Source organism: Enterobacter sp. UPMP2052 (genome assembly GCF_053709675.1).
The window spans coordinates 1-56,653 of the sequence record NZ_JBSKJR010000015.1 but is presented as its reverse complement, the minus strand read 5'-3'; the positions used below and the strand labels follow the sequence as shown (position 1 = coordinate 56,653).

At 56.7% G+C, this 56,653-nt stretch carries 53 protein-coding genes and 4 tRNA genes (1 of these 57 cut by a window edge); 44 read left to right on the top strand and 13 right to left on the bottom strand.

Annotation, left to right across the window (positions count from 1 at the left end):
- The 13 genes from wecB to ACWKX3_RS22155 all read left to right on the top strand — a co-directional run.
- On the top strand, window positions 1–37 hold the end of the coding sequence (gene wecB / locus ACWKX3_RS22215) for a non-hydrolyzing UDP-N-acetylglucosamine 2-epimerase (protein WP_058610841.1). It extends 1,094 nt beyond the left edge of the window; only the last 37 of its 1,131 coding nucleotides appear in the window; its start codon lies off the left edge, out of view; the stop codon is at window positions 35–37.
- Window positions 34–1,296, top strand: coding sequence for a UDP-N-acetyl-D-mannosamine dehydrogenase (gene wecC / locus ACWKX3_RS22210; RefSeq protein ID WP_006179222.1), 1,263 nt, complete (start codon window positions 34–36; stop codon window positions 1,294–1,296). Before wecB ends, wecC begins: the two co-directional genes overlap by 4 nt.
- Entirely contained in the window at window positions 1,293–1,970 is a 678-nt protein-coding gene (rffC, locus tag ACWKX3_RS22205) for a dTDP-4-amino-4,6-dideoxy-D-galactose acyltransferase (RefSeq protein WP_454542492.1), read from the top strand. The genes wecC and rffC overlap by 4 nt, the downstream gene beginning before the upstream one ends.
- A gap of 4 nt (window positions 1,971–1,974) precedes the next feature.
- A complete protein-coding gene (rffA, locus tag ACWKX3_RS22200; RefSeq protein ID WP_400408590.1) occupies window positions 1,975–3,105 on the top strand; it encodes a dTDP-4-amino-4,6-dideoxygalactose transaminase in 1,131 nt (376 codons plus the stop codon).
- A gap of 1 nt (window position 3,106) precedes the next feature.
- Complete coding sequence (wzxE, locus tag ACWKX3_RS22195) at window positions 3,107–4,357, top strand: lipid III flippase WzxE (protein ID WP_454542491.1); 1,251 nt, start codon at window positions 3,107–3,109, stop codon at window positions 4,355–4,357.
- Window positions 4,354–5,433, top strand: a complete 1,080-nt coding sequence (locus ACWKX3_RS22190) for a TDP-N-acetylfucosamine:lipid II N-acetylfucosaminyltransferase (RefSeq protein ID WP_006179226.1) — start codon at window positions 4,354–4,356, stop codon at window positions 5,431–5,433. Before wzxE ends, ACWKX3_RS22190 begins: the two co-directional genes overlap by 4 nt.
- On the top strand, window positions 5,430–6,782 hold the full coding sequence (wzyE, locus tag ACWKX3_RS22185) for an ECA oligosaccharide polymerase (protein WP_088209476.1): 1,353 nt from the start codon (window positions 5,430–5,432) through the stop codon (window positions 6,780–6,782). Before ACWKX3_RS22190 ends, wzyE begins: the two co-directional genes overlap by 4 nt.
- Before the next feature lie 12 nt (window positions 6,783–6,794).
- Entirely contained in the window at window positions 6,795–7,535 is a 741-nt protein-coding gene (wecG, locus tag ACWKX3_RS22180; RefSeq protein ID WP_058610836.1) for a lipopolysaccharide N-acetylmannosaminouronosyltransferase, read from the top strand.
- 196 nt (window positions 7,536–7,731) lie between these two features.
- Window positions 7,732–9,117 carry a bifunctional threonine/serine APC transporter ThrP gene (gene thrP / locus ACWKX3_RS22175; RefSeq protein WP_137273455.1) on the top strand — a complete coding sequence of 462 codons (1,386 nt, stop codon included), beginning with the start codon at window positions 7,732–7,734 and terminating at the stop codon, window positions 9,115–9,117.
- Window positions 9,118–9,219: 102 nt separating this feature from the next.
- Window positions 9,220–9,296 (top strand) — tRNA-Arg (locus tag ACWKX3_RS22170).
- A gap of 64 nt (window positions 9,297–9,360) precedes the next feature.
- Window positions 9,361–9,436: transfer RNA gene (locus ACWKX3_RS22165), tRNA-His, on the top strand.
- A 22-nt stretch (window positions 9,437–9,458) separates the two neighbouring features.
- Window positions 9,459–9,544: transfer RNA gene (locus ACWKX3_RS22160), tRNA-Leu, on the top strand.
- 46 nt (window positions 9,545–9,590) lie between these two features.
- Window positions 9,591–9,667, top strand: a tRNA-Pro gene (locus tag ACWKX3_RS22155).
- A 541-nt stretch (window positions 9,668–10,208) separates the two neighbouring features.
- On the opposite strand, the gene hemY is transcribed toward ACWKX3_RS22155, so the two are convergent.
- From hemY to hemC, 4 genes are read right to left on the bottom strand one after another with little or no spacing between them, the layout of a single operon-like run.
- Window positions 10,209–11,408 (bottom strand): protoheme IX biogenesis protein HemY, encoded by a 1,200-nt coding sequence (gene hemY, locus ACWKX3_RS22150; protein WP_454542490.1) that lies wholly within the window; start codon window positions 11,406–11,408, stop codon window positions 10,209–10,211.
- 2 nt (window positions 11,409–11,410) lie between these two features.
- Entirely contained in the window at window positions 11,411–12,604 is a 1,194-nt protein-coding gene (gene hemX, locus ACWKX3_RS22145) for a uroporphyrinogen-III C-methyltransferase (RefSeq protein ID WP_058610834.1), read from the bottom strand.
- Between the two features lie 12 nt (window positions 12,605–12,616).
- Complete coding sequence (hemD, locus tag ACWKX3_RS22140; RefSeq protein WP_454542489.1) at window positions 12,617–13,366, bottom strand: uroporphyrinogen-III synthase; 750 nt, start codon at window positions 13,364–13,366, stop codon at window positions 12,617–12,619.
- Window positions 13,363–14,304 (bottom strand): hydroxymethylbilane synthase, encoded by a 942-nt coding sequence (gene hemC, locus ACWKX3_RS22135; RefSeq protein WP_042322718.1) that lies wholly within the window; start codon window positions 14,302–14,304, stop codon window positions 13,363–13,365. The genes hemD and hemC overlap by 4 nt, the downstream gene beginning before the upstream one ends.
- A gap of 349 nt (window positions 14,305–14,653) precedes the next feature.
- Here hemC and cyaA point away from each other — a divergent pair, with 349 nt between their 5' ends.
- The gene (cyaA, locus tag ACWKX3_RS22130; protein ID WP_042322721.1) at window positions 14,654–17,194 is read left to right on the top strand and encodes a class I adenylate cyclase; all 2,541 of its coding nucleotides are present in this window, start codon (window positions 14,654–14,656) and stop codon (window positions 17,192–17,194) included.
- A gap of 91 nt (window positions 17,195–17,285) precedes the next feature.
- On the opposite strand, the gene cyaY is transcribed toward cyaA, so the two are convergent.
- Window positions 17,286–17,606: an iron donor protein CyaY gene (gene cyaY / locus ACWKX3_RS22125; protein ID WP_006179235.1), complete on the bottom strand. Its 321-nt coding sequence runs from the start codon at window positions 17,604–17,606 to the stop codon at window positions 17,286–17,288.
- A gap of 135 nt (window positions 17,607–17,741) precedes the next feature.
- Here cyaY and lptM point away from each other — a divergent pair, with 135 nt between their 5' ends.
- From lptM to corA, 8 genes are all read left to right on the top strand, one after another.
- Window positions 17,742–17,945 (top strand): LPS translocon maturation chaperone LptM, encoded by a 204-nt coding sequence (lptM, locus tag ACWKX3_RS22120; RefSeq protein ID WP_042322724.1) that lies wholly within the window; start codon window positions 17,742–17,744, stop codon window positions 17,943–17,945.
- Between the two features lie 36 nt (window positions 17,946–17,981).
- Complete coding sequence (gene dapF / locus ACWKX3_RS22115) at window positions 17,982–18,806, top strand: diaminopimelate epimerase (protein WP_042322730.1); 825 nt, start codon at window positions 17,982–17,984, stop codon at window positions 18,804–18,806.
- On the top strand, window positions 18,803–19,510 hold the full coding sequence (locus ACWKX3_RS22110; protein ID WP_088209479.1) for a DUF484 domain-containing protein: 708 nt from the start codon (window positions 18,803–18,805) through the stop codon (window positions 19,508–19,510). Before dapF ends, ACWKX3_RS22110 begins: the two co-directional genes overlap by 4 nt.
- The gene (gene xerC / locus ACWKX3_RS22105; protein ID WP_006179239.1) at window positions 19,507–20,409 is read left to right on the top strand and encodes a tyrosine recombinase XerC; all 903 of its coding nucleotides are present in this window, start codon (window positions 19,507–19,509) and stop codon (window positions 20,407–20,409) included. Before ACWKX3_RS22110 ends, xerC begins: the two co-directional genes overlap by 4 nt.
- The gene (gene yigB / locus ACWKX3_RS22100; RefSeq protein WP_006179240.1) at window positions 20,409–21,125 is read left to right on the top strand and encodes a 5-amino-6-(5-phospho-D-ribitylamino)uracil phosphatase YigB; all 717 of its coding nucleotides are present in this window, start codon (window positions 20,409–20,411) and stop codon (window positions 21,123–21,125) included. The genes xerC and yigB overlap by 1 nt, the downstream gene beginning before the upstream one ends.
- Window positions 21,126–21,232: 107 nt before the next feature.
- Entirely contained in the window at window positions 21,233–23,395 is a 2,163-nt protein-coding gene (gene uvrD, locus ACWKX3_RS22095) for a DNA helicase II (RefSeq protein ID WP_006179241.1), read from the top strand.
- Between the two features lie 149 nt (window positions 23,396–23,544).
- Window positions 23,545–23,601, top strand: a complete 57-nt coding sequence (gene ysgD, locus ACWKX3_RS22090; protein ID WP_212743980.1) for a YsgD/CorL family protein — start codon at window positions 23,545–23,547, stop codon at window positions 23,599–23,601.
- A gap of 151 nt (window positions 23,602–23,752) precedes the next feature.
- Window positions 23,753–24,703, top strand: a complete 951-nt coding sequence (corA, locus tag ACWKX3_RS22085; protein WP_006179243.1) for a magnesium/cobalt transporter CorA — start codon at window positions 23,753–23,755, stop codon at window positions 24,701–24,703.
- An 84-nt stretch (window positions 24,704–24,787) separates the two neighbouring features.
- On the opposite strand, the gene rarD is transcribed toward corA, so the two are convergent.
- Together rarD and yigI are read right to left on the bottom strand one after the other, a co-directional pair.
- Window positions 24,788–25,684, bottom strand: coding sequence for an EamA family transporter RarD (gene rarD / locus ACWKX3_RS22080; protein ID WP_006179244.1), 897 nt, complete (start codon window positions 25,682–25,684; stop codon window positions 24,788–24,790).
- A 51-nt stretch (window positions 25,685–25,735) separates the two neighbouring features.
- Window positions 25,736–26,203: an acyl-CoA thioesterase YigI gene (gene yigI, locus ACWKX3_RS22075; RefSeq protein ID WP_058610830.1), complete on the bottom strand. Its 468-nt coding sequence runs from the start codon at window positions 26,201–26,203 to the stop codon at window positions 25,736–25,738.
- Window positions 26,204–26,365: 162 nt separating this feature from the next.
- On the opposite strand from yigI, the gene pldA reads away from it, so the two are divergent.
- The 3 genes from pldA to rhtC all read left to right on the top strand — a co-directional run bounded on the left by pldA (window position 26,366) and on the right by rhtC (window position 29,837).
- Entirely contained in the window at window positions 26,366–27,235 is an 870-nt protein-coding gene (pldA, locus tag ACWKX3_RS22070; protein WP_006179246.1) for a phospholipase A, read from the top strand.
- 90 nt (window positions 27,236–27,325) lie between these two features.
- On the top strand, window positions 27,326–29,155 hold the full coding sequence (gene recQ, locus ACWKX3_RS22065) for an ATP-dependent DNA helicase RecQ (RefSeq protein WP_058610829.1): 1,830 nt from the start codon (window positions 27,326–27,328) through the stop codon (window positions 29,153–29,155).
- A 61-nt stretch (window positions 29,156–29,216) separates the two neighbouring features.
- Window positions 29,217–29,837, top strand: coding sequence for a threonine export protein RhtC (gene rhtC / locus ACWKX3_RS22060; RefSeq protein WP_220710913.1), 621 nt, complete (start codon window positions 29,217–29,219; stop codon window positions 29,835–29,837).
- On the opposite strand, the gene rhtB is transcribed toward rhtC, so the two are convergent.
- Window positions 29,834–30,454, bottom strand: a complete 621-nt coding sequence (gene rhtB, locus ACWKX3_RS22055; protein ID WP_006179258.1) for a homoserine/homoserine lactone efflux protein — start codon at window positions 30,452–30,454, stop codon at window positions 29,834–29,836. The two genes, rhtC and rhtB, sit on opposite strands and share 4 nt — an antisense overlap.
- A 109-nt stretch (window positions 30,455–30,563) precedes the next feature.
- Between rhtB and pldB the strand changes: the two genes are divergently transcribed.
- The 3 genes from pldB to ACWKX3_RS22040 all read left to right on the top strand — a co-directional run bounded on the left by pldB (window position 30,564) and on the right by ACWKX3_RS22040 (window position 33,371).
- Window positions 30,564–31,556 carry a lysophospholipase L2 gene (gene pldB, locus ACWKX3_RS22050; protein ID WP_454542488.1) on the top strand — a complete coding sequence of 331 codons (993 nt, stop codon included), beginning with the start codon at window positions 30,564–30,566 and terminating at the stop codon, window positions 31,554–31,556.
- A 32-nt stretch (window positions 31,557–31,588) separates the two neighbouring features.
- The gene (gene yigL, locus ACWKX3_RS22045; protein WP_141113605.1) at window positions 31,589–32,389 is read left to right on the top strand and encodes a sugar/pyridoxal phosphate phosphatase YigL; all 801 of its coding nucleotides are present in this window, start codon (window positions 31,589–31,591) and stop codon (window positions 32,387–32,389) included.
- Between the two features lie 82 nt (window positions 32,390–32,471).
- Complete coding sequence (locus ACWKX3_RS22040; protein WP_454542487.1) at window positions 32,472–33,371, top strand: carboxylate/amino acid/amine transporter; 900 nt, start codon at window positions 32,472–32,474, stop codon at window positions 33,369–33,371.
- Here the strand turns inward: ACWKX3_RS22040 and metR are convergent.
- The gene (gene metR, locus ACWKX3_RS22035) at window positions 33,259–34,212 is read right to left on the bottom strand and encodes an HTH-type transcriptional regulator MetR (protein WP_006179262.1); all 954 of its coding nucleotides are present in this window, start codon (window positions 34,210–34,212) and stop codon (window positions 33,259–33,261) included. The two genes, ACWKX3_RS22040 and metR, sit on opposite strands and share 113 nt — an antisense overlap.
- A 115-nt stretch (window positions 34,213–34,327) precedes the next feature.
- Here metR and metE point away from each other — a divergent pair, with 115 nt between their 5' ends.
- Window positions 34,328–36,589: a 5-methyltetrahydropteroyltriglutamate--homocysteine S-methyltransferase gene (metE, locus tag ACWKX3_RS22030; protein WP_202561363.1), complete on the top strand. Its 2,262-nt coding sequence runs from the start codon at window positions 34,328–34,330 to the stop codon at window positions 36,587–36,589.
- A 61-nt stretch (window positions 36,590–36,650) separates the two neighbouring features.
- On the opposite strand, the gene ACWKX3_RS22025 is transcribed toward metE, so the two are convergent.
- Complete coding sequence (locus tag ACWKX3_RS22025) at window positions 36,651–37,457, bottom strand: dienelactone hydrolase family protein (RefSeq protein ID WP_454542486.1); 807 nt, start codon at window positions 37,455–37,457, stop codon at window positions 36,651–36,653.
- 255 nt (window positions 37,458–37,712) lie between these two features.
- Between ACWKX3_RS22025 and udp the strand changes: the two genes are divergently transcribed.
- The 9 genes from udp (at window position 37,713) to tatD (ending at window position 45,623) form a co-directional block, all read left to right on the top strand.
- Complete coding sequence (udp, locus tag ACWKX3_RS22020; protein ID WP_006179273.1) at window positions 37,713–38,474, top strand: uridine phosphorylase; 762 nt, start codon at window positions 37,713–37,715, stop codon at window positions 38,472–38,474.
- A 139-nt stretch (window positions 38,475–38,613) separates the two neighbouring features.
- Complete coding sequence (rmuC, locus tag ACWKX3_RS22015; protein WP_058610822.1) at window positions 38,614–40,071, top strand: DNA recombination protein RmuC; 1,458 nt, start codon at window positions 38,614–38,616, stop codon at window positions 40,069–40,071.
- A 66-nt stretch (window positions 40,072–40,137) separates the two neighbouring features.
- The gene (gene ubiE / locus ACWKX3_RS22010) at window positions 40,138–40,893 is read left to right on the top strand and encodes a bifunctional demethylmenaquinone methyltransferase/2-methoxy-6-polyprenyl-1,4-benzoquinol methylase UbiE (RefSeq protein ID WP_006179275.1); all 756 of its coding nucleotides are present in this window, start codon (window positions 40,138–40,140) and stop codon (window positions 40,891–40,893) included.
- A gap of 13 nt (window positions 40,894–40,906) precedes the next feature.
- Window positions 40,907–41,512: a ubiquinone biosynthesis protein UbiJ gene (gene ubiJ, locus ACWKX3_RS22005; protein WP_058610821.1), complete on the top strand. Its 606-nt coding sequence runs from the start codon at window positions 40,907–40,909 to the stop codon at window positions 41,510–41,512.
- Window positions 41,509–43,149, top strand: a complete 1,641-nt coding sequence (gene ubiB / locus ACWKX3_RS22000; protein ID WP_006179277.1) for a ubiquinone biosynthesis regulatory protein kinase UbiB — start codon at window positions 41,509–41,511, stop codon at window positions 43,147–43,149. Before ubiJ ends, ubiB begins: the two co-directional genes overlap by 4 nt.
- 76 nt (window positions 43,150–43,225) lie before the next feature.
- Complete coding sequence (gene tatA / locus ACWKX3_RS21995) at window positions 43,226–43,480, top strand: Sec-independent protein translocase subunit TatA (RefSeq protein WP_006179278.1); 255 nt, start codon at window positions 43,226–43,228, stop codon at window positions 43,478–43,480.
- 3 nt (window positions 43,481–43,483) lie between these two features.
- Window positions 43,484–44,026, top strand: coding sequence for a Sec-independent protein translocase protein TatB (tatB, locus tag ACWKX3_RS21990; RefSeq protein ID WP_006179279.1), 543 nt, complete (start codon window positions 43,484–43,486; stop codon window positions 44,024–44,026).
- 2 nt (window positions 44,027–44,028) lie between these two features.
- On the top strand, window positions 44,029–44,799 hold the full coding sequence (gene tatC, locus ACWKX3_RS21985; RefSeq protein ID WP_006179280.1) for a Sec-independent protein translocase subunit TatC: 771 nt from the start codon (window positions 44,029–44,031) through the stop codon (window positions 44,797–44,799).
- Between the two features lie 41 nt (window positions 44,800–44,840).
- Complete coding sequence (gene tatD / locus ACWKX3_RS21980) at window positions 44,841–45,623, top strand: 3'-5' ssDNA/RNA exonuclease TatD (RefSeq protein WP_101738460.1); 783 nt, start codon at window positions 44,841–44,843, stop codon at window positions 45,621–45,623.
- Here tatD and rfaH read toward each other — a convergent pair.
- The gene (gene rfaH, locus ACWKX3_RS21975; protein ID WP_006179282.1) at window positions 45,620–46,111 is read right to left on the bottom strand and encodes a transcription/translation regulatory transformer protein RfaH; all 492 of its coding nucleotides are present in this window, start codon (window positions 46,109–46,111) and stop codon (window positions 45,620–45,622) included. The genes tatD and rfaH overlap by 4 nt on opposite strands.
- Before the next feature lie 170 nt (window positions 46,112–46,281).
- On the opposite strand from rfaH, the gene ubiD reads away from it, so the two are divergent.
- Window positions 46,282–47,787, top strand: a complete 1,506-nt coding sequence (ubiD, locus tag ACWKX3_RS21970; RefSeq protein WP_137273437.1) for a 4-hydroxy-3-polyprenylbenzoate decarboxylase — start codon at window positions 46,282–46,284, stop codon at window positions 47,785–47,787.
- A 30-nt stretch (window positions 47,788–47,817) separates the two neighbouring features.
- Window positions 47,818–48,519, top strand: coding sequence for an NAD(P)H-flavin reductase (fre, locus tag ACWKX3_RS21965; RefSeq protein ID WP_058610818.1), 702 nt, complete (start codon window positions 47,818–47,820; stop codon window positions 48,517–48,519).
- Between the two features lie 183 nt (window positions 48,520–48,702).
- On the opposite strand, the gene fadA is transcribed toward fre, so the two are convergent.
- The gene (gene fadA, locus ACWKX3_RS21960; RefSeq protein ID WP_006179285.1) at window positions 48,703–49,866 is read right to left on the bottom strand and encodes an acetyl-CoA C-acyltransferase FadA; all 1,164 of its coding nucleotides are present in this window, start codon (window positions 49,864–49,866) and stop codon (window positions 48,703–48,705) included.
- Between the two features lie 9 nt (window positions 49,867–49,875).
- The gene (fadB, locus tag ACWKX3_RS21955) at window positions 49,876–52,065 is read right to left on the bottom strand and encodes a fatty acid oxidation complex subunit alpha FadB (RefSeq protein ID WP_454542485.1); all 2,190 of its coding nucleotides are present in this window, start codon (window positions 52,063–52,065) and stop codon (window positions 49,876–49,878) included.
- A gap of 190 nt (window positions 52,066–52,255) precedes the next feature.
- On the opposite strand from fadB, the gene pepQ reads away from it, so the two are divergent.
- From pepQ to hemG, 4 genes are read left to right on the top strand one after another with little or no spacing between them, the layout of a single operon-like run.
- On the top strand, window positions 52,256–53,587 hold the full coding sequence (gene pepQ, locus ACWKX3_RS21950; RefSeq protein WP_042322756.1) for a Xaa-Pro dipeptidase: 1,332 nt from the start codon (window positions 52,256–52,258) through the stop codon (window positions 53,585–53,587).
- On the top strand, window positions 53,587–54,201 hold the full coding sequence (locus tag ACWKX3_RS21945) for an IMPACT family protein (protein ID WP_236348362.1): 615 nt from the start codon (window positions 53,587–53,589) through the stop codon (window positions 54,199–54,201). Before pepQ ends, ACWKX3_RS21945 begins: the two co-directional genes overlap by 1 nt.
- A gap of 38 nt (window positions 54,202–54,239) precedes the next feature.
- Window positions 54,240–55,691 carry a Trk system potassium transporter TrkH gene (trkH, locus tag ACWKX3_RS21940; RefSeq protein ID WP_006179290.1) on the top strand — a complete coding sequence of 484 codons (1,452 nt, stop codon included), beginning with the start codon at window positions 54,240–54,242 and terminating at the stop codon, window positions 55,689–55,691.
- A gap of 10 nt (window positions 55,692–55,701) precedes the next feature.
- Entirely contained in the window at window positions 55,702–56,247 is a 546-nt protein-coding gene (gene hemG, locus ACWKX3_RS21935) for a menaquinone-dependent protoporphyrinogen IX dehydrogenase (protein WP_006179291.1), read from the top strand.
- Window positions 56,248–56,653 lie beyond the last annotated feature (406 nt).

Here is a 56,653-nt window from a genome sequence, read left to right as displayed (position 1 = left end):
TTTGCATGCACTTAAACACAATCGGGTATCACTATGAGTTTTACTACCATCTCTGTCGTGGGTCTTGGTTATATTGGGCTGCCTACGGCGGCGGCTTTTGCCTCTCGTCAAAAGCAGGTTGTCGGCGTGGATATCAATGCGCGCGCGGTGGAAACCATCAACCGTGGCGAAATTCATATCGTGGAGCCGGATCTTGACCGCGTGGTGAAAGAGGCCGTTGATGGCGGCTTCCTGCGTGCCAGCACTACCCCCGTTGCGGCAGATGCGTATCTGATTGCGGTTCCGACGCCTTTCAAAGGCGACCATGAGCCTGATATGGCGTACGTCGAGGCCGCGGCCAAATCGATTGCGCCGGTGCTGAAAAAAGGCGCGCTGGTGATTCTGGAATCCACCTCGCCGGTAGGCGCAACCGAACAAATGGCGCAGTGGCTGGCGGACGCCCGCCCCGATCTGAGCTTCCCGCAGCAGGCAGGAGAACAGGCCGATATCAATATCGCCTACTGCCCGGAGCGCGTGTTGCCGGGCCAGGTCATGGTTGAACTGATTAAAAACGACCGCGTAATTGGCGGCATGACGCCCGCCTGTTCCGCACGCGCCAGCGAGCTGTATAAGATTTTCCTTGAAGGCGAATGCGTGGTGACCAACTCCCGCACCGCCGAGATGTGCAAGCTAACGGAAAACAGCTTCCGCGACGTCAACATCGCCTTTGCCAACGAACTGTCGCTGATTTGTGCCGATCAGGGCATTAACGTGTGGGAGTTGATTAGCCTGGCGAACCGTCACCCGCGCGTGAATATCCTCCAGCCGGGTCCGGGCGTGGGCGGCCACTGTATCGCGGTAGACCCATGGTTTATCGTCGCGCAAAACCCGGACCAGGCGCGCCTGATCCGTACCGCGCGCGAAGTGAACGACAGTAAACCGCACTGGGTACTGAACCAGGTTAAAGCCACCGTGGCAGACTGTCTGGCAGAGAGCGGTAAACGCGCCAGCGAACTGAAAATCGCCTGCTTCGGCCTGGCCTTCAAGCCAAACATCGACGATCTGCGCGAAAGCCCGGCAATGGAAATTGCCGAAATGATTGCCGGATGGCACAGCGGTGAAACGCTGGTGGTGGAACCAAATATCCATGAGCTGCCGGCAAAACTGGCGGGACACTGTACGCTGACCGCTTTAGACGCCGCGCTGGCAACGGCGGATGTGCTGGTGCTGCTGGTCGATCACAAAGATTTTAAAGCGATCGCCGGCGATGCCGTGCGCCAGCAGTATGTGGTTGATACCAAAGGTGTCTGGCGTTGATTGAACTCTACGGCGTGCTTGAGGCCCTTCAGTGGGAAAGCGCCTTTTTTGCGCTTCCCACGGCGATTGTCCGTCTGAGTGAAAATGCCCCTGCGCTCACCGAGGTGGATTTTGCTGCCTGGGAACGGGTACAGGCTAAAATCCCGGCGGACCGCACCGACCTGCTGGACGCGCTTCAGCAGCGCGGTTTCCGGCTGGTCGAAGGCGAGGTTGATCTCTCCCTGTCGATCGCCCGCCACGCTTCGCCAGGCGCAGAAGTGGCGACAGAGCGGGATATCCCGGCGCTGCGCCAGCTGGCTGAGCAGGCGTTTGCCCGGAGCCGCTTTCGTGCGCCCTGGTATGCGCCCCAGGACAGCGGACGCTTTTACGCCCAGTGGATCGAGAATGCCGTCCGAGGCACATTCGACCACGTTTGTCTGGTTTTTCGCGCGGCGGGCGGCCAGATTCAGGGCTTTGTCTCGCTGCGTAAGTTGAATGAGCATGACGCGCGTATCGGGCTGCTTGCCGGGCGCGGCATGGGAGAAAAACTGATGCAGGCCGCGCTGTACTGGGCGCAGCAACAGGAATGCTCGACGCTGCGGGTGGCGACCCAGATGGGCAACACCGCCGCGCTGAAACGTTATATTGCGAGTGGGGCCAACGTTGACGCCACCGCTTACTGGCTATACAGGTGACATGATGATCCCATTTAACGCCCCCCCCGTCGTCGGTACGGAACTCGACTACATGCAGTCTGCTATGGGCAGCGGCAAGCTCTGCGGTGACGGAGGCTTTACCCGTCGCTGCCAGCAGTGGATGGAACAGCGTTTCCACAGCGCCAAGGTGCTGCTGACGCCGTCCTGTACCGCCTCCCTGGAAATGGCGGCTCTGCTGCTGGATATCCAGCCCGGTGATGAAGTGATCATGCCGAGCTACACCTTCGTCTCCACGGCGAACGCGTTTGTCCTGCGCGGCGCCAAAATTGTGTTTGTCGATGTCCGCCCGGACACCATGAACATCGACGAATCGCTGATCGAAGCGGCGATCACCGACAAAACGCGGGTGATTGTGCCGGTTCACTACGCGGGCGTGGCCTGCGAAATGGACACGATCATGGCGATTGCCAAAAAGCATAATCTGTTCGTGGTGGAAGATGCCGCTCAGGGCGTGATGTCCACCTACAAAGGGCGTGCGTTGGGCACTATCGGCCATATCGGCTGCTTTAGCTTCCACGAAACCAAAAACTACACCGCCGGTGGCGAAGGGGGAGCGACGCTGATTAACGATCGCGCCCTGGTTGAACGCGCAGAAGTGATCCGCGAAAAAGGCACCAACCGCAGCCAGTTCTTCCGCGGGCAGGTAGACAAATACACCTGGCGCGATATCGGCTCCAGCTACCTGATGGCTGACCTTCAGGCTGCCTATCTTTGGGCGCAGCTCGAGGCGGCAGAGCGCATTAACCTGCAACGCCTCTCCCTGTGGCAAACCTATTACGACGCGCTGGCACCGCTGGCTAAAGCGGGGCGCATTGAGCTGCCGACCATTCCGGCGGATTGTGTCCACAACGCCCATATGTTCTACATCAAGCTGCGCGATAACGACGATCGCAGCGGCCTGATTGCCTGGCTGAAAGAGGCTGAAATTCTGGCAGTGTTCCACTACATTCCGCTGCACTCCAGCCCTGCCGGTGAAGCGTTTGGCGTGTTTGCCGGTGAAGACCGTTACACCACCAAAGAAAGTGAGCGTTTGCTTCGCTTGCCGCTCTTTTACAATCTTGAGCCAGTTAATCAACGTACGGTCATCAACACCCTTCTGAGTTATTTCGGCTGATATGTCTCTGGCAAAAGCATCGATGTGGACCGCTGCGTCCACACTCGTCAAAATTGGTGCCGGGTTACTGGTCGTCAAACTGCTGGCCGTCTCCTTTGGCCCTGCCGGGGTTGGTCTGGCGGGTAACTTCCGCCAGCTGGTGACGGTGCTGGGTGTGCTGGCGGGGGCCGGGATATTCAACGGCGTGACCAAATACGTCGCACAGTACCATGATGATGCCGATAAATTGCGCACCGTCGTGGGCACCTCGTCCGCCATGGTACTGGGCTTTTCAACGCTGCTGGCTGCGGTATTTTTGCTGGCTGCGGTGCCCATCAGTCAGGGCCTGTTTGGACATACCCACTTCCAGGGGCTGATTCGCCTGGTTGCGCTGGTGCAGATGGGTATCGCCTGGGCGAACCTGCTGCTGGCGCTAATGAAGGGCTTCCGTGATGCCGCCGGAAACGCGCTGGCGCTAATCCTCGGCAGCATCATCGGCGTGATTGCCTACTACTTCTGCTATCGCCTGGGTGGCTATGAAGGGGCGCTGCTGGGGCTGGCGCTTGTGCCTGCGCTGGTGGTTATCCCGGCTGCGTTTATGCTGATACGCAGAGGCGATATTCCTCTTCGTTACCTCAAGCCGCAGTGGGACAAGGTACTGGCTGGTCAGCTTGGGAAATTTACCCTGATGGCGCTCATTACGTCCGTCACGCTGCCCGTGGCCTACGTGATGATGCGAAACCTCCTCGCAGCGCACTACAGCTGGGATGAAGTGGGTATCTGGCAGGGCGTAAGCAGTATTTCCGACGCATACCTCCAATTTATAACGGCTTCCTTTAGCGTCTATTTGCTGCCAACCTTATCGCGCCTGACCGAAAAGAGAGACATTACCCGCGAGATTGTCCGCTCCCTGCGTTTTGTGTTACCCGCCGTCGCGGCCGCCAGTTTCACCGTCTGGCTCTTGCGTGATGTCGCCATCTGGCTGCTCTTCTCCGCGAAGTTTGCCGCCATGCGCGACCTGTTCGCGTGGCAGCTGATCGGTGATGTACTGAAAGTGGGTGCTTACGTTTTTGGCTATCTGGTGATTGCGAAAGCCTCGTTGCGGCTGTATATCCTGGCAGAGATTAGCCAGTTTGCGCTCCTGACGGCGTTCTCTCACTGGCTGATCCCAACCCAGGGTGCGCTGGGCGCCGCTCAGGCCTATATGGCAACCTATATCGTTTATTTCGCTGCCTGTTGCGGCGTATTTTTACTTTGGCGTAGACGCGCATGACTGCACTGATTCACATACTGGGGTCAGATATCCCACACCATAACCAGACCGTTCTGCGGTTCTTTAATGATGAACTGGCACCCGGCACGCCCGATGCACGCGAGTTTATGGTTGCAGGCCAGGATAGCGGCCTGAGCGCGGCGTGTCCGGCACTCAACATGACCTTCTGGCCGGACAAAGCGGCGCTGGCGAAGGCGGTGGTTGCCAAAGCCAAAGCGGATCGCGAGCAGCGCTTCTTCTTTCACGGACAGTTTAATACTGGTCTGTGGCTGGCGCTGCTGAGCGGCGGGATCAAGCCCTCTCAGTGCAGCTGGCATATCTGGGGTGCAGATCTCTACGAAGTGTCCCGTGGGTTGAAATTCCGCCTTTTCTATCCGCTGCGCCGCATGGCGCAAGGGCGCGTAGGCTGCGTATTCGCTACCCGTGGCGATCTCAATTACTTTGCCAAACAGCACCCTGGCGTGCGCGGTGAACTGCTCTATTTCCCGACGCGGATGAACCCGGCGCTCAACACGATGGCTAACGATACGGTGCGCGACGGCAAGCTGACCATCCTGGTGGGGAACTCCGGCGATCGCAGTAACGAGCACGTGGCGGCGCTCAGGGCGGTACATCAGCAGTTTGGTGATACGGTCAACGTCGTGGTGCCGATGGGCTACCCGGCCAATAACGATGCTTATATTGACGAAGTCAGCCAGCAGGGTCTTGCGCTCTTTAGCGCTGAAAATCTGACTATTCTGCGTGATAAGCTGGCGTTTGATGACTATCTTGCGTTGTTGAGAAAGTGCGATTTAGGCTATTTCATCTTTGCCCGTCAGCAGGGGATTGGTACGCTGTGTCTGCTGATTCAGGCGGGCATCCCGTGCGTGCTCAACCGCGAGAATCCGTTCTGGCAGGACATGGCGGAACAAGATATCCCGGTTCTGTTCACGACAGACACTCTTAATGAAAAGGTGGTGCGGGAAGCCCAGCGTCAGCTGGCGCTGGTGGATAAAAATGCCATCGACTTCTTCAGCCCGAACTACCTCACGCCGTGGCATCGCGCGCTGCGTATCGCGTCAGGAGATAATGCATGAGCCAGTTGCAATTTAGCGGCTTGTTGGTGGTCTGGCTGCTGAGCACGCTGTTTATCGCCACGCTGACCTGGTTTGAGTTCCGTCGCGTACGCTTTAACTTCAACGTCTTTTTCTCGCTGCTGTTTCTGCTGACCTTCTATTTCGGTTTCCCGCTGACCAGCATTCTGGTCTTCCGTTTTGATGTGGGCGTCGCGCCCCCGGAAATCCTGCTTCAGGCGCTGTTATCAGCAACCTGTTTCTACGCGGTGTATTACGTCACGTATAAAACGCGCCTGCGCCCGGTCAAAGCGACTGCACCCCGTCGGGCGTTATTCACCATGAACCGGGTAGAGACGCACCTGACGTGGGTGATGCTGATGACCATTGCGCTGGTGAGCGTGGGCATCTTCTTCATGCACAACGGTTTTCTGCTGTTCAAGCTGCAATCCTACAGCCAGATATTTTCGGCAGAAGTGTCAGGCGTTGCGCTTAAGCGCTTCTTCTACTTCTTCATCCCGGCGATGCTGGTGGTCTTTTTTCTCCGCCAGGACAGCAAAGCCTGGCTTTTCTTCCTCGTGAGCACCGTGGCGTTCGGCATTTTGACCTACATGATCGTCGGCGGAACGCGCGCCAATATCATTATCGCCTTCGCCATCTTCCTGTTTATCGGCATCATTCGCGGCTGGATCTCCTTATGGATGCTGGCAGCGGCAGGGGTGTTCGGTATTGTCGGGATGTTCTGGCTGGCGCTTAAACGCTACGGCCTGAACGTGGCCGGTGACGAGGCGTTCTACACCTTCCTGTACCTGACGCGCGACACGTTCTCGCCATGGGAAAACCTGGCGCTGCTGCTGCAGAACTACGACAAAATCGATTTCCAGGGCTTAGCGCCCATCGTCCGCGACTTCTACGTCTTTATTCCGACCTGGCTGTGGCCGGATCGGCCTGGCGTAGTGCTTAACACAGCGAACTACTTTACCTGGGAAGTGCTGAATAACCATTCCGGGCTGGCTATCTCACCCACGCTGATTGGTTCGCTGGTGGTGATGGGAGGAACCTGGTTCATTCTGCCTGGGGCGGTTGCGGTAGGGCTGATAATCAAATGGTTTGACTGGCTCTATGTGCGCGGCCTGGAGGAGACGAACCGCTACAAAGCGGCGATTTTGCACAGTTTCTGTTTTGGTGCCATTTTCAATATGATCGTTCTGGCGCGTGAGGGGCTGGATTCGTTTGTCTCACGCGTCGTCTTTTTTATGGTCGTTTTCGGTATCTGTCTGCTGCTGGCCAAACTGCTGTACTGGTTGTTTGACAGTGCAGGGCTGGTACACAGACGCGAGCCACGGGGCAGCACAACGCTGTCGGAAGTCTGAGTAGGGATTGTCATGACGGATACAACCTCCGCGCCACGCTACGCGCTGCGCGGTCTGCAGCTTATTGGCTGGCGTGATATGCAGCATGCGCTGGATTTTCTGTTCGCGGACGGGCAGATGAAATCGGGCACGCTGGTGGCGATTAATGCAGAAAAAATGCTGGCGGTCGAAGATAACCCGGAAGTGAAAAGCCTGATTGAGGCTGCCGAGTTTAAATATGCCGACGGTATTAGCGTGGTGCGCTCCATCCGCAAAAAGTTTCCTGGTGCTAATGTATCGCGCGTGGCGGGTGCAGACCTGTGGGAAGAGCTGATGGCGCGCGCGGGCGCAGAGGGCACGCCGGTATTCCTGATTGGCGGTAAGCCAGAGGTGCTCGCCCAGACGGCGCAGAAGCTGCGCAGCCAGTGGAATGTTAATATTGTGGGTCTTCAGGACGGTTACTTCAAACCGGACGATCGGCAGGCGCTGTTCGAGCGCGTGCGGGACAGCGGGGCGAAAATCGTCACCGTGGCGATGGGCTCTCCGCGTCAGGAGATCCTGATGCGCGATTGTCGTCTGGTCTGCCCGAATGCGTTGTACATGGGCGTTGGCGGCACCTATGACGTCTTTACCGGCCACGTTAAGCGTGCACCGAAGGTTTGGCAAAACCTCGGGCTGGAGTGGCTGTATCGCCTGCTCTCACAGCCGACGCGCATCAAACGACAGATTCGCCTGCTGCGCTACCTCTCCTGGCACTACACCGGGAAAATGTAATCAAAATGTAGCGCGATATGCTGGTCGCGCTGCAACTCCCCTGCAAAACTGCTGCGTTTATGTGCAATGCATTCATTTTTTTAATGCATCGTTTGCCATTTGCCCGATTTTGAGAAACCATTCGCCCGTATTTCAGTACCCCTAAAAAATAATAACCGGCAAAAAGCCGGGAAACAGCAAACACAACCGAGGATTTATGGCAGAGAAAAAACCGGAGCTACAGCGTGGGCTGGAAGCTCGACATATTGAATTGATCGCCCTGGGCGGGACGATCGGCGTCGGCCTCTTTATGGGCTCCGCGAGTACGCTCAAATGGGCTGGCCCTTCCGTACTGCTGGCGTATATCATCGCCGGGCTGTTCGTCTTCTTCATCATGCGTTCCATGGGCGAAATGCTCTTTCTGGAGCCGGTAACCGGTTCATTCGCCGTTTATGCGCACCGTTATATGAGCCCGTTCTTCGGCTACCTGACGGCGTGGTCGTACTGGTTTATGTGGATGGCGGTAGGCATTTCGGAGATCACCGCGATAGGGGTCTACGTCCAGTTCTGGTTCCCGGACATGGTGCAGTGGATACCTGCGCTCATCGCCGTGGGGCTGGTCGCGCTGGCGAACCTTGCCGCCGTGCGGCTTTACGGTGAAATTGAGTTTTGGTTCGCGATGATCAAAGTCACCACCATTATCGTCATGATTGTGGTCGGCCTCGGGGTGATCTTCTTCGGATTTGGCAACGGCGGACACGCGATCGGCTTTAGCAACCTGACCGAGCATGGCGGTTTCTTCGCCGGGGGCTGGAAAGGCTTCCTGACGGCGCTGTGTATCGTTGTGGCGTCGTATCAGGGCGTTGAGCTTATCGGTATCACTGCGGGTGAAGCGAAAAACCCGCAGGTCACGCTGCGTAGCGCGGTCGGTAAAGTGTTATGGCGTATTCTCATTTTCTACGTGGGCGCGATTTTCGTTATCGTGACCATCTTCCCGTGGAACGAAATCGGCACCACCGGCAGCCCGTTTGTCTTAACCTTCGCGAAGATTGGCATCACGGCGGCGGCAGGCATCATCAACTTCGTGGTTCTGACCGCGGCGCTGTCCGGCTGTAACAGCGGAATGTACAGCTGTGGCCGCATGCTTTACGCGCTGGCTAAAAATAACCAGCTGCCGACGGCAATGGGCAAAGTGTCGCGTGCGGGCGTTCCGGTGGCGGGCGTGGCGGTCTCGATTGGCATCCTGCTGATTGGCTCATGCCTGAACTACATTATTCCTAACCCACAGCGTGTGTTCGTTTACGTCTACAGTGCCAGCGTGCTGCCGGGGATGATCCCGTGGTTTGTCATCCTGATTAGCCAGCTGCGTTTTCGTCAGGCGCATAAAAAGGCGATCGCCAGCCACCCGTTCCGCTCCATTCTGTTCCCGTATGCGAACTATTTAACGATGGCCTTCCTGATTTGCGTATTAATCGGGATGTACTTTAATGAAGATACCCGCATGTCGCTGTTTGTCGGGATTATCTTCCTTGCCGCCGTGACGGTTGCTTATAAGCTTTTTGGCCTGGGACGCCGCGCGACCACGCAGAAAGTGGAGGATTAAGCGGCAAAATGTGCAAACCATAACCAAACGCGCATATTTTTCAAAAAAGCACTAGACAGCGGGGACGGAGGTACGTAATATCCAGCCCCGCAACGGCGCTAAGCGCCCGTAGCTCAGCTGGATAGAGCGCTGCCCTCCGGAGGCAGAGGTCTCAGGTTCGAATCCTGTCGGGCGCACCATTAACCCGGTGCTGGAGCTGCGGTGGTCTGAGAAGTAGTCAGTACCGCGTGAAAGAATACAGTGGTGGCTATAGCTCAGTTGGTAGAGCCCTGGATTGTGATTCCAGTTGTCGTGGGTTCGAATCCCATTAGCCACCCCATTATTTGAAAGAGTTGTGAATTGCGAAGGTGGCGGAATTGGTAGACGCGCTAGCTTCAGGTGTTAGTGTCCTTTGGATGTGGGGGTTCGAGTCCCCCCCCTCGCACCACGACTTTTAAAATGAATTGAACTAAAAATTCAAAAAAGCAGTACATCGGCGAGTAGCGCAGCTTGGTAGCGCAACTGGTTTGGGACCAGTGGGTCGGAGGTTCGAATCCTCTCTCGCCGACCAATTTTGAACCCCGCTTCGGCGGGGTTTTTTGTTTTCTACGCTTTATTCTCCCCTGTAGCCATTCCCCGACAGCGCTGTGTCTGAATGTCGCGTTTCAGCGACAACTAACATCATGAAATAACTCAATAATTTTTTTAGACGCTATTACAGTCGTTTTTGAGCGACACTTCAGCTCATTTTCAGGGGTGGGATGCACGATAAGATGGTCCTAATCGCCGAAAATTCCTTTTATCTTAAAATGTTGCGCAATGTAAAAGTTCTTCGTGTAACGTTGGCACGTTACGTGCAATAATATACGTGTAGATGCTCATTCCATCTCTTATGTTCGCCTTCGTGCCTCATAAACTCAGGAATGACGCAGAGCCGTTTACGGTGCTTATCGTCCACTGACAGATGTCGCTTCGGCCTCATCAAACACCATGGACACAACGTTGAGTGAAGCACCAAATATGTTGTCTTACAGACCTGTTTTAACGCCTGCTTTTATAGCAGGCGTTTTTTTATGGGCAAAAAAAAGGAGGCCGTCTGGCCTCCTTTTTCATTACGGCTGTGTACCGTTATTCTGCAGCGTTAGCAGCAGCCCGTCGCGCCGCATGGCAGCGGCCTCTTCCGGCTTATGCTGTTTATCCAGCGAATCAGCAAGCCAGGCGTAGTCAAACGCGTCCGGACGCTGTTTCAGTGCCGCGCGGAAGGCCAGGCTCGCTTCCTGCCATTCACCGTGCTTCATCAGCGATTGACCCAGCGTGCTCCACAGCAGCGGACGGTCGCCCACGGTTTTGATCTGCTGGCGCAACACTTTTTCGATTTGCTCTGGGTTATTGGTTCTCAGGCGCGGGATCACCATCACCAGACGATCGTCATACTGGCGCTTCAGGCCGTCGAGGAGGATCTCCTGAGCGGTGTCGTGGTCGTCACACTCAATCAGGTGTTCCGCCATCGCCACCTGCAGAGGGATCTGCTGGCGCGTTTTGCGGCTCTGATTCTTCCACCAGGTTTTCAGACCGTCGCTGCCCAGGTCGGCACGCGCCTGGTCCATCAGGCCAATCCACGCCAGACGCTGAAGTTCGTCACGGTGCTCATCGTCGCCGACGTCGGCTTTCGCCATCGACGGGATGATGTCCAGCAGCGAGCCCCACGCGCCGGTACGGATGTAGGCCTGTTCAGCAAGGCGCAGCACTTCCGGGTGGCGCGGCGTGATTTCCAGCAGTCGGTCAACGCCGTGGCGTGCCGCATGGTTTTCATTACGGGCCAGCTGCAGGCGAACGCGGGTGATCTCAACCGGAATAGGGTCTTTAGGAGACAGCTCAGACGCGCGCTCCAGATGCTGGTTGGCGCGCGCTTCATTTCCACGCTGCTGCGCAGCTTCTGCTGCCAGCAGGTAGTTAACCACCGGCTGCTCGGCGTGGTCGGCGTTTTTCGACATCAGCTTTTCAACCTGCTGATAATCGCCTTCGGCGAGCTTAAGCAGCGCCTGCTCGGTTTGCTTACGCGCACGACGACGCTTGCGGCCAACGAACCAGCCGCGCGTATGCGCGCCGGTGCGGAAAATACGGCGCAGGATCCACTCAACGGCAAACAGCACCACAACGCCGAGGATCAGGATGATCACCAACCCGGTCACACTGGTTTCAACGTTGTAATTGTCGGTCTGGATCAGGACGTAACCCTGATGTCCCGCCAGCATAGGCCCAAGGACGATCCCGGCGATCAACAGTAAGAAGAGCAAGAGGACTTTTAACATGATCACTCTCCTTGTGGTGCGCTTTCAGGCGCTGGCGCGGCGGCAGGCGCGGCGGTATTCGGTTCAGCCGCAACGCCCGGCTGTGCCAGAAGGTTGCGCACGCGCGTTTGCATCAGCTTTTCCAGAATCGGCTGGCTGGACAGTTTGTCCGGCACGTTCATGGTGATGTTCTGCTGGCTCAGCGTGTCGATGTCTTCCAGGAACGCGGTGGTAGTCGCATCGTCAGTATTGTAGTAAGCGCGCACCCACGTGGAGACGTTGTCCAGCGCCTGCTTGTAGGTCTCTTCCTGATGGCGCGGCACGGCCTGTGCGGCAACCAGCAGGCGGGAGCGAATGTTCTCGCGCAGGTAGATATCCTGATTCGGCGCAAGCAGCGGGACGGCGGTTTCATCGCGGCGGCGGATAGTAATGAAGCTATCCATAAAGTTCTGCCAGCTTTTTTGCAGGTTCACGCGCCATTCGCTGAGCGAGCTGGACAGCTCCGTGCCGTCGGAGTCCATCGGGGAGTCGTCGTCGTTGTTATCGGCCAGCTGCAGGTTATCAATCTGGTTGGAGAGCTGATTAACCTTCAGGATGATGCCGTCATAATCCACCTGTGAAACGGCGGAGAGGCTGGCGATATCTTCGGTAATCGCACGACGCGCGGTAATAAGGCTTGGGTCGTTCATGTCTGCCAGGCTCGCATCGGCGCTTTTCAGCAGCGCGGCAGCGGTGGTGACGTCCTGATCGCTCCAGAGCTTACGCCCGGCCAGCTTCACCAGGAAATCGGCCTGTGAAAGCAGCCAGGTTTTCGCATCGGTACCGGAGATGGTGGCGACCTTCTGCTGCACTTCATCCAGCTGTTTAGTCAACGCCTGTTGCTTGCTGTTGGCATCAGCCAGCGCGGTGGCCTGCTGTTTGATCACGCCTTCCAGCTCGGTTTTTTGCGCTTCCTGTGCTTTTTGCAGCGCGGTCAACTGGCTGACGAGCGCATCGCTGGTTGCCGTCTGGTGAGTGCCTTGTTGCTTCACCAGTCCATACAGGCCTACGCCTGCGGCCAGCGCTATCGCGATGGCAATGGCGCTCAGCGCGAGGCTGGTTTTGTTGCTGCCGGTTTTCTTCTCAGCGGCCTTTTCAGTCTTCTCTGGCTGTGGAGTCAGATCCACAGTTTCCCTGGTCTCTTCAACCACGGCGGATGATTTTTCGTGTTCCGTCATTATGGCTTCCCATTATGAGAGTTGTTGTAATGCGCGCAGCAGCGCATCGTTGTCGGCGTTATCAGCGATCCGAATATCTTGCCAGCCCAGTTCCCGGGCCTGGTTCGCCAGACGCTCACTGACGACCAGAAGCCGACAGCGGAGTAACCAGTTTTCACGATACCATTGCGGAATAAGTGTCCAAAGCTGTTGCAGCATTTCACCGCTGGTCACCACCAGGGTGTTAATCCCGCGCGTATGCCAGCGCATGGCCTCTTCCGCGCCGTCATAATGTTTTGCGCAGCGCTGATAGCATTCGCAAAACGTTACGTCAGCCCCGCGTGTGCGCAGCGTTTCACCCAGCAGTTCACGCCCGCCATTACCGCGCAGTATCAGCGCACGTTTCCCGACAATAGTTTGTAATTCAGGTAATTGTAGCAAGACTTCGCTGATCTCCCGATCTAACGGGTAGAGAATTTCGCTTCCGCTAACGGTATGCAGGGCCAGGGCGGTGGTGCGCCCGATGGCGAAATAGCGCGGTGCGGCAGGCCAGTCGCGCTGCTGCTGTTGCAGCTGCGCATGGGCAAAATCCACGGCGTGTTGCGACAAGGCAAAGAGCAAATCGCCTTCCCGAAGGGTATGTAGCTGGTCGGCAAGCATCGAAAGCTGCCGGCCAGGAGAGAACTCAATCAGCGGAAAACTCCAGGCCACCCGCCCCAGTGCGCGCAAACGGCTCACTAATTGTTCCCCTGCGGGAGAAGGGCGGGTGACAAGAATACTCATGCTGGGGGTTCTCCGTTATAGACCTCGGCCAGAATTTCACGCGCGCCGTTATTGAGCAACTCTTCTGCCAGCGACACGCCAAGCGCCTCGGCGTCCTGCGGTTTGCCGCGGCGTTCACCGCGAACCATCTGCGAGCCGTCCGGCGCGCCAACCAGCGCGCGCAGCCACAGCTCGCCATTGCTTAATTCAGCATAGCTGCCAATGGGCACCTGACATCCCCCTTCGAGGCGGGTGTTCATTGCGCGTTCGGCTTTTACGCGGATCGCGGTGTCGTCGTGGTTCAGCGGCGCGAGCAGCGCACGCGTGCGATCATCGTCCAGGCGGCACTCAATGCCCACGGCACCCTGGCCCACGGCCGGAAGGGAAAACTCGGGCGGCAGCGCCACGCGGATACGTGATTCCAGGTCAAGGCGCTTCAGCCCCGCCACGGCGAGGATAATCGCATCATATTCGCCGTTATCCAGCTTGCCGAGGCGCGTGCCAACGTTGCCGCGCAGCGAACGGATGACCAGGTCCGGTCGGCGTTCAGCCAGCTGACACTGGCGACGTAAACTGGACGTGCCAACCACGCTGCCTACCGGCATCGCATCAAGCGAATCATAGTGGTTAGAGACAAACGCATCGCGCGGATCGTCACGCTCGCAGATGGTCACCAGCCCCAGCCCTTGCGGGAACTCAACGGGCACATCCTTCATCGAATGCACGGCGATATCGGCGCGGTTTTCAAGCAATGCCAGTTCCAGCTCTTTGACGAACAAGCCTTTCCCACCGACCTTGGCCAGCGGTGTATCAAGGATAACGTCGCCGCGCGTGACCATTGGCACCAGTTCGACGCGTAATCCGGAATGGCAGGCTTCAAGGCGCTGCTTAACATAATGTGCCTGCCAGAGCGCAAGGGGGCTTTGGCGTGTGGCAATTCTCAAAACATTGTCTAACATGCTTGTTACCGTCATTATCAATCACTAACCATCCTAACATTGTTGACACTCGGATGGCAGTTTTACGGTGACGACGTAAGAAGAGGGACAGGGCTGCGCATGCGTCAGCCACAGCCGTATTCAGGAATTTACACGTACAGAACGGTGCTACACTTGTATGTAGCGCATCTTTCTTTACGGTCAACCGGCAAGGTGTTAAATTGATCACGTTTTAGACCATTTTTTCGTCTGTACCACCATAAAGATAAGGGCGAAAAAGGGTAACGGTTATCTTTTTGAAATACTGCGGGCCCGCGGTTATTCGATTCTGGAATAGCCAGTGACGCCCGGGAACATCAGGCGATACGTCTTGTACCTCTATATTGAGACTCTTAAACAGAGACTGGATGCCATAAATCAACTGCGTGTGGATCGCGCGCTTGCTGCCATGGGACCTGCTTTCCAGCAGGTTTACAGTCTGCTGCCGACATTATTGCACTATCACCATCCGCTGATGCCGGGCTACCTCGATGGTAACGTTCCCCAGGGCATTTGCCTCTTCACGCCTGATGAAACCCAACAGCATTACCTGACCGAACTCGAACTCTACCGCGGTATGCCGCCGCAGGAATCGCCGAAAGGTGAACTGCCGATTACCGGCGTTTACTCCATGGGAAGTACCTCATCGGTAGGGCAAAGCTGTTCGTCTGATCTCGATATTTGGGTTTGTCATCAGGCCTGGCTTGATAACGACGAACGCCAGCTGTTGCAGCGTAAATGCAGCCTGCTCGAGAGCTGGGCGGCCTCGCTCGGCGTGGAAGTTAGCTTCTTCCTGATTGATGAAAACCGTTTCCGGCATAATGAAAGCGGCAGTCTGGGTGGTGAGGACTGCGGCTCCACGCAGCACATCTTATTGCTGGATGAGTTCTACCGTACCGCCGTTCGCCTGGCCGGTAAGCGTATTCTGTGGAATATGGTGCCGTGCAATGAAGAAGAGCATTACGACGATTACGTGATGTCGCTCTACTCGCAGGGTGTCCTGACGCCAAACGAGTGGCTGGACCTGGGCGGCCTGAGCTCCCTTTCCGCAGAAGAGTACTTCGGCGCAAGCCTCTGGCAGCTCTATAAAAGCATCGACTCGCCGTATAAAGCCGTGCTGAAAACCCTGCTGCTGGAAGCCTATTCCTGGGAATACCCTACGCCGCGTCTGCTGGCGAAAGACATCAAACAGCGTCTGCATGACGGAGAAATCGTCTCCTACGGGCTGGATGCTTACTGCATGATGCTCGAACGCGTCACCGAATACCTGAAAGCCATCGACGACCACACGCGCCTTGACCTGGTACGTCGATGTTTCTATCTTAAAGTCTGTGAAAAACTCAGCCGCGAACGCGCATGCGTTGGCTGGCGTCGTGAAGTGGTCAGTCAGTTAGTTAAAGAGTGGGGATGGGACGAAGAGCGTCTGTCGATGCTCGACAACCGCGCCAACTGGAAAATCGACCAGGTGCGTGAAGCGCACAACGAACTGCTCGATGCCATGATGCAAAGCTACCGTAACCTGATCCGCTTTGCGCGCCGTAACAACCTCAGCGTTTCCGCCAGCCCGCAGGATATCGGGGTGTTGACCCGTAAACTGTACGCCGCGTTTGAAGCACTGCCGGGGAAAGTCACCCTGGTGAACCCGCAAATTTCACCGGACCTGTCAGAACCTAACCTGACCTTTATCTATGTGCCGCCGGGCCGCGCGAACCGTACCGGGTGGTATCTGTACAACCGTGCGCCAAGCATGGACTCCATCATCAGCCATCAGCCGCTGGAATATAACCGTTACCTGAACAAGCTGGTGGCGTGGGCCTGGTTTAACGGCCTGCTGACCTCGCGCACCCGCTTGTTTATCAAAGGCAACGAGGTGGTTGATCTCGCCAAGCTGCAGGAGATGGTGGCGGATGTTTCGCACCACTTCCCGCTGCGCCTGCCTGCGCCGACGCCAAAAGCGCTCTACAGCCCGTGTGAGATTCGCCATCTGGCGATCATCGTCAATCTGGAATACGACCCGACGGCGGCCTTCCGCAATCAGGTGGTGCATTTTGACTTCCGCAAGCTGGACGTCTTTAGCTTTGGCGAGCAGCAAAACTGCCTGGTCGGCAGCGTCGATCTGCTTTACCGCAACTCGTGGAACGAAGTGCGTACCCTGCATTTCAACGGCGAGCAGGCGATGATTGAGGCGCTGAAAACGATCCTCGGTAAGATGCACCAGGACGCCGCGCCGCCGGACAGCGTTGAGGTGTTCTGCTATAGCCAGCACCTGCGCGGCTTGATCCGTACCCGGGTGCAGCAGCTGGTGTCTGAATGTATCGAACTGCGCCTCTCCAGTACCCGCCATGAAACGGGCCGCTTTAAGGCGCTGCGCGTTTCGGGCCAGACGTGGGGGCTGTTCTTCGAACGCCTGAACGTGTCGGTGCAGAAGCTGGAAAACGCCATTGAGTTTTACGGCGCGATTTCGCACAACAAGCTGCACGGCCTGTCGGTGCAGGTGGAAACCAACCACGTCAAACTGCCGCAGGTGGTGGACGGCTTCGCCAGCGAAGGGATTATTCAGTTCTTCTTTGAAGAGTCAGGTGAGGATGCCGGTTTCAATATCTATATTCTGGATGAAACCAACCGCGCCGAGGTCTATCACCACTGCGAAGGCAGCAAAGAGGAGCTGGTGCGCGACGTCAGCCGCTTCTATTCATCCTCGCACGACCGCTTTACCTACGGCTCGAGCTTTATCAACTTCAACCTGCCGCAGTTCTACCAGATTGTGAACGTGGACGGGCGCGCGCAGGTGATTCCGTTCCGCACCCAGGCTATCGCACCGGTGCCGGCAAATCAGGATACCGCGCCGCTGTTGCAGCAGTATTTCTCCTGATTTCGTGAGCCCGGTGGCGGCTACGCCTTACCGGGCCTACAACAGTCCGACCCCGTAGGCCGGGTAAGCGCAGCGCCACCCGGCTAAAAAACTACCTGAAACTGACGGTCTCACCCGCCTGCGCTGTCGCCGCCTGCTCCAGCAGATCCCAGAACGTTTCGCCGCTACGGTCGCACACCCACTCGTCACCTTTCAGATCGAAATGGTAGCCGCCCTGTTTGGCCGCCAGCCAGACCTGGTGAAGCGGCTCCTGGCGGTTAATAATGATTTTGCTGCCGTTCTCAAAGCTTAGGGTCAGGATGCCGCCGTTGATTTCACAATCGATATCGCTGTCGCCATCCCAGTCGTCAAGACGCTCTTCGATGGTCATCCACAGGGTGTCGGCAAGGCGATGGAATTCACTGTCGTTCATGGTGTTGTTCCTGTTTTTCGTGATGGCGGCAGTATAACGCTAAATAATTCCCGTTGCAGGAAAGCGGCAAACTCTTGCTTTTGTGTCTTCTCCTGCGATGATAGAAACAGATTTGAATTTACGGGCAACTTTATAATGAAAAACGTCTTCCGAACGCTTGCTGTTCTCATCACGCTGTTCAGCCTGACCGGCTGCGGGCTGAAAGGGCCGCTTTACTTCCCGCCTGCGGATAAAACCGCACCGCCGCCGACCAAACCTGTGCAAAGTGGCATCGAGTCTTCAACGCCGAATACGAACGATCGTGGCGACAATGGCGGTCCGACTCAGGTCAATATCTGACAATTTCGTTCTGTACCCGCGCAGTGGAGCATGATGATGCAGTTCTCTAAAATGCATGGCCTTGGCAACGATTTTATGGTCGTCGACGCGGTAACGCAGAATGTCTTTTTCTCCCCGGAGCTGATCCGCCGCCTGGCAGATCGGCATCTGGGCGTGGGGTTTGATCAGCTGCTGGTGGTCGAGCCGCCGTACGATCCCGACCTCGATTTTCACTATCGCATTTTCAATGCGGACGGCAGCGAAGTGTCACAGTGCGGCAACGGCGCGCGCTGCTTTGCCCGCTTTGTCCGCCTGAAAGGGCTGACCAACAAACGCGATATTCGCGTCAGCACGGCAAACGGTCGGATGGTGTTAAGCGTCACCGACGACGAGCTGGTGCGCGTGAATATGGGCGAGCCAAACTTCGAGCCTTCCGCCGTGCCGTTTCGCGCGAACAAAGCGGAAAAGACCTATATCATGCGGGCTGCCGAGCAGACAGTATTGTGCGGCGTCGTCTCGATGGGTAACCCGCACTGCGTGATTCAGGTGGATGATGTCGAAACCGCTGCGGTTGAAACGCTCGGCCCGGTGCTTGAGAGCCACGACCGTTTTCCTGAGCGGGCCAATATCGGTTTTATGCAGGTGGTGAAGCGCGAGCACATCCGTTTGCGGGTTTACGAACGCGGCGCGGGCGAAACCCAGGCCTGCGGAAGCGGTGCCTGTGCGGCGGTTGCCGTCGGCATCTCCCAGGGGTTACTGGCAGAAGAGGTTCGCGTGGAATTACCGGGCGGTCGTCTTGATATCGCCTGGAAAGGACCGGGTCAGCCACTGTATATGACAGGCCCGGCGGCACATGTCTATGACGGGTTTATCCATCTATGAAACAACCAGGGGAAGAACTGCAGGAAACGGTGATGGAGCTGGACGACAGCGCTGTTGTTGATTATCTGCTGAACAATCCTGAGTTCTTTATTCGCAATGCACGCGTCGTCGAACAGATGCGTGTGCCACATCCGGTACGGGGTACGGTGTCGTTGGTCGAATGGCACATGGCACGTGCGCGCAACCACATCCATCAGCTCGAAGAGAACATGACGATGCTCATGGAGCAGGCCAACAACAACGAGAGCCTGTTCTATCGGCTGTTGAACCTGCAGGCGCGTCTGGCCTCGGCGCACAGCCTTGATGAGTTCCTGAGCCGCTTTCATCGCTGGGCGCGCGAGCTGGGTCTGGCGGGCGCAACGATTCGTCTTTTCCCCGACCGCTGGCGTATCGGCGCGCCGTCCGGGTTTACCCATCTGGCGCTGAGCCGCCAGGCATTTGAACCGCTACGTATTCAGCGCCTCGGGCATGAACATCACTATCTCGGGCCGCTAAACGGACCAGAACTGCTGGTGGTCCTGCCGGAAGCGAAAGCCATTGGCTCGGTGGCGATGTCCCTGATGGGCCGTGAAGGCGACCTGGGCGTCATCCTGTTTACCAGCCGCGATGCCCATCACTATGAGCAAGGCCAGGGCACGCACCTGCTGCAGGAAATTGCGCTCATGCTGCCCGAGCTGCTGGAGCGCTGGATTGAACGCATATGACGGATGCCCTGCTTGCCACCGACGTCACGCGCTTTTTGCGCTATCTCGGTGTAGAACGCCAGCTTAGCCCTGTTACGCTGCTGAACTATCAGCGTCAGCTTGATGCCATCATGCAGATCGCCGATGAAATCGGCCTGAAAAGCTGGCAACAATGTGACGCCGCGACGGTGCGCGGGTTTGTGGTGCGTAGCCGTAAAAAAAAGTTAAGCCCTGCGAGCCTGGCGCTGCGCCTCTCTGCGTTACGCAGCTTTTTCGACTGGCTGGTCAGCCAGGGCGTCTTAAAAGCCAATCCGGCAAAAGGCATTGCCACGCCAAAAGCCCCGCGCCATCTGCCTAAAAATATCGATGTGGATGATGTGAATCGTCTGCTGGATATCGATCTTAACGATCCGCTGGCCGTGCGTGACCGCGCGATGCTGGAGGTGATGTACGGTGCCGGGCTGCGTTTGTCCGAACTGGTTAACCTCGACCTGAAACACCTCGATCTTGAATCCGGCGAAGTGTGGGTGATGGGCAAAGGCAGCAAAGAGCGCCGCCTGCCGATTGGCCGCAACGCGGTTTCGTGGATTGAACACTGGCTGGATCTGCGTGGGCTGTTTGGCGCGGAAGAAAATGCGCTATTCTTGTCGAAGCTCGGCAAGCGTATCTCGGCGCGTAACGTGCAGAAGCGTTTTGCCGAGTGGGGCATCAAACAGGGGCTGAACAGCCACGTTCACCCACACAAGCTGCGCCACTCGTTTGCGACCCACATGCTGGAGTCGAGCGGCGATCTGCGCGGCGTGCAGGAGCTTCTCGGCCACGCCAATTTATCGACCACACAAATCTATACCCACTTAGACTTTCAGCACCTTGCCTCGGTGTATGACGCGGCGCATCCACGCGCCAAACGGGGGAAATAATGCGTTTTTACCGCCCACTCGGCCAGATTTCAGCACTCACGTTCGACCTTGATGACACCCTGTATGACAACCGTCCGGTGATTTTGCGCACCGAGCAGGAGTCGCTGGCGTTTGTGCAAAACTACCATCCCGCATTGAAAACGATGCAGAACAAAGACTTCCAGCAGCTGCGCCAGTCCCTGCGCGAAACCGAGCCGGATATTTACCACGATGTGACCGAGTGGCGACGCCGTGCGGTTGAGCAGGCGATGCTCAACGCCGGGCTGAGCGCGCGCGACGCGGCGATTGGCGCTGACGCTTCGATGGCAAACTTCGCCAAATGGCGCAGCCGCATCGACGTGCCGCAGGAGACGCACGACACGCTGGCAAAACTGGCCGAAAAGTGGCCGCTGGTGGCCATCACCAACGGCAATGCCCAGCCCGAACTTTTTGGGCTTGGAGAGTATTTTCAGTTCGTGCTGCGCGCCGGCCCGCACGGGCGCTCGAAGCCGTTCAACGACATGTATCACCTGGCGGCGGAAAAGCTGAACCTGCCGCTCGGCGAAATCCTGCACGTTGGCGATGACCTGACCACGGACGTGGCGGGGGCGATCCGCTGTGGCATGCAGGCCTGCTGGATCAAGCCGGAAAATGCCGATCTGATGACCGCGTCCGACGGTCGTCTTCTGCCGCACATCGAAATTTCGCGGTTGGCATCCCTCACGACGCTGATATAATCATCAATTGTTCTGTATAAATTACCAGGGTTTTGCAGTTGGAGGCCCGGTAAGCGAAGCGCCACCGGGCGTTTTGCTCTGTTCCTGAATATTATGTGACGGTGCCAATGGACGTTTCTTACCTGCTCGACAGCCTTAATGACAAACAGCGTGATGCGGTAGCCGCAACGCGCACCAATATGCTGGTTCTGGCTGGAGCGGGCAGTGGTAAGACGCGCGTGCTGGTTCACCGCATCGCCTGGCTGCAGAGCGTGGAAAACTGTTCGCCATACTCCATTATGGCGGTGACGTTCACCAACAAAGCGGCAGCGGAGATGCGCCACCGTATCGCACAGCTGATGGGCACCAGCCAGGGCGGCATGTGGGTCGGGACCTTCCACGGCCTGGCTCACCGCCTGCTGCGCGCACACCATATGGACGCTAACCTGCCGCAGGATTTTCAGATCCTCGACAGTGAAGACCAACTGCGCTTGCTGAAGCGCCTGATCAAGGCGATGAATCTTGACGAGAAGCAGTGGCCGCCGCGTCAGGCAATGTGGTACATCAACGGTCAGAAGGACGAAGGCCTGCGCCCGCACCATATCCAGAGCTTTGGCAACCCGGTCGAGCAGACCTGGCAGAACGTTTACAAGGCCTATCAGGAAGCGTGCGATCGCGCCGGTCTGGTGGATTTTGCCGAGCTGCTGCTGCGCGCGCACGAGCTGTGGCTTAACAAGCCGCATATTCTCCAGCACTACCGCGAGCGCTTCACCAATATCCTGGTGGATGAATTCCAGGATACCAACAACATTCAGTACGCGTGGATCCGCCTGCTGGCGGGCGATACCGGCAAAGTCATGATCGTCGGCGATGATGACCAGTCTATCTACGGCTGGCGTGGGGCGCAGGTGGAAAACATCCAGCGCTTCCTCAACGATTTCCCCGGTGCGCAAACCATTCGTCTGGAGCAAAACTACCGTTCAACCAGCAACATTCTGAGCGCGGCTAACGCCCTGATCGAGAACAACAACGGGCGTCTGGGCAAAAAGCTGTGGACCGACGGCGTCGACGGCGAGCCGATCTCACTTTACTGTGCGTTCAACGAACTCGACGAAGCACGGTTCGTGGTGAACCGCATCAAGACCTGGCAGGACAACGGCGGCGCGCTGGAGCAGTGCGCCATTCTCTACCGCAGCAACGCCCAGTCGCGCGTGCTGGAAGAGGCGCTATTGCAGGTGAGTATGCCGTACCGTATTTACGGCGGGATGCGATTCTTCGAACGTCAGGAAATTAAAGATGCGCTGTCGTATCTGCGCCTGATCGCCAACCGTAACGACGACGCAGCGTTTGAACGCGTGGTCAATACGCCCACGCGCGGCATCGGCGATCGCACGCTTGACGTGGTGCGTCAGGCATCGCGCGATCGTCAGCTTACGCTGTGGCAGGCGTGCCGCGAGCTGCTGCAGGAAAAAGCCCTCGCCGGACGTGCGGCCAGCGCGCTGCAACGCTTCCTTGAGCTGATAGACGCTCTTGCGCAGGAAACCGCCGATATGCCGCTGCACGTGCAGACCGACCGCGTCATTAAAGACTCCGGCCTGAGAACGATGTACGAGCAGGAGAAGGGCGAGAAGGGCCAGACCCGTATTGAGAACTTAGAGGAACTGGTGACGGCAACGCGCCAGTTCAGCTACAACGAAGAAGACGAAGATCTGATGCCGCTGCAGGCATTCCTCTCCCACGCCGCGCTGGAAGCGGGCGAAGGGCAGGCGGACACCTGGCAGGATGCGGTTCAGCTGATGACCCTGCACTCCGCGAAAGGCCTGGAGTTCCCGCAGGTGTTTATCGTCGGGATGGAAGAGGGGATGTTCCCGAGCCAGATGTCGCTGGATGAAGGCGGACGCCTGGAAGAAGAGCGTCGTCTGGCCTACGTGGGCGTGACGCGTGCGATGCAGAAGCTCACGCTCACCTACGCCGAAACCCGCCGCCTGTACGGTAAAGAGGTGTATCACCGTCCGTCGCGCTTTATCGGTGAACTGCCGGAAGAGTGCGTGGAAGAGGTACGCCTGCGCGCCAGCATCAGCCGTCCGGTCAGCCATCAGCGTATGGGTGCACCAATCTCCGAAAACGACACCGGGTACAAGCTGGGCCAGCGCGTGCGCCACTCGAAATTCGGGGAAGGCACCATTGTGAACCTTGAAGGCAGCGGTGAACACAGCCGCCTGCAGGTGGCGTTCCAGGGGCAGGGGATCAAATGGCTGGTGGCCGCGTATGCGAAGCTGGAAACTGTGTAACTTTCAGAAAAATATCACTATTTTGTAATAATCTGCTAGCCTTATACGCTGGAGGTCAATTAATGCCCTTCCGCGTTCCGTTGCGTGTTGACGCCGCAGTTATTGCTGGCGTAACATGCGCGCACGATTACGCTAAGAGGACATTCGCCTTGGACACACCCAGTAGATACTGGCTCAATTCCCTGTCATCCAGGAACAACTCCTAAGGCTATCTCCTCATGCTGATGGCCTTAGTGGTTGTCAGCGACCTGCATTATTCCCGTCGCGCTGAGTCAGGCTGTTTAATGGTCTGAAACCCAAATCGTTTCTGTGTGCCCACCGAACTGTCCGATATTTTTTGCATTGGGAGTCCCGGTCATGTTGAGCGCATTTCAACTCGAAAAAAACCGACTGACTCGGCTTGAAGCCGAAGAGTCACAGCCCCTCATTGATGCCGTATGGGTGGATCTGGTCGAGCCGGACGACGATGAACGCCTTCGCGTACAATCTGAGCTGGGGCAAAGCCTCGCGACCCGTCCGGAACTGGAAGATATCGAAGCATCTGCGCGTTTTTTTGAAGACGAAGACGGTCTGCACATTCACTCCTTCTTCTTCTTTGAAGACGCCGACGATCACGCGGGGAACTCCACCGTGGCGTTTACCATCCGCGATGGTCGCCTGTTTACCCTGCGCGAGCGTGAACTGCCTGCGTTTCGTCTTTACCGTATGCGCGCCCGCAGCCAGGCGATGGTCGACGGTAACGCTTACGAGCTGCTGCTCGACCTGTTCGAAACCAAAATTGAACAGCTGGCGGATGAGATTGAAAACATCTACAGCGACCTGGAAAAGCTGAGCCGCGTGATCATGGAAGGCCATCAGGGCGATGAATATGACGAAGCGCTGTCAACGCTCGCGGAGCTGGAGGATATCGGCTGGAAGGTGCGCCTGTGTCTGATGGATACCCAGCGCGCCCTGAACTTTTTGGTGCGTAAAGCGCGCCTGCCGGGTGGCCAGCTGGAACAGGCGCGTGAGATCCTGCGCGATATCGAATCCCTTCTGCCGCACAACGAATCCCTGTTCCAGAAGGTCAACTTCCTGATGCAGGCGGCGATGGGCTTTATCAACATCGAGCAGAACCGCATCATCAAGATCTTCTCGGTGGTATCCGTGGTGTTCCTGCCGCCTACGCTTGTGGCCTCAAGCTATGGGATGAACTTTGAGTTTATGCCGGAGCTCAAGTGGAGCTTTGGCTACCCGGGGGCGATTATTTTTATGATCCTCGCCGGGCTGGCGCCGTATCTGTACTTTAAACGGAAGAACTGGCTTTGAGGATCCGCCCGGTGGCGCTACGCTTACCGGGCCTACAGAACGTGTAGGCCGGATAAGGCGCAGCTGCCATCCGGCAAAAAGGCGCTACAACCCTTTACGCACCCTGCGCTGGGTATAAATTGCATCCGCCACGAAAATCGCCAGTGCGACCCAGATGAAGGCGAACGTCACCATCTTATCCGCACCCGGCACTTCGCCGTAAAACACCACCGCCAGCAGGAACATCAGCGTCGGGCCGATGTACTGGAAGAAGCCGAGCGTCGAGAGGCGCAGGCGCGTAGCTGCGCCGGTGAAGCACAGGAGCGGGATCGTGGTGACCACGCCCGCCGCCATCAGCAGAACGTTAAGCGTCCAGGGGTTATTACCCATGTGGCTGGTGGCGCTGTCGGCAATGCCAAACAGGTAAATCGCGGCCACCGGCAGCAGCCACAGGGTTTCGAACAGCATACCGGTTTGCGCTTCAACGGCGATTTTCTTACGTACCAGCCCGTAGAACGCAAAGCTGAACGCCAGGCCTAAGGCGATAACCGGCAGCGAGCCGAAGGTCCAGAGCTGAACCAGCACGCCGCAGAAGGCCAAAATCACGGCCACCCACTGCATCCGGCGGAAGCGCTCGCCGAGGAAAATCATCCCCAGCACAATATTCACCAGCGGGTTAATAAAGTAGCCGAGGCTGGCTTCGAGCATGTGATGGTTATTCACCGCCCAGATAAACAGCAGCCAGTTGCCGCCAATCAGTACGGCAGACAGCGCCAGCAGAAAGACCTTCTTCGGCGTTTTCAGGAGCGTTTTAACGCCTGACCACTGACGGCTAACGCTCATCAGCGCGATCATAAAGAAAAACGACCAGATCACGCGGTGAGTGAGGATCTCATCGGCGGGCACATAGTGGATAAATTTGAAATAAGCAGGCGCGATGCCCCAAATAAAATAAGCGGCAAGGGCGAGTAAAACGCCCTGCCGCGTCTGTTTAGCATCCATCAGGAAAATCCGTTACAAAGTAGTGAGGCGATTTTACGCGATTTTGCCGTTTCAACCCACCATATAAGTGGCCGTTGCGCTGGCGATATACAGTTGTTCTTCGTTATGTAACTCGACGCGGGCGACGGCCACTTTGTTGCCCGCGCGGAGCAGGCTGCTGGTGCAGGTGAAGCGGTTTCCGCGCCCCGGACGCAGGTAGTCGACGCGTAAATCGATAGTTCCCATGCGCGATAAACGCTGACGCAGTTCATCCTCGTTAATGGTGTCATGGCGCGTCAGCGTACTGCCAACGCAGACCAGGCCTGCCGCGACGTCCAGCGCGGAAGCAATCACGCCGCCGTGCAATATGCTTTGCGCCCAGTTGCCCACCATCATCGGCTGATTATTGAAGCTCAGCTGGGCAAAAGCTTTCTCATAACGCTCCAGCTCCAGTCCAAGCGCACGGTTAAACGGCATGTGGTAAACAAAAATCTCGCCCACAAGTTTCAAAGCTTCGTCGGCGGTAAGCGTGGCAGACATGAGAAACGGCATCCTTATTGTTAATAAAATGTTGATTTTATGCTTCTGCAATAAGGAATTCCACTTTCAGAAACGAACAGGCGGAAGTTGGCGCGGAAGTATGTAGAATGTCCGGCACATAACTATTCACTCATTCTATATCTTTGCAGGAGAACACCACCGATGCGGACGTATCTGGGTTGGTTAATTGCGGCGGTTTCGCTGCCCCTCACAGCCTATGCGCAGGAAGCCACGGTTAAAAAGGTGCACGATGCGCCAGCCGTTCGCGGCAGTATCATCGCCAACCTGCTTCAGGAGCATGACAATCCGTTCACCCTTTATCCGTATGACACCAACTACGTCATTTACACCCAGACCAACGATCTCAACAAAGAGGCGATAAGTTCTTACAACTGGTCGGATAACGCGCGTAAAGACGAAGTGAAGTTCCAGCTAAGCCTCGCGTTTCCGTTCTGGCGCGGCATCGCCGGGCCTAACTCGGTGCTCGGTGCCTCTTATACCCAGAAATCCTGGTGGCAGCTCTCTAACCGTGGAGAATCGTCGCCGTTTCGTGAAACCAACTACGAGCCGCAGCTGTTCCTCGGCTTCGCAACCGATTATGAGTTTGCCGGCTGGACCCTGCGTGACGTTGAATTCGGTTTCAACCATGATTCCAACGGCCGTTCCGATCCCACCTCACGCAGCTGGAACCGCGCCTATACACGCCTGATGGCGCAGAACGGCAATTTCATGGTGGAAGTCAAACCATGGTACGTCGTGGGCGATACCGACGATAACCCGGATATCACCAAATATATGGGTTACTATCAGCTTAAAGTTGGCTATCAAATCGGTGACGCAGTGCTGAGCGCCAAAGGCCAGTACAACTGGAACACCGGCTACGGTGGCGCAGAACTGGGCTTAAGCTACCCTATGACTAAACACGTGCGTCTCTACACCCAGGTTTACAGCGGTTACGGCGAGTCGCTTATCGATTACAACTTCAACCAGACCCGCGTCGGTGTGGGCGTGATGTTGAACGATATTTTCTAAGCAGCACGAATGTTTTTGCGTTAAACGTTGAAGTTTCTCTCTCAGGCGCTGAAAATAGCGCCTGTTTTATTTTTGGCATATGGGGTTAATGTGGCGCAGGCGGAAGTATTGAATCAGGAGTCGCTGGCTAAACAGGTTTTGCATGAAACCTTTGGCTACCAGCAGTTCCGCCCCGGCCAGGAAACCATCATTGAAACCGTGCTGGAAGGCCGCGATTGTCTGGTGGTCATGCCGACCGGCGGCGGTAAATCGCTCTGCTATCAAGTACCCGCGCTGGTGCTTAACGGCCTGACGGTGGTGGTATCGCCCCTTATCTCGCTGATGAAAGACCAGGTTGACCAGCTGCTTGCCAACGGCGTGGCGGCGGCCTGTCTTAACTCCACGCAGACCCGCGAACAGCAGCAGGACGTCATGGCTGGCTGCCGTAACGGGCAGATCCGCCTGCTGTATATCGCGCCGGAACGCCTGATGCTGGATAACTTCCTCGATCACCTGGCGCACTGGAATCCGGTGCTGCTGGCGGTGGATGAAGCGCACTGTATCTCCCAGTGGGGTCACGATTTCCGTCCGGAATATGCCGCGCTTGGCCAGCTGCGTCAGCGCTTCCCCGAACTGCCGTTTATGGCGCTCACCGCCACCGCCGACGACACCACCCGCCTTGATATCGTTCGGCTGCTGGGCCTTAACGATCCGTTTATTCAGGTCAGCAGCTTCGACCGCCCGAACATCCGCTACATGCTGATGGAGAAATTCAAGCCGCTGGATCAGCTCTTACGCTACGTCCAGGAGCAGCGCGGCAAGTCGGGCATCATCTACTGCAACAGCCGTGCGAAGGTGGAAGACACCGCCGCGCGTCTGCAAAATCGTGGCTTTAGCGCCGCGGCCTATCATGCCGGGTTAGAAAACCACATCCGCGCCGACGTGCAGGAAAAATTCCAGCGCGACGATCTGCAAATCGTCGTCGCTACGGTGGCGTTCGGTATGGGGATTAACAAGCCCAACGTGCGCTTTGTGGTGCATTTCGACATTCCGCGCAATATCGAATCCTACTATCAGGAAACGGGCCGCGCCGGGCGTGACGGCCTGCCTGCGGAAGCGATGCTGTTTTACGATCCGGCGGATATGGCGTGGCTGCGCCGCTGTCTGGAAGAGAAGCCCCAGGGACAGCTGCAGGATATCGAGCGCCACAAGCTCAATGCGATGGGCGCGTTTGCCGAGGCGCAAACCTGCCGTCGTCTGGTGCTGCTCAACTACTTTGGCGAAGGGCGACAGGAGCCGTGCGGCAACTGCGATATCTGCCTCGATCCGCCGAAGCAGTACGATGGCCTGATGGACGCGCGTAAGGCGCTCTCAACCATCTACCGTGTGAATCAGCGCTTCGGGATGGGCTACGTGGTGGAAGTGCTGCGTGGCGCGAACAACCAGCGTATCCGTGATATGGGCCATGACAAGCTACCCGTCTACGGCATCGGCAAAGACCAGAGCCACGAGCACTGGGTCAGCATTATCCGCCAGCTGATCCACATGGGGTTTGCCACGCAAAACATTGCCCAGCACTCCGCGCTTCAGCTTACCGAAGCGGCGCGTCCGGTGCTGCGCGGTGAAATTGAACTCAAGCTCGCCGTGCCGCGCGTTATTGCCCTGAAGCCGCGTGTGATGCAGAAATCCTACGGCGGAAACTATGACCGCAAGCTGTTCGCCAAGCTGCGTAAGCTGCGTAAAGCCATTGCCGACGAAGAGAACATTCCGCCTTATGTGGTCTTTAACGACGCAACGCTGATAGAGATGGCCGAGCAGATGCCGCTCAGCGCCGGTGAAATGCTCAGCGTTAACGGTGTCGGCACGCGCAAGCTCGAGCGATTCGGCAAGGAGTTTATGGCGCTTATTCGCTCTCATGCCGATGGTGATGATGAGGAGTAGTCAGCCGGCCAAAAAAGTGCCAGTATGATGACTCACTGTATTATTTTCCCGCGAGCTAATTATGTTAATGCTATTTCTCACCGTGGCATTAGTGCACATCGTTGCGCTGATGAGCCCCGGCCCTGACTTTTTCTTCGTATCGCAAACTGCCGTCAGCCGCTCCCGCAAAGAGGCGATGATGGGCGTACTCGGCATTACCATGGGCGTCATGGTGTGGGCGGCGGTGGCGCTGCTTGGCCTGAACCTGATTCTGGCGAAAATGGCCTGGCTGCATAACATCATCATGGTCGGCGGCGGCCTGTATCTGTGCTGGATGGGCTACCAGATGCTGCGCGGCGCGCTGAAGAAAGAAGAGAAAAAACCGGAAGAGCCGAAGGTAGAGCTGGCGACCGGCGGCCGCAGCTTTGTGAAAGGGCTGCTGACCAACCTGGCGAACCCGAAGGCGATTATCTATTTCGGTTCCGTGTTCTCGCTGTTCGTGGGCGATAACGTCGGCGCAGGCGCGCGCTGGGGGATCTTCCTGCTGATCGTGGTAGAAACTTTTGCGTGGTTTACCGTGGTCGCCAGCCTGTTTGCGTTACCGGCCATGCGCCGCGGCTACCAGCGCATCGCGAAGTGGATCGACGGCTTTGCCGGAGCGCTGTTCACCGGCTTTGGCATCCACCTTATCATTTCTCGCTAAGCATGACGCGCTGACGCAAGCAGCGCGCCCACCAGCATAAACAGCGAACCAAACACCTTGTTCAGGGCCTTCATCTGTTTAGGCCCTTTAATCCACGCCGCAATCCGCTGGGCCAGCGTCGCGTAGCCAATCATCACGATGATATCGACAATGATGGTCGTCGCGCCGAGCACCACATACTGCATCACCTGTGGCTGATGCGGCACGATAAACTGCGGGAACAGGGCGGCAAGGAAGACGATGCTTTTCGGGTTAGTCAGGTTCACAAAAACCGCCCGTTTAAACAGACGTCCACGGGTTTGCGTCTGGGCGAGCGTGTTCAGGTCAATCGAGCCTGCCGCGCGCCACTGCTGAATCCCCAGCCAAATCAGGTATGCCGCACCGGCCCATTTCAGCACCTCAAATGCCAGCACCGAGCGGGAGAACAGCGTTCCCAGACCAATCCCCACCAGCACGATGTGGATGCCCAGCCCGGTTTGTAAACCGGCAATAGAGGCAACCGCGCCGCGATACCCGTGGTTAATAGAGGTGGTCATGGTGTTGATGGCGCCAGAGCCAGGAGAAAGGCTGAGGATGATGGATGTCAGCAGGTACGCGAACCACCACTCGAAGGTCATTTGAAGCTCCCGAATCGTCTGTTTTTATGCCACAATACGCTATTGTTGAGTCATTTTGTGACCGGTTACGAAAAAACGATATTCCTTGGCTTACGGGGGTGGAAACCCGATGTTTCAGCAGAAAAAGGACTGGGAAACTCGAGAAAACGCATTTGCTGCTTTCTCTATGGGGCCGCTGACCGACTTCTGGCGTCAGCGTGAGGAAGATGAGTTTACGGGCGTGGGTGATGTTCCGGTACGTTTCGTGCGTTTTCGCAACGAGAAAAACGATCGTGTGGTTGTCGTCTGTCCCGGACGCATCGAGAGCTATGTTAAATATGCGGAACTGGCCTATGACCTGGTTCACACCGGTTTTGATGTTCTGATCATCGATCACCGCGGGCAGGGGCTTTCCGGGCGCATGTTGCCGGACACCCATCGCGGCCACGTGGATAATTTCAGCGATTATGTCGACGATTTGGCCGCCTTCTGGCAGCAGGAAGTGGAGCCGGGCCCGTGGCGTAAGCGCTATATCCTGGCGCACTCTATGGGTGGCGCTATCTCTACGCTCTTTTTGCAACGCCATGAACAACAGTGCGATGCCATTGCGCTGACCGCGCCGATGTATGGCATTGTCATTCGTTTTCCTGACTGGATGGTGCGCCACATTCTCGACTGGGCTGAGGGCCATCAGCGCATTCGAGAGGGGTATGCCATCGGCACAGGGCGGTGGCGTGCGCTGCCGTTTGCCATCAACGTGCTGACCCACAGCCGGCAGCGCTATCGCCGTAATCTGCGTTTTTATGCCGATGAACCACGCTTGCGCGTCGGTGGCCCTACCTGGCACTGGGTGCGGGAAGGTATCCTTGCGGGTGAACAGGTGCTGGCAGGCGTGGCGAATGACGCCACCCCGACATTGTTAATCCAGGCGGAAGAGGAGCGTGTGGTCGATAACCGCATGCATGACCGCTTTTGTGAACTGCGCGCCGCCGCCGGACACCCTTGTGAAGGGGGTAAACCGCTGGTCATAAACGGCGCGTACCATGAGATCCTTTTCGAAAAGGACGACATGCGCTCAGTCGCGCTTAACGCCATCGTTGAATTTTTCAACAGGCATAACTGATTCTTGTTTTTTTACCAGAGGTTGAAATCCCTATGTACCAGGTTGTCGCATCTGATTTAGATGGCACGCTGCTTTCGCCCGACCACACCCTGTCGCCTTACGCGAAAGAGACCTTAAAACTCCTGACCGCCCGTGGCGTGAACTTTGTGTTCGCCACTGGCCGCCACCACGTAGACGTGGGGCAGATCCGCGATAACCTGGAGATCAAAGCCTACATGATCACCTCCAACGGTGCGCGCGTGCACGACACCGATGGCAACCTGATCTTTACCCATAACCTCGACCGCGACATCGCCACCGATCTCTTCGGCGTGGTGAACAACAACCCGAATATCGTCACCAACGTGTACCGTGACGACGAGTGGTTTATGAACCGCCACCGCCCGGACGAGATGCGTTTCTTCAAGGAAGCCGTGTTTAACTACTCCCTGTACGAACCGGGGCTGCTGGATCCGGAAGGGATCAGCAAAGTGTTCTTTACCTGCGAAAACCACGAAGAGTTGCTGCCGCTGGAGCAGGCGATTAACGCGCGCTGGGGCGACCGGGTGAACGTCAGCTTCTCAACGCTGACCTGTCTGGAAGTGATGGCGGGCGGGGTCTCTAAAGGCCATGCGCTGGAAGCGGTAGCCAAACGTCTGGGCTTCGGGCTGAAAGACTGTATCGCCTTTGGCGACGGCATGAACGATGCTGAGATGCTCTCTATGGCGGGCAAAGGCTGCATCATGGAGAACGCGCACCAGCGCCTGAAAGATCTGCATCCTGAGCTGGAAGTCATCGGTACCAACGGTGACAACGCGGTGCCGAAGTACCTGCGCAAACTGTTTCTTGAATAATCTTCATTCGGTTATTTATTGCTCAGTCGTCAACTAAAGAGTTCGCTACAATGCCTGTCCTTCTTTCTGAGAGACAAGCATTGTGGCGCTACTCATTATCACCACCATCCTGTGGGCCTTCTCCTTTAGCCTGATTGGCGAATACCTTGCCGGTTCGGTCGACAGCTACTTCTCGGTGCTGATGCGCGTGGGGCTGGCGGCGCTGGTGTTCCTGCCGTTTCTGCGCACGCGCGGGCAAACGCTGAAAACTCTCCTGCTGTACATGCTGGTGGGCGCGATGCAGCTCGGCATCATGTATCTGTTCAGCTTCCGGGCCTACGTTTACCTGTCCGTCTCGGAATTCCTGCTCTTTACCGTGCTTACGCCGCTGTACATCACGCTGATCTACGATCTGCTCAGCAGGCGTCGTCTGCGCTGGGGATATCTGCTAAGCGCTGCGCTGGCGGTCGTGGGGGCGGCGATTATTCGTTATGACAAAGTAAGCGACCACTTCTGGACCGGGCTGATGTTCGTCCAGCTTGCCAATATCAGCTTTGCCATCGGCATGGTGGGCTACAAGCGCCTGATGGAGACCCGCCCGATGCCGCAGCACAACGCCTTTGCCTGGTTCTATATGGGCGCGGCAATCGTTGCGGTAGCGGCGTGGTTTATGCTCGGCAATCCGCAGAAGCTGCCGACCACGTCGCTACAGTGGGGCGTTCTGGTATGGCTGGGCGTGGTCGCGTCCGGGCTGGGTTACTTCATGTGGAACTACGGCGCGACCCAGGTGGACGCCGGTACGCTGGGGATCATGAACAACGTTCATGTGCCTGCCGGGCTGTTGGTCAACCTGGCGATCTGGCAGGAACAACCGCACTGGCCGAGCTTCATTATTGGGGGAGCAGTGATCCTGGCTTCGCTGTGGGTGCATCGCCGTTGGGTCGCTCCGCGCTCCGCACAAACGGAAGATGGTCGCACGCGTGGTTCCGCGTTGAACGAATAAACGCTTCCGTAATCGGCTGACGCTGCTCGCCATCGCGCACGGCGGCGTACAGCCGGCTCCACAGTCCTTCACCCAGGGTTTTGGTCACCACCAGGCCCTGGCGTTCAAAACTCTCCACCACCCAGTGCGGCAGCGCCGCGATGCCCATTCTGGCGGCAACCATCTGAATCAACAGCAGGGTGTTATCCACGCTTTTCAGCTGTGGGCTGATGCCCGCTGGCTGGAGGAAATGACGCCAGATATCCAGTCGGCTGCGCTGAACCGGGTAAATCAGCAGCGTTTCCGTGGCCAGATCTTCAGGGCTGATGCGCGTTTTGGCGGCCAGCGGATGGTCCGGGGCCAGCACCAGACGCACCTCGAAATCAAACATCGGGGAATAGTGCAGCCCGCTGCGCGGCAGTATGTCCGAGGTCATCACCAGATCCAGCTCGCCCTGCTGGAGCGAAGGCTGAGGATCAAACGTCACGCCGGAGGTAAAGTCCATCTCCACCTGCGGCCACTTCTGGCGGAAGTTCTCAAGCGCGGGGGTCAGCCACTGAATACAGCTGTGGCACTCAATGGCGATGCGCAGCCTGGTCTGCTGCGGCTCGTTGCAGGACTGCAGGGCGCTCGCAATCTGCGGCAGCACCTGATTCGCGAGCTGGAGCAGAATTTCACCCTGCGGCGTAAAGCGCAGCGGCTGGCTCTTACGCACAAACAGACGAAAGCCAAGGCGTTGTTCCAGATCGCTGAACTGGTGAGAAAGTGCGGACTGGGTCTGATGCAGCGTGGCCGCCGCCGCCGCGAGTGAACCGCAGTTCCGCAACGCTTGTAGCGTTTTCAGGTGTTTTATCTCGATCATGAAAGTCCTTCACTTCGCCATGAACAATTTGCGCTTGAGGAATATACAGTACCTGCCAATTATAGATGTGTAAACATCTGGACGTCTAAATAACGAATTTCACAAGGGGCACACCATGACAATCCGTAATCACACTCTCGGTTTCCCTCGCGTTGGTCTGCGTCGCGAGCTGAAAAAAGCGCAGGAAAGCTACTGGGCGGGCAACCTCAGCCGTGAAGAATTGCTGGCAACGGGCCGCGAGCTGCGCGCACGTCACTGGGACCAGCAGAAAGACGCAGGCATTGACCTGCTGCCCGTGGGCGATTTCGCCTGGTACGACCATGTTCTGACCACCAGCCTGCTGCTTGGCAACGTGCCGGCTCGTCATCAGAACAGCGATGGATCGGTAGATATCGACACCCTGTTCCGCATTGGCCGTGGCCGTGCGCCAACGGGTGAGCCAGCGGCAGCGGCGGAAATGACCAAATGGTTCAACACCAACTATCACTATATGGTGCCTGAGTTTGTGAAAGGTCAGCAGTTCAGGCTGACCTGGACCCAGCTTCTGGATGAAGTGGACGAAGCGCTGGCGTTGGGGCATCAGGTGAAACCTGTCCTGCTGGGGCCGGTGACGTACCTGTGGCTGGGCAAGGTAAAAGGCGAGCCGTTCGACCGCCTGAGCCTGCTGAACGACATTCTGCCGGTCTACAAACAGGTGCTCATTGAGCTGGGTAAACGCGGTATTCAGTGGGTACAAATCGATGAGCCTGCGCTGGTACTGGAGCTGCCGCAGGCGTGGCTGGATGCCTTCAAGCCGGCATATGCCGCGCTTACCGGGCAGGTGAAGCTGCTCCTGACCACCTATTTTGAAGGCGTCACGCCGAACCTGAATACCATTACCGCGCTGCCGGTGCAGGGCCTGCACGTTGACCTGGTCCACGGCAAAGACGATGTGGTAGCGCTGCACAAACGCCTGCCGGAAGAGTGGCTATTATCCGCAGGCCTGATCAACGGTCGTAACGTATGGCGCGCCGACCTGACCGAGAAATATGCACAAATCAAAGACATTGTCGGGAAACGTGAGCTGTGGGTCGCATCGTCCTGCTCGCTGTTGCACAGCCCCATCGACCTAAGCGTTGAAACCCGTCTGGATGCGGAAGTGAAAAGCTGGTTTGCCTTTGCCCTGCAGAAATGCCAGGAGCTGGCCCTGCTGCGCGACGCCCTTAACAGCGGCGACACGGCGGCGATTGCCGAATGGAGTGCCCCGATTCAGGCGCGTCGTCACTCGTCCCGCGTTCACAACCCGGCGGTAGAGAAACGCCTGGCGGCCATTACCGCCCAGGACAGCCAGCGTCAGAGCGCCTATGAGGTGCGTGCTGAAGCCCAGCGTGCCCGCTTTAACCTGCCTGCCTGGCCAACCACCACTATCGGCTCGTTCCCGCAGACGACTGAAATCCGCGGTCTGCGTCTCGACTTCAAAAAGGGCAAACTGGACGCCAGCCACTACCGTACCGGTATCGCTGAGCACATCAGGCAGGCGATTACCGAGCAGGAGCGTCTCGGCCTGGACGTGCTGGTTCACGGCGAGGCCGAGCGTAACGACATGGTGGAGTATTTCGGCGAGCATCTCGACGGCTTCGTCTTTACCCAGAACGGCTGGGTCCAGAGCTATGGCTCCCGCTGCGTGAAACCGCCGGTGGTGATCGGCGATATCAGCCGCCCGGAAGCGATCACCGTGGAGTGGGCGAAGTTCGCCCAGTCGTTGACCGACAAGCCGGTGAAAGGCATGCTGACCGGCCCGGTGACCATTCTATGCTGGTCTTTCCCGCGTGAAGACGTTAGCCGCGAAACCATCGCGAAGCAAATCGCGCTGGCGCTGCGTGACGAAGTGGCGGACCTCGAGGCGGCGGGCATCGGCATCATCCAGATTGATGAACCGGCGCTGCGTGAAGGCCTGCCGCTGCGTCGCAGTGACTGGGACGCTTATCTGAAGTGGGGCGTGGAGGCATTTCGCATCAACGCTGCCGTGGCGAAGGACGACACGCAGATCCACACTCACATGTGTTACTGCGAGTTTAACGACATCATGGACGCTATCGCCGCGCTGGACGCCGACGTGATCACCATTGAGACCTCGCGCTCGGACATGGAGCTGCTGGAATCGTTCGAGGAGTTTGATTACCCGAATGAAATCGGGCCGGGCGTGTACGACATTCACTCGCCAAACGTGCCCAGCGTGGAGTGGATTGAGGCTCTGCTGAAGAAGGCCGCCCAGCGCATTCCGGCAGAGCGCCTGTGGGTGAACCCGGACTGCGGCCTGAAAACCCGCGGCTGGCCGGAAACCCGAAGCGCCCTGGCAAACATGGTGAAGGCGGCGCAGAACTTGCGTCAGGGGTAATATAATCGCCCACCCAAAATGTAGGCCCGGTAAGGCATCGCCGCCACCGGGCTTTTTACTTTTACGCTTTCTTCCCGCCGTACTGGCTAAACCATGCCAGCATTCTCTGCCAGCCATCTTTGGCAGACTCCGCGTGATAGCTCGGACGATAATCGGCATTGAAGGCATGTCCGGCATCCGGGTAAACCACGATCTCCGCCTTTGCGTTAGCCGCGCGAAGCGCATGGCGCATCGTGTCGACCGTATCCAGCGGAATACCGGTGTCCTGACCGCCGTACAGCCCCAACACAGGCGCGTTGAGATCGGTCGCGATATCAACAGGGTGCTTCGGCGAATTCAGCGTTTTTTCTCCAACCAGTTTGCCGTACCAGGCCACAGCGGCTTTGAGCTGCGGATTGTGTGCGGCATACAGCCAGCTAATGCGCCCACCCCAGCAGAAGCCGGTGACCATCAGACGGTGCGGATCGCCGCCGTTGCGCGCCGCCCAGCTGGCGACGTGGTCGAGGTCGGCCAGCACCTGTGCATCCGGCACTTTGCTGACTAAATTACTGAACAGCGTCGGAATATCGCTGTAGTCATTGGGGTCGCCCTGGCGAAAATAGAGTTCTGGCGCAACGGCCAGATAACCCTCCAGCGCCAGGCGGCGGCAGAGGTCGCGAATGTGCTCGTGAACGCCAAAAATCTCCTGAACCACAATCACGATCGGCAGCGGACCCTCCGCCGATTCTGGCCGCGCGTGATAAGCAGGCATATTCTCTCCCTGCGTGGGAATCGAGGTTTCGCCCCCGGTAATCGCCTCTTCAGGCGTTGAGACGAGGGTGGAAGCATGAGGGGCCGCAGCAGGTGCAAAGCCGGTTTTTTCAGTCATGGCATTCTCCGTACCAATGAGTTAGCGCAAAGGTAAATATAGACACCAGGTTAACAATCCACAGTGCCTGATACGGTCTATCTTTTGTGCAGTGTCCTACGATATAACTTGTTAATGTGATGTAAATCACTATTTGACGGAAATTAACTGCAATCATTTTCATTCATGGTGAGATGTGTCACGAAATTCAGCGCTTTGCTTCTGTAAAGTACCTTTTTACTTCTTCTGACTAACCGACCCACAGAGGAGTCACCTATGTCTAAGTCTGATGTTTTTCATCTCGGCCTCACTAAAAACGATTTACAAGGGGCTACGCTGGCTATCGTCCCTGGCGATCCTGAGCGTGTGGAAAAGATCGCCGCTCTGATGGATAAGCCGGTTAAGCTGGCAGCCCATCGTGAATTTACCACCTGGCGCGCGGAGCTGGATGGCAAAGCGGTCATCGTCTGCTCTACCGGTATCGGTGGCCCGTCGACCTCTATCGCTGTTGAAGAACTCGCTCAGCTGGGCATTCGTACTTTCCTGCGTATCGGTACCACGGGCGCCATTCAGCCACACATCAACGTGGGTGACGTGCTGGTCACGACCGCATCCGTGCGTCTGGATGGTGCAAGCCTGCACTTTGCGCCGATGGAATTCCCGGCCGTCGCTGATTTTGAATGTACCACTGCGCTGGTGGACGCGGCGAAATCCATTGGTGCCACCACGCACGTGGGCGTCACCGCCTCTTCAGATACCTTCTATCCGGGCCAGGAGCGTTACGACACCTTCTCTGGCCGCGTGGTCAGCCGCTTTAAAGGCTCCATGGAAGAGTGGCAGTCAATGGGCGTGATGAACTACGAAATGGAATCTGCAACCCTGCTGACCATGTGTGCCAGCCAGGGCCTGCGCGCCGGTATGGTGGCGGGCGTTATCGTTAACCGCACCCAGCAGGAGATCCCGAACGCTGAGACCATGAAGCAGACCGAAAGTCATGCGGTGAAAATCGTGGTTGAAGCGGCTCGCCGCCTGATCTAATCCTCTCTTCTGAGATAAAAGGCCGACACGTTCGGCCTTTTCTTTTTGCGTAGCGCCTCGCAGGAAAACCCTTTCAAACTGGACGTTTATACAGCACAATTCTATTTTATGCGGGAAATTCGTTGATGCAGGGGGCAGTGTGGATATCTCTATCCTGATTTATGCAGTGGTTGCGCTGGTGAGCGTGGGCGTAGGCTGGCTGATCGCCAGCTACCAGCACGCGCAGCAAAAGGCCGACCAGCTGGCAGAGCGTGAAGAGATGGTTGCCGAACTAAGCGCGGTAAAACAACAGCTTGCCCAAAGTGGTCACTGGCGCGACGAGTGCGAGCTGCTTAATAACGAAGTGCGCAATCTGCGTGATATCAACACCTCGCTGGAAGCCGATCTTCGCGAAGTGACTACCCGCCTTGAATCTACCCAGCTGCATGCGGAAGACAAAATCCGCCAGATGATCAACAGCGAACAACGCCTGAGCGAGCAGTTTGAGAACCTCGCGAACCGCATTTTCGAGCACAGCAACCGCCGCGTTGACGAACAAAACCGCCAAAGTCTGAACAGCCTGCTGACGCCCCTGCGCGAACAGCTTGATGGCTTTCGCCGCCAGGTGCAGGACAGCTTTGGCATGGAGGCGCGAGAGCGCCACACCCTGGCCCATGAAATTCGTAACCTCCAGCAACTGAACGCCCAGATGGCGCAGGAAGCCATCAACCTGACGCGCGCGCTGAAAGGCGATAACAAAGCGCAGGGCAACTGGGGCGAAGTGGTGCTGACCCGCGTGCTGGAAGCCTCTGGCCTGCGGGAAGGGCATGAATACGAGACGCAGGTCAGCATTGAAAACGATGCCCGCTCGCGCATGCAGCCGGATGTGATTGTCCGCCTGCCGCAGGGCAAGGACGTGGTGATTGATGCCAAAATGACGCTGGTGGCGTATGAACGCTACTTCAACGCGGACGATGACTATACCCGCGAATCGGCGCTGCAGGAGCATATCGCGTCGGTGCGTAACCACATTCGTCTGCTGGGCCGCAAAGACTACCAGCAGCTGCCGGGGCTGCGTTCGCTGGACTACGTGCTCATGTTTATCCCGGTCGAACCCGCGTTTCTGCTGGCGCTCGACAGACAGCCCGAACTGATAACGGAAGCGCTGAAAAATAACATTATGCTGGTCAGCCCTACCACGCTGCTGGTGGCCTTGCGCACCATTGCTAACCTGTGGCGCTACGAGCACCAGAGCCGCAATGCGCAGCAGATCGCCGACCGTGCCAGCAAGCTGTACGACAAAATGCGCCTGTTTGTGGACGACATGTCCTCCGTAGGGCAAAGCCTGGATCGCGCCCAGGATAATTACCGCCAGGCGATGAAAAAACTTGCCTCCGGTCGCGGCAATCTTCTGGCTCAGGCGGAGGCATTTCGCAGCATGGGGGTGGAAGTGAAGCGCGAGATTAATCCGGAACTGGTTGAACAAGCCACGGCGCAGGACGAAGAATTTCGCCTGCGTGAAGGGGCTGGTGAACAAAAGACATCCAGCGAAGACAATGATTTAGCGGCGGGATTATCCGCAGATGAGCAGCCGACGCGTTTCTATCACGGTGGTTGAATCGTAGGGCAAATGCGCCCAATCTGTTACACTTCACAAACATTTTACTGATTAGCAGGCTCTGAGATGGTTGACGATTCACAAGACACAACGCACTTTGGCTTTCAGACTGTCGCCAAAGCGCAGAAAGCTGACATGGTGGCCCACGTATTTCATTCCGTGGCGGCGAAGTACGATGTGATGAATGACTTGATGTCATTCGGTATTCATCGCTTGTGGAAGCGCTTCACCATCGACTGTAGCGGCGTGCGTCGCGGTCAGACTGTACTGGATTTGGCAGGTGGCACGGGCGACTTAACGGCTAAATTCTCCCGCCTGGTGGGGGAAACCGGTCGCGTTGTGCTGGCAGATATCAACGACTCCATGTTGAAAATGGGGCGTGAGAAGCTACGTAACATCGGGGTTGTCGGCAACGTCGAATACGTGCAGGCAAATGCCGAAGCGCTGCCGTTCCCGGACAACACCTTTGACTGTATCACTATCTCGTTTGGCCTGCGTAACGTCACCGATAAAGACAAAGCGCTGCGCTCTATGTACCGCGTGCTGAAGCCGGGCGGACGCCTGCTGGTGCTGGAGTTCTCCAAACCGATTATCGATCCGCTGAGCAAAGCTTACGACGCCTACTCCTTCCACGTTCTGCCACGCATTGGTGAGCTGGTGGCAAACGATGCAGAGAGCTACCGCTACCTTGCGGAATCTATTCGTATGCACCCCGATCAGGACACCCTGAAGGCGATGATGCAGGATGCGGGTCTCGAAAACGTAGAGTACTTCAACATGACGGCGGGCGTCGTCGCGCTGCATCGCGGTTACAAGTTCTGAGTGGAGGTCTTCTGTGCCCTTTAAACCCTTAGTCACTGCAGGCATTGAGAATGTACTGAACGCCTTTCTGTACCGCGCGCCTGCGCTGAAAGCTGCGCGCCAGCGGCTGAACGGCAAGGTTTTGCGCATTGCGTTAAAAGAGTTCTCGACCCCGCTTGTGCTGGTTTTCAGCGAACGCCAGCTTGACGTTCTGGGTGAGTGGGAAGGCGAGGCTGATTGCGCCGTCATCACGCACATGAGCGTGCTGCCAAAACTGCGCGATCGTCAGCAGCTCACGGCGCTGATCCGCAGCGGTGAGCTGGAGGTTGAAGGTGACATCCAGGTTGTGCAGAACTTCGTTGCGCTCAGCGATCTCGCCGAGTTTGACCCGGCAGAGTTGCTTGCGCCTTATATCGGCGACATTGCAGCAGAAGGGATCGGCAAAGCCATTCAGGGCGGGACGGCGATCCTGCGTAAAACGCTGCAACGACAGCAGCGCTATGCAGCGGAAGTGTTAACCGAAGAGTGGCGAATGGCACCGGGACCGCTGGAAGTGGCATGGTTTGCAGAAGAGACGGCGGCCGTAGAACGTGCGGTTGATGCATTAACCAAACGGCTGGAAAAACTGGAGGGCAAATGACGCCTGGTGAAATTCGGCGCCTCTACTTTATCGTTCAGACATTTTTGAGTTACGGGCTCGACGAGCTTATCCCCAAAATGCGTATCACGCTGCCGCTTCGTCTCTGGCGGCGAACGTTGTTCTGGATGCCCAATCGCCATAAAGATCAGGAGTTAGGTGAACGTCTGCGTCTGGCGTTACAGGAGCTTGGTCCGGTCTGGATTAAGTTCGGGCAGATGCTCTCGACCCGTCGCGATCTCTTCCCGCCACAAATTGCCGATCAGCTTGCGCTCCTGCAGGATCGCGTTGCGCCGTTTGACGGCGCACGGGCCAAAAAGCAGATTGAACAGGCGATGGGCAACATTCCTGTTGAAACCTGGTTTGATGATTTTGACATTCAGCCGCTTGCCTCGGCCTCTATCGCTCAGGTGCATACCGCGCGCCTGAAAGAGAACGGCAAAGAGGTGGTAATCAAGGTTATCCGCCCTGATATCCTGCCGATTATCAGAGCCGATATGAAGCTTATCTATCGCCTTGCGCGCTGGGTACCGCGTCTGCTGCCTGACGGACGTCGTCTACGTCCGCTGGAAGTGGTGCGTGAGTATGAAAAAACGCTGATTGATGAACTCAATCTGCTGCGTGAATCCGCGAACGCTATTCAGCTGCGCCGCAACTTTGAAGGCAGCCCGATGCTCTACGTGCCGGAGGTCTACTCAGACTATTGCAGCGAAGGCATGATGGTGATGGAGCGCATTTACGGCATTCCTGTTTCCGATGTGGTTGCGCTGGAAAAGCAGGGAACCAACATGAAGCTGCTGGCCGAGCGCGGGGTTCAGGTCTTCTTTACTCAGGTCTTCCGCGACAGCTTCTTCCATGCGGATATGCACCCGGGCAACATTTTTGTCAGCTACGAACACCCTGAAAACCCGAAATACATCGGTATCGACTGCGGTATTGTCGGCTCGCTGAACAAAGAAGATAAACGCTACCTCGCAGAGAACTTTATCGCGTTCTTTAACCGCGATTACCGCAAAGTGGCTGAACTGCACGTCGATTCCGGCTGGGTTCCGCCGGATACCAACGTTGAAGAATTTGAGTTTGCGATCCGTACGGTTTGTGAACCGATTTTTGAAAAACCGCTGTCGGAGATCTCTTTCGGCCACGTTTTACTCAATCTGTTTAATACGGCGCGTCGCTTCAACATGGAAGTGCAGCCTCAATTAGTTTTACTTCAGAAAACACTACTTTACGTTGAGGGCGTAGGCCGCCAGCTCTATCCTCAGTTAGACTTGTGGAAAACGGCGAAGCCTTTCCTTGAATCGTGGATTAAAGATCAGGTCGGTATTCCGGCGCTGGTTCGCTCCTTAAAAGAGAAAGGACCGTTCTGGATTGAAAAAATGCCTGAAATTCCTGAACTGGTTTACGACAGTTTGCGTCAGAGCAAGAACCTTCAGCACAGCATGGATACAATCGCCCACGAGCTTAAAACCAGTCGTGCACGTCAGGGTCAGTCACGTTATCTCTTTGGGATAGGGGCGACGCTGCTACTAAGCGGCACGCTGCTGCTGATCAATCGCCCGGACTGGGAGATGATGCCCGCCTGGCTGATGGCCGCGGGCGTCGTGGTCTGGCTCGCTGGCTGGAGAAAAACGCGCTGAATTAGCATCGCTATCGACAGGTTGCATACGTATAATGCGACCTGATTAATTAATCATCTATCACTGGGGAACACGTATGGGTGGTATCAGTATCTGGCAATTGTTAATCATTGCCGTCATCGTCGTACTGCTGTTTGGTACGAAGAAACTCGGTTCTATCGGTTCCGATCTGGGTGCATCTATCAAAGGCTTTAAGAAAGCCATGGGCGATGATGAAAGTAAGCAGGACAAAGCCAGCCAGGATGCGGACTTCACTGCTAAAACCATCGCTGATAAGCAAGATGAAGCCAAAAAGGAAGACGCTAAACGCCACGATAAAGAGCAGGTGTAATTCGTGTTCGATATTGGTTTTGGTGAGTTACTGCTGGTCTTCGTGATTGGCCTGATTGTGCTGGGGCCGCAACGTTTACCCGTCGCGGTAAAAACCGTTGCGGGTTGGGTGCGTGCGCTGCGCTCGCTGGCTACGACGGTACAAAACGAGCTGGCACAGGAGCTTAAGCTTCAGGAATTTCAGGACAGCCTGAAAAAGGTTGAGAAGGCGAGCATGGACAACCTAACGCCGGAGCTGAAAGCCTCGATGGACGAACTGCGTGAAGCGGCGGAATCCATGAAGCGGTCTTACAGCATTAACGATCCTGAAAAGGCGAGCGATGAAGCTAACACCATCCATAACCCGGTGGTGAAAGGCAGCGAAGAACAGCGTGAGGGCGTAACGCCATCAAGCGCTGAGCATCAGGCCGCTGCGCCTGAGCAGACGCCGCAGGAATCCGAAGTGAAAAAACCGGTGCAGCCGGAAGAGCCCGTGGTAAAAGCGGCTGAAGCAAAGCCCGCTGCCCCCGTTTCCGAATCATCCCCTTCGTCGAGTGATAAAGCGTAAACATGGCAGTAGATGATACTCAACCGCTCATTGCGCACCTGATTGAGCTGCGTAAGCGCCTGTTAAACTGCATTATTGCGGTTTTCCTCATTTTCCTGTGCCTGGTCTATTTTGCTAATGACATCTATCAGGTGGTCTCCGCGCCGCTGATTAAGCAAATGCCGCTGGGTGCAACGATGATCGCAACGGACGTTGCGTCACCGTTCTTTACCCCGATTAAGCTGACATTCTGGGTGTCGCTGATTGCCTCTGCGCCGGTCATTCTGTATCAGGTCTGGGCGTTTGTAGCGCCTGCGCTGTACAGACACGAACGCAAGCTGGTGATCCCGCTGCTGGTGTCCAGTTCCCTGCTGTTCTATATCGGCATGGCGTTCGCCTATTTCGTGGTCTTCCCGCTGGCCTTTGGCTTCCTGACGCATACCGCGCCGGTGGGCGTTCAGGTGTCGACGGATATTGCCAGCTACCTCAGCTTCGTTATGGCGCTGTTCATGGCGTTTGGCGTGGCGTTTGAAGTGCCGGTAGCCATTGTGCTGCTCTGCTGGGTGGGCGTCACCACGCCTGAAGATCTGCGTAAAAAGCGCCCGTATATCCTGGTCGGGGCATTTGTTGTGGGCATGCTGCTGACGCCGCCGGACGTTTTTTCCCAAACGCTGTTGGCTATACCGATGTACTGCCTGTTTGAAGTCGGGGTGTTCTTCTCGCGCTTCTATGTGGGTAAAGGACGTCGGCAGAACGAAGAAGACGACGAGTCTGAACAGACCACAGAAGAATAAAACCAGCCGCCCGTCAGGGCGGTTGTCATATGGGGAAGCGCATGTTTGATATTGGACTCAATCTCACCAGCCCGCAGTTTGCCAAAGATGTCGACGACGTCGTCGCGCGCGCGTTTACCGCAGGGGTAAAAGGCCTGTTGCTGACGGGAACCAACCTGCATGAGAGCGAGCAGGCGCAGCAGCTGGCGCAACGTTATGACCATTGCTGGTCAACGGCAGGGGTACACCCTCATGACAGCAGTCACTGGACGGATCGCAGCGCTGAAACGCTCCGTCAGCTGGCGATGACGCCTGAGGTGGTCGCCATCGGCGAGTGCGGTCTCGATTTTAACCGCAACTTTTCAACGCCTGATGAGCAGGAACGGGCCTTTACCGCCCAGCTTGCTCTGGCAGCCGAGCTGGAAATGCCGGTCTTTATGCATTGCCGCGATGCCCACGAACGTTTCCTCACGCTGCTGGAACCGTGGCTTGATAAGCTGCCTGGGGCCGTGTTGCACTGTTTTACCGGATCGCGACAGGAGGCACTTGAGTGCCTGCAGCGTGGGCTGTATTTGGGGATAACCGGCTGGGTTTGCGATGAGCGTCGTGGGCTTGAACTGCGCGACTTACTGCCCGTCATTCCGGCTGATCGCCTGCTGGTAGAAACGGATGCGCCCTATTTACTGCCGCGCGATATAAAGCCCAAACCGGCCTCTCGGCGTAACGAACCGGCCTGGCTGGGGCATATCGTTGAACGCGTGGCGCACTGGCGCGGGGACGATCCGCAGTGGCTGTCAGCGCAAACGGACGACAACGTTCGCCGCCTGTTTGGGATAACGTTTTAAACTTTGCGGAAGTCGGTGTTTTTAACGCTTTGCAGCACCTGTTTATTCAGCAGGTTTAGCAGCAGCATGGAGCGGGCTTCCCCGTCCGGCTCAGAGAAGATAGCCTGAAGGCCCTCAAACGCGCCTTCGGTGATCACCACGCTATCGCCCGCATAGGGCGTTTCCGGGTCGGTTATTCCTTCCGGTTGCTGATAGACCGATAGCTGATGGATAACCGTTGAGGGGACCGTCGCGGGGCTGGCACCAAAACGCACAAAGTGGCTGACGCCGCGCGTGGCGCTGATGGTCGTGGTGTGGATGACTTCCGGGTCGAATTCGACGAACAGATAGTTTGGGAACAGAGGTTCGCTGACGAGGGCGCGTTTGCCACGCTGCATTTTTTCAAGCGTGATCACGGGCGTCAGGCAGTTCACAGACTGACGTTCCAGATGTTCCTGCGCGCGTTGAAGTTGCCCGCGTTTGCAATACAGTAAATACCAGGCCTGCATAATCACTCTTTCCCTTTATTCGGGGCGCAAGCATACCAAAATCCAGGTGGGATCGCTAAGGTGATTATAATGGCCGCCAAGGAAGTAAGTCGCAGAAATTCACCCCAATTTAACAAAATTACAGCATCACGCAGGCTTACGCCGTATAATGAAGCGCTTACAGAGAGGCCATGACTAACTGCATGAAATACCACGATCTACGCGACTTCCTGGCACTGCTGGAAAAGCAGGGCGAACTCAAACGCATTACGCTTCCTGTCGATCCCTGTCTGGAGATGACAGAAATTGCCGACCGCACCTTGCGTGCCGGTGGCCCCGCTTTGTTGTTTGAAAATCCAAAAGGCTATGCCATGCCGGTGCTGTGCAACCTGTTCGGCACACCGCGTCGCGTGGCGATGGGGATGGGGCAAGAGGATGTCACGGCGCTACGTGAAGTGGGCAAACTGCTGGCCTTTCTGAAAGAGCCTGAACCACCAAAAGGCTTCCGCGATTTATTCGACAAACTGCCGCAGTTTAAGCAGGTGTTGAATATGCCAACCAAACGCCTGCGCGGTGCGCCGTGCCAGCAGAAAGTGCTGGAAGGCGACGCGGTTGATCTGACAAAAATCCCGATTATGCAGTGCTGGCCCGAAGATGCCGCGCCGCTCATTACCTGGGGCCTGACCGTAACGCGTGGCCCGCACAAAGAGCGCCAGAATCTCGGCATTTATCGCCAGCAGCGGATTGGAAAAAACAAACTCATCATGCGCTGGTTGTCCCATCGCGGTGGCGCACTGGACTTCCAGGAGTGGTGTGCAGCGCATCCCGGCGAGCGTTTCCCTGTTTCTGTCGCGCTGGGTGCTGACCCGGCGACGATCCTTGGGGCGGTCACACCCGTGCCGGATACGCTCTCCGAATACGCCTTTGCGGGACTTTTGCGCGGCACGAAAACCGAAGTGGTGAAGTGCATCTCTAATGACCTGGAAGTGCCGGCCAGCGCTGAGATTGTCCTTGAGGGTTACATTGAGCAGGGCGAGCTGGCTCCGGAAGGGCCCTACGGCGACCACACGGGCTATTACAACGAAGTGGATAACTTCCCGGTGTTTACCGTAACGCACATTACCCAGCGTGACGATCCGATTTACCACTCGACCTATACGGGCCGTCCACCGGATGAACCGGCTGTGCTGGGCGTGGCGCTGAACGAAGTGTTTGTGCCGATCCTGCAAAAGCAGTTTCCGGAAATCGTTGATTTCTATCTGCCGCCGGAAGGGTGCTCTTACCGCCTGGCCGTTGTGACCATCAAAAAGCAGTATGCCGGTCATGCTAAACGCGTGATGATGGGCGTATGGTCTTTCCTGCGCCAGTTTATGTATACCAAATTTGTGATTGTCTGCGATGATGACGTCAATGCCCGCGACTGGAATGACGTTATCTGGGCCATTACCACGCGTATGGATCCGGCGCGCGACACGGTGCTGGTGGAAAACACACCGATTGATTATCTGGATTTTGCCTCGCCGGTTTCCGGCCTTGGCTCAAAGATGGGACTGGATGCCACGAATAAATGGCCTGGCGAAACCGACCGTGAATGGGGTCGCCCGATCGAAAAAGATCCTGCCGTGACCGCGCGCATTGACGCGATCTGGGACGAGCTGGCCATAATGAGTAACGGTAAAACTGAATCTGACCGTTAAGCCCTATAGACTTCCCGACAGAGAGAGCGAATGACAACCTTAAGCTGTAAAGTGACTTCGGTAGATGCCATTACCGACACCGTATATCGCGTCCGTTTAACGCCTGAAGCGCCATTCTCTTTCCGCGCTGGTCAGTACTTAATGGTTGTGATGGATGAGCGCGATAAGCGTCCTTTCTCGATGGCTTCAACGCCTGCTGAGCAGGAATTTATTGAGCTGCATATCGGTGCGTCAGAGCTTAACCTGTATGCGATGGCGGTGATGGATCGCATTCTGAAGGAGCGTGAAATCGTCGTGGATATTCCACACGGTGAAGCCTGGTTGCGTGATGACGAAGAGCGTCCCCTGATCCTGATTGCCGGTGGCACCGGCTTCTCCTACGTGCGTTCGATTCTGCTGACCGCGCTGGCGCGCAACCCGAATCGTGATATCACGATTTACTGGGGCGGCCGTGAAGAGAAGCATCTGTACGATCTGTCTGAACTGGAAGCGCTGAGCGTAACCCATCCGAACCTGCGCATTGAGCCAGTTGTTGAGCAGCCTGAAGAGGGCTGGCGTGGACGCAACGGGACGGTGTTAACGGCGGTACTGCAGGATTACGGTACGCTGGCGGGGCACGATATCTATATTGCCGGTCGTTTCGAAATGGCGAAAATTGCCCGTGACCTGTTCTGCAATGAACGCGATGCGCGTGAGGACCGTCTCTTCGGCGATGCGTTTGCGTTCATTTAAATAAAAAAACCCGCCCCTGACAGGCGGGAAGAACGGCAACTAAACTGTCTCTCTTCGCCAATGACGCCATAACTGCGTTAGCTGCGCTCGTTCACCCGAATCACTTACTTGAGTAAGCTCATCGGGATTCGCTCGCTTGCCGCCTTGTTCTGACGCCATTGGCTTTGAGATACTTTTCCTGATTTACACTCTTTCAAATACCGTCGCGATACCCTGACCCAGCCCGATACACATTGTTGCCAGGCCAAACTGGGCATCTTTGCGTTCCATCAGGTTAATCAGCGTGGTGCTGATACGCGCGCCGGAACAGCCCAGCGGGTGACCAAGGGCGATCGCCCCGCCGTTGAGGTTAATCTTCTCGTCGATCTGCTCCATCAGCCCCAGATCTTTAATGCACGGCAGGATCTGCGCGGCGAAGGCTTCGTTCATCTCAAAGAGATCGATATCGCTGGCAGTTAAACCGGCTTTTTTCAGCGCCAGCGTTGAGGCCGGAACCGGGCCGTAACCCATAATCGACGGGTCGCAGCCGACAACCGCCATCGAACGCACTCGGGCGCGTGGCGTCAGGCCCAGCTCGCGGGCGCGGCTTTCGCTCATCACCAGCATTGCTGCTGCACCGTCGGAAAGCGCAGACGAGGTGCCTGCGGTCACCGTGCCGGTGACCGGATCAAAGGCCGGACGCAGCGTGGAGAGTCCTTCGACGGTCGTCTCCGGGCGGATCACTTCGTCCCAGGTAAACTGCTTCAGCACGCCGTCGGCATCATGACCGCCGGTGGGAATGATCTCGTTCTTAAACGCGCCGGACTGCGTGGCGGCCCAGGCGCGGGCGTGAGAGCGCGCGGCAAAGGCATCCTGCATTTCACGGCTGATACCGTGCAGGCGTGAGAGCATCTCGGCGGTCAGCCCCATCATACCGGCGGCTTTCGCGACGTTGCGGCTCATGCCCGGGTGGAAATCGACACCGTGGCTCATGGGTACGTGGCCCATATGTTCCACGCCGCCGACCAGGCACGCCTGCGCATCACCGGTCATGATCATGCGGGCCGCGTCGTGCAGCGCCTGCATTGACGAGCCGCACAGGCGGTTGACGGTGACGGCCGGAACCGAATGCGGGATCTCCGCCAGCAGCGACGCGTTACGGGCGATGTTGAAGCCCTGCTCCAGCGTTTGCTGCACGCAGCCCCAGTAGATATCGTCCAGCGCCGCAGGATCCAGCGCCGGGTTGCGCGCCAGCAGGCTGCGCATCAGGTGTGCGGAGAGGTCTTCCGCGCGTACGTTGCGAAAGGCTCCGCCCTTGGAACGGCCCATCGGGGTACGAATTGCATCAACAATGACAACCTTTTCCATTGTGACTCCTTAAGCCGTTTTCAGCTCGCCAACCGGACGGGCGGGCTCAACTGCGGGATAGTAGGGTTCGTTATGGTGCGCTTTGTTACGCAGACCTTCCGGCACGTCATAGAGCGGGCCGAGGTGCTGGTACTGCTGCGCCATATCGAGATATTTTGCGCTGCCGAGCGTATCCAGCCAGCGGAACGCGCCGCCGTGGAACGGTGGGAAGCCAAGGCCATAGACCAGCGCCATATCCGCTTCGGCCGGGCTGACGATAATGCCTTCTTCCAGGCAACGCACCACTTCGTTAATCATCGGAATCATCATCCGGGCGATGATTTCTTCGTCGGTAAAGTCCCGTTTTGGCTGACTAACGTCGGACAACAGGCCATCCACCGCCGGATCTTCTTCTTTCTTCGGCTTGCCCTTGCTGTCTTCTTTATAGCGCCAGAAGCCCAGGCCGTTTTTCTGACCAAAACGGTTGGCGTCAAACAGCGCGTCAATCGCGTCGCGGTAATCTTTCTGCATACGCTGCGGGAAGCCCGCCGCCATCACCGCCTGCGCGTGATGTGCGGTATCAATGCCGACCACATCCAGCAGGTATGCCGGGCCCATTGGCCAGCCGAACTGTTTTTCCATCACTTTATCGACTTTGCGGAAGTCTGCGCCGTCGCGCAGCAGCTGGCTGAAGCCGGCGAAGTACGGGAACAGCACGCGGTTGACGAAGAAGCCCGGACAGTCATTCACCACGATCGGCGTTTTGCCCATTTTGCTGGCCCACGCCACCACTTTGGCGATGGTCTCGTCAGAGGTTTTTTCACCGCGGATCACTTCGACCAGCGGCATACGGTGCACCGGGTTGAAGAAGTGCATGCCGCAGAAGTTTTCCGGGCGCTTTAATACGCTTGCCAGTTCGCTAATCGGAATGGTGGAGGTGTTCGAGGCCAGAACGGTGTCCGGGCGAACCTTATCTTCGGTCTCGGCCAGTACCGCTTTTTTGACCTTCGGATTCTCAACGACCGCTTCCACTACCACGTCCACGCGATCGAAACCGCTGTATTCCAGCGTGGGCTGGATCGTGGAGATCACGCTGGACAGCTTCAGGCCGTCAATTTTGCCGCGCTCCAGCTGTTTGTTGAGCAGTTTGGCCGCTTCGGTCATGCCCAGCGTAAGGGATTTATCGCTGATATCCTTCATCACCACCGGCACGCCTTTCCAGGCCGACTGATAAGCAATACCGCCGCCCATAATGCCTGCGCCGAGCACCGCCGCGTGTTTTGGCGTCTCAACGTGTTTGGTCAACTGTTTGGCTTTACCCTTCACGAACTGATCGTTCAGGAAAATGCCAACCAGCGCGCGGGCCTCATTGGTGTGCGCCAGCGGGACAAAGCTTTGGTTTTCAAGCTTCAGGGCTTCATCACGTCCCAGGCGGGCTGCCGCCTCGATGGTTTTCACCGCGGTGATCGGCGCCGGATAGTGTTTACCCGCCGTTTGCATCACCATGCCTTTGGCGATGGTGAAGCTCATGGCCGCTTCAATTTTGCTGAGCTTTAACGGCTCGAGCTTCGGCTGGCGTTTGGCTTTCCAGTCGAGATCGCCATTGATTGCCTGACGCAGAACCGCAACAGAACCCTCAATCAGTTTTTCCTGCTTAACGACGCCATCCACCAGGCCGATTTTCAGCGCCTGCTCCGCGCCAACGTCTTTACCGGCGGCAATGATCTCCAGCGCGCTGTCGGCACCGAGCATGCGTGGCATACGCACGGAACCGCCAAAGCCCGGCATGATGCCCAGTTTGGTTTCCGGTAAGCCGATGCGCAGGTCTGGCGTGGCCAGACGATAATCGGTGGCCAGCACGCACTCGCAGCCGCCGCCCAGCGCATAGCCGTTCACGGCGGAGATCGTCGGAACCGGTAAATCTTCCAGACGATTAAAGACGCTGTTGGCAAAGTGCAGCCACTGGCTCAGCTGTTCTTCCGGAACGAGGAACAGCGAGAGGAATTCGGTGATATCCGCACCGACAATAAAGGCCGCTTTATTTGAGCGCAGCAGCAGCCCTTTTAAATCAGGTTGTTTTTCAAGCACGTCCAGCGCCTGGCCAAGGCTGGCCACCGTCGCGGTATCGAGCTTGTTGACTGAGCCGGGGGCATCGAACACCAGTTCGGCAATGCCATCTTCCAGCCAGTTGAGGTACAGGGTGTCGCCTTTGTAGAGCATGTCAGTCTCCTGAATCCAGCATGTGGATCTGGTCGTACCAGATGAGACGGAGTGTGGGATTTATGTTAATAAAATGCAAATTACTCATTAAGAAATTGCTGCATTGATCACGGTCGGTGGAAATCACGCAGTGAGGGAGAGGTGTGCTAAGATGCGATGACTTGAGGTCAATAAAACGAAAGGAAGAATGATGGACTCACTGGCTTCGCTTTATAAAAATCATATCGTTACCCTACAGGAACGTACCCGCGATGTGCTGGCGCGCTTTAAGCTGGACGCGCTGCTGATTCACTCCGGTGAGCTGATGAACACGTTTCTCGACGATCATGCTTATCCCTTCAAAGTTAACCCGCAGTTTAAAGCCTGGGTGCCAGTAACACAGGTTCCCAACTGCTGGCTGCTGGTGGATGGCGTGAACAAGCCGAAACTGTGGTTCTACCTGCCGGTGGACTACTGGCACAACGTTGAACCGCTGCCGACGTCCTTCTGGACGGAAGAAATTGATGTGATTGCGCTGCCGAAAGCCGACGGCATTGGCAGCCAGTTGCCCGCTGCGCGCGGCAACATCGCCTATATCGGCCCTGTTGCGGAGCGCGCGCTGGGTCTGGATATTCCGGCAGATAAACTCAACCCGAAAGGGGTGCTGGATTACCTGCACTATAACCGCGCTTATAAAACCGATTACGAACTGTACTGCATGCGCCAGGCGCAAAAAACGGCCGTTACCGGCCACCGTGCGGCGCATGAAGCCTTCCTGTCCGGCATGAGCGAGTTCGATATCAACCAGGCCTACCTGACCGCCACCGGTCATCGTGATACCGATGTCCCTTACAGCAACATTGTGGCGCTGAACGAGCATGCCTCTGTACTGCACTACACCAAACTGGATCACCATGTACCCTCTGAGATGCGCAGCTTCCTGCTGGATGCGGGCGCGGAGTACAACGGCTACGCGGCTGACCTGACCCGTACCTGGGCGGCGAATGCGGATACGGACTTTGCGCACCTCATTAAAGACGTTAACGATGAACAGCTGGCGCTTATCAGCACCATGAAAGCGGGCACCAGCTACGTGGATTACCACATCCAGTTCCATCAGCGCATCGCCAAACTACTGCGTAAGCATCAGATTGTGAAAGACATGAGCGAAGAGGCGATGGTTGAGAACGATCTGACCGGGCCATTCATGCCGCACGGTATTGGTCACCCGCTGGGTCTGCAGGTTCATGATGTCGCTGGCTTTATGCAGGATGATACCGGCACGCATCTGGCCGCACCGTCAAAATATCCTTTCCTGCGTTGCACCCGCATTCTTGAGCCACGCATGGTGCTGACCATTGAGCCGGGGATCTACTTTATCGAATCCCTGCTGGCACCGTGGCGCGAAGGGCAGTTCAGCAAGCACTTCAACTGGGAAAAAATTGAGGCGCTTAAACCGTTTGGCGGTATCCGTATCGAAGACAACGTGGTTATCCACGAAAACGGTACCGAGAACATGACGCGAGATCTGAAGCTGGCCTGATGGAAAGCTGGCTGATACCGGCTGAACCGGTCACCTTTGTTGAGGAAATCAAGAAAAGCCGTTTTATCACGCTGCTCGCGCATACCGAGGGCGTGGAGGCGGCCAGGGCGTTTGTCGAGTCCGTTCGCGCGCAGCATCCTGACGCACGTCACCACTGCGTGGCGTGGGTAGCGGGGCCGCCAAACGACTCGCAGCAGCTGGGGTTTTCAGACGACGGTGAACCGGCGGGAACGGCCGGTAAGCCCATGCTCTCGCAGCTGATGGGCAGCGGTGTGGGCGAAATCACCGCCGTGGTGGTTCGCTACTACGGCGGGATTTTATTAGGCACGGGTGGGCTGGTGAAAGCCTACGGTGGCGGCGTCCAGCAGGCGCTGAATCTGCTGATAACCACCCGCAAAACGCCACTGACCGAATATACTCTGTTATGTGACTACGCCCAGCTTTCGGGCATTGACGCGCTGCTCAGGCAGTTTAACGGCGCGATAGTCCACAGCGATTACCAGGCGATGGTGCAACTGCGTGTGGCGCTTCCACAGGCGGAACTGGCTGCTTTTTCAGCGAAACTCGCTGATTTTAGTCGCGGCGCGTTGCAATTGCTGCCGATTGAAGAATAATCCCCACCTTACTTTTAATACCAAAGGAAGCGGCAGAGATGCATTTTCGTGCCATTACCCGAATCGTTGGACTGCTGGTCATACTCTTTTCCGGGACGATGATCCTCCCTGGACTGGTGGCGCTTCTTTACAGAGACGGTGCGGGTCGCGCGTTTACCCAGACCTTCTTTGTTGCGCTGGCGATCGGTTCGCTGCTGTGGTGGCCAAACCGCCGTGAAAAAGGGGAACTGAAATCGCGCGAGGGGTTCCTGATTGTCGTGCTGTTCTGGACGGTGCTGGGAAGCGTCGGTTCGCTGCCCTTTATCTTCTCTGAACAGCCTAACCTGAGCATCACGGATGCCTTTTTTGAATCCTTCTCCGGCTTAACGACTACCGGTGCCACCACGCTGGTAGGGCTGGATTCGTTACCCCACGCAATCCTCTTTTATCGTCAGATGCTCCAGTGGTTCGGCGGTATGGGGATCATCGTGCTTGCTGTGGCTATTCTGCCCATCCTCGGCGTCGGCGGGATGCAGCTCTATCGCGCTGAAATGCCAGGCCCGCTAAAAGATAACAAAATGCGGCCACGTATTGCCGAGACGGCGAAAACCCTGTGGCTTATCTACGTTTTGCTGACGGTGGCCTGTGCGCTGGCGCTGTGGTTTGCCGGTATGCCCGCATTTGATGCCATCGGACACAGCTTTGCGACCATCGCTATCGGCGGATTTTCAACGCACGACGCCAGCGTGGGCTACTTTGACAGCCCAACGATTAACACCATTATTGCCATCTTTTTGCTGATCTCCGGCTGTAACTATGGCCTGCACTTCTCTTTACTGAGCGGGCGTAGCCTGAAAGTGTACTGGCGTGACCCGGAGTTCCGCATGTTTATTGGCGTGCAGTTAACGCTGGTCATTATCTGTACCCTGGTCCTGTGGTTCCACGACGTTTATACCTCGGCGGTCACAACGCTAAACCAGGCGTTCTTCCAGGTAGTGTCGATGGCGACGACCGCCGGTTTTACCACGGACAGCATTGCGCGCTGGCCGTTGTTCCTGCCGGTCCTGCTGCTTTGCTCCGCGTTTATTGGGGGCTGTGCCGGGTCAACGGGCGGGGGGCTGAAGGTGATTCGAATTCTGCTGTTATTCAAGCAGGGGAACCGTGAGCTGAAACGTCTGGTCCACCCGAACGCGGTCTACAGTATCAAGCTGGGAAACCGCGCACTGCCTGAACGTATTCTCGAAGCCGTGTGGGGGTTCTTCTCCGCCTATGCGCTGGTCTTTATTGTCAGTATGCTGGCTATTATTGCTACCGGCGTTGATGATTTCTCGGCGTTTGCTTCTGTTGTGGCTACGCTTAATAACCTTGGCCCTGGGCTGGGCGTGGTGGCGGATAACTTTGCCAGCATGAACCCGGTCGCGAAGTGGATCTTGATTGCCAACATGCTGTTTGGTCGTCTTGAGGTCTTTACGCTGCTGGTTCTGTTTACCCCAACATTCTGGCGCGAGTAAGGAGTCGTCGGTGAAAACACTTATTCTTTTCTCAACGCGAGACGGGCAAACGCGTGAGATTGCCTCTTATCTTGCTTCTGAATTAAAAGAGCAGGGCATTTACTCGGACGTGGTGAACCTGAACCGTGCCGAACAGATTGCCTGGCAGGATTACGATCGCGTAGTGATTGGCGCGTCCATTCGTTATGGTCATTTCCATCCTGCACTGGACCGTTTCGTGAAGAAACACCTGGCTGCGCTCAGTCAGCTGCCTGGCGCGTTCTATTCGGTCAACCTGGTCGCCCGTAAAGCTGAAAAGCGTACGCCGCAGACGAACAGCTATACGCGTAAGTTTTTGCTGAACTCGCCATGGCAACCCGATCTGTGTGCTGTCTTCGCCGGGGCGCTGCGCTACCCGCATTATCGCTGGTATGACCGGATGATGATCCGCCTGATTATGAAAATGACCGGTGGTGAAACCGATACGCGTAAAGAAGTGGTGTATACCGACTGGCTGCAGGTGGCCGGTTTTGCCCGGGAAATCGCACAGTTAACAAGCGATTCGCGGGTAAATTAAGCGTGAAGTTTGAAAAGTGAGCGAACGACAATTTTTTTGTATCTTATGCTTGTCACTTCAGAATAACTCCCTATAATGCGCCTCCACTGACACGGAACAACGGCACACACGCCGCCGGGTCAGCAGAGAAAAGCGAAATTAAAGCTTGACTCTGAGGCGGGAAAGCGTAATATGCACACCCCGCGCCGCTGAGAAAAGCGAAGCGGCACTGCTCTTTAACAATTTATCAGACAATCTGTGTGGGCACTCAAAGTGACATGGATTCTTAACGTCGCAAGACGAAAAATGAATACCAAGTCTCTGAGTGAACATACGTAATTCATTACGAAGTTTAATTCACGAGCATCAAACTTAAATTGAAGAGTTTGATCATGGCTCAGATTGAACGCTGGCGGCAGGCCTAACA

What these genes read in the sequence shown, in the direction of transcription:
- fre (WP_058610818.1), top strand. Translation starts at nt 47,818, where the DNA reads ATGACAACCTTAAGCTGTAAAGTGACTTCGGTAGATGCCATTACCGAC.
- corA (WP_006179243.1), top strand. Translation starts at nt 23,753, where the DNA reads ATGTTGAGCGCATTTCAACTCGAAAAAAACCGACTGACTCGGCTTGAA.
- xerC (WP_006179239.1), top strand. Translation starts at nt 19,507, where the DNA reads ATGACGGATGCCCTGCTTGCCACCGACGTCACGCGCTTTTTGCGCTAT.
- rffA (WP_400408590.1), top strand. Translation starts at nt 1,975, where the DNA reads ATGATCCCATTTAACGCCCCCCCCGTCGTCGGTACGGAACTCGACTAC.
- uvrD (WP_006179241.1), top strand. Translation starts at nt 21,233, where the DNA reads ATGGACGTTTCTTACCTGCTCGACAGCCTTAATGACAAACAGCGTGAT.
- pldA (WP_006179246.1), top strand. Translation starts at nt 26,366, where the DNA reads ATGCGGACGTATCTGGGTTGGTTAATTGCGGCGGTTTCGCTGCCCCTC.
- metE (WP_202561363.1), top strand. Translation starts at nt 34,328, where the DNA reads ATGACAATCCGTAATCACACTCTCGGTTTCCCTCGCGTTGGTCTGCGT.
- trkH (WP_006179290.1), top strand. Translation starts at nt 54,240, where the DNA reads ATGCATTTTCGTGCCATTACCCGAATCGTTGGACTGCTGGTCATACTC.
- fadA (WP_006179285.1), bottom strand. Translation starts at nt 49,866, where the DNA reads ATGGAAAAGGTTGTCATTGTTGATGCAATTCGTACCCCGATGGGCCGT.
- rhtC (WP_220710913.1), top strand. Translation starts at nt 29,217, where the DNA reads ATGTTAATGCTATTTCTCACCGTGGCATTAGTGCACATCGTTGCGCTG.
- tatD (WP_101738460.1), top strand. Translation starts at nt 44,841, where the DNA reads ATGTTTGATATTGGACTCAATCTCACCAGCCCGCAGTTTGCCAAAGAT.
- yigI (WP_058610830.1), bottom strand. Translation starts at nt 26,203, where the DNA reads ATGTCTGCCACGCTTACCGCCGACGAAGCTTTGAAACTTGTGGGCGAG.
- ubiE (WP_006179275.1), top strand. Translation starts at nt 40,138, where the DNA reads ATGGTTGACGATTCACAAGACACAACGCACTTTGGCTTTCAGACTGTC.
- yigL (WP_141113605.1), top strand. Translation starts at nt 31,589, where the DNA reads ATGTACCAGGTTGTCGCATCTGATTTAGATGGCACGCTGCTTTCGCCC.
- hemY (WP_454542490.1), bottom strand. Translation starts at nt 11,408, where the DNA reads ATGTTAAAAGTCCTCTTGCTCTTCTTACTGTTGATCGCCGGGATCGTC.
- cyaY (WP_006179235.1), bottom strand. Translation starts at nt 17,606, where the DNA reads ATGAACGACAGTGAATTCCATCGCCTTGCCGACACCCTGTGGATGACC.
- hemD (WP_454542489.1), bottom strand. Translation starts at nt 13,366, where the DNA reads ATGAGTATTCTTGTCACCCGCCCTTCTCCCGCAGGGGAACAATTAGTG.
- rarD (WP_006179244.1), bottom strand. Translation starts at nt 25,684, where the DNA reads ATGGATGCTAAACAGACGCGGCAGGGCGTTTTACTCGCCCTTGCCGCT.
- ACWKX3_RS22190 (WP_006179226.1), top strand. Translation starts at nt 4,354, where the DNA reads ATGACTGCACTGATTCACATACTGGGGTCAGATATCCCACACCATAAC.
- wzyE (WP_088209476.1), top strand. Translation starts at nt 5,430, where the DNA reads ATGAGCCAGTTGCAATTTAGCGGCTTGTTGGTGGTCTGGCTGCTGAGC.
- pldB (WP_454542488.1), top strand. Translation starts at nt 30,564, where the DNA reads ATGTTTCAGCAGAAAAAGGACTGGGAAACTCGAGAAAACGCATTTGCT.
- hemC (WP_042322718.1), bottom strand. Translation starts at nt 14,304, where the DNA reads ATGTTAGACAATGTTTTGAGAATTGCCACACGCCAAAGCCCCCTTGCG.
- tatA (WP_006179278.1), top strand. Translation starts at nt 43,226, where the DNA reads ATGGGTGGTATCAGTATCTGGCAATTGTTAATCATTGCCGTCATCGTC.
- dapF (WP_042322730.1), top strand. Translation starts at nt 17,982, where the DNA reads ATGCAGTTCTCTAAAATGCATGGCCTTGGCAACGATTTTATGGTCGTC.
- wecC (WP_006179222.1), top strand. Translation starts at nt 34, where the DNA reads ATGAGTTTTACTACCATCTCTGTCGTGGGTCTTGGTTATATTGGGCTG.
- rhtB (WP_006179258.1), bottom strand. Translation starts at nt 30,454, where the DNA reads ATGACCTTCGAGTGGTGGTTCGCGTACCTGCTGACATCCATCATCCTC.
- fadB (WP_454542485.1), bottom strand. Translation starts at nt 52,065, where the DNA reads ATGCTCTACAAAGGCGACACCCTGTACCTCAACTGGCTGGAAGATGGC.
- yigB (WP_006179240.1), top strand. Translation starts at nt 20,409, where the DNA reads ATGCGTTTTTACCGCCCACTCGGCCAGATTTCAGCACTCACGTTCGAC.
- ACWKX3_RS22110 (WP_088209479.1), top strand. Translation starts at nt 18,803, where the DNA reads ATGAAACAACCAGGGGAAGAACTGCAGGAAACGGTGATGGAGCTGGAC.
- thrP (WP_137273455.1), top strand. Translation starts at nt 7,732, where the DNA reads ATGGCAGAGAAAAAACCGGAGCTACAGCGTGGGCTGGAAGCTCGACAT.
- udp (WP_006179273.1), top strand. Translation starts at nt 37,713, where the DNA reads ATGTCTAAGTCTGATGTTTTTCATCTCGGCCTCACTAAAAACGATTTA.
- wecG (WP_058610836.1), top strand. Translation starts at nt 6,795, where the DNA reads ATGACGGATACAACCTCCGCGCCACGCTACGCGCTGCGCGGTCTGCAG.
- lptM (WP_042322724.1), top strand. Translation starts at nt 17,742, where the DNA reads ATGAAAAACGTCTTCCGAACGCTTGCTGTTCTCATCACGCTGTTCAGC.
- metR (WP_006179262.1), bottom strand. Translation starts at nt 34,212, where the DNA reads ATGATCGAGATAAAACACCTGAAAACGCTACAAGCGTTGCGGAACTGC.
- rfaH (WP_006179282.1), bottom strand. Translation starts at nt 46,111, where the DNA reads ATGCAGGCCTGGTATTTACTGTATTGCAAACGCGGGCAACTTCAACGC.
- pepQ (WP_042322756.1), top strand. Translation starts at nt 52,256, where the DNA reads ATGGACTCACTGGCTTCGCTTTATAAAAATCATATCGTTACCCTACAG.
- ACWKX3_RS21945 (WP_236348362.1), top strand. Translation starts at nt 53,587, where the DNA reads ATGGAAAGCTGGCTGATACCGGCTGAACCGGTCACCTTTGTTGAGGAA.
- ubiB (WP_006179277.1), top strand. Translation starts at nt 41,509, where the DNA reads ATGACGCCTGGTGAAATTCGGCGCCTCTACTTTATCGTTCAGACATTT.
- ubiD (WP_137273437.1), top strand. Translation starts at nt 46,282, where the DNA reads ATGACTAACTGCATGAAATACCACGATCTACGCGACTTCCTGGCACTG.
- tatC (WP_006179280.1), top strand. Translation starts at nt 44,029, where the DNA reads ATGGCAGTAGATGATACTCAACCGCTCATTGCGCACCTGATTGAGCTG.
- wzxE (WP_454542491.1), top strand. Translation starts at nt 3,107, where the DNA reads ATGTCTCTGGCAAAAGCATCGATGTGGACCGCTGCGTCCACACTCGTC.
- hemX (WP_058610834.1), bottom strand. Translation starts at nt 12,604, where the DNA reads ATGACGGAACACGAAAAATCATCCGCCGTGGTTGAAGAGACCAGGGAA.
- ACWKX3_RS22025 (WP_454542486.1), bottom strand. Translation starts at nt 37,457, where the DNA reads ATGACTGAAAAAACCGGCTTTGCACCTGCTGCGGCCCCTCATGCTTCC.